Annotated in this window: 44 protein-coding genes and 1 tRNA gene (1 of these 45 running past the window's edge); 27 read left to right on the top strand and 18 right to left on the bottom strand. The window is 41.2% G+C overall.

The window, feature by feature from the left end:
- Positions 1–262 carry the final stretch of an SDR family NAD(P)-dependent oxidoreductase gene (locus tag I6F43_RS14715; protein WP_002958845.1) on the top strand. The gene continues 497 nt to the left of window position 1, outside the view, so 262 of the gene's 759 nt are visible here — the last part of the coding sequence; its start codon lies beyond the left edge, outside the window; its stop codon occupies positions 260–262.
- 3 nt (positions 263–265) lie between these two features.
- Positions 266–1,216 (top strand): 2-dehydro-3-deoxygalactonokinase, encoded by a 951-nt coding sequence (locus I6F43_RS14720; RefSeq protein ID WP_197102924.1) that lies wholly within the window; start codon positions 266–268, stop codon positions 1,214–1,216.
- 59 nt (positions 1,217–1,275) lie between these two features.
- On the opposite strand, the gene glpD is transcribed toward I6F43_RS14720, so the two are convergent.
- From glpD to I6F43_RS14760, 8 genes are all read right to left on the bottom strand, one after another.
- The gene (glpD, locus tag I6F43_RS14725) at positions 1,276–2,781 is read right to left on the bottom strand and encodes a glycerol-3-phosphate dehydrogenase (RefSeq protein ID WP_197102926.1); all 1,506 of its coding nucleotides are present in this window, start codon (positions 2,779–2,781) and stop codon (positions 1,276–1,278) included.
- A 214-nt stretch (positions 2,782–2,995) separates the two neighbouring features.
- Positions 2,996–4,492 (bottom strand): glycerol kinase GlpK, encoded by a 1,497-nt coding sequence (glpK, locus tag I6F43_RS14730; RefSeq protein ID WP_032826852.1) that lies wholly within the window; start codon positions 4,490–4,492, stop codon positions 2,996–2,998.
- 207 nt (positions 4,493–4,699) lie between these two features.
- Complete coding sequence (locus tag I6F43_RS14735; RefSeq protein WP_197102928.1) at positions 4,700–6,022, bottom strand: alpha/beta hydrolase family protein; 1,323 nt, start codon at positions 6,020–6,022, stop codon at positions 4,700–4,702.
- Between the two features lie 29 nt (positions 6,023–6,051).
- On the bottom strand, positions 6,052–7,056 hold the full coding sequence (locus I6F43_RS14740; protein WP_101164421.1) for a Gfo/Idh/MocA family protein: 1,005 nt from the start codon (positions 7,054–7,056) through the stop codon (positions 6,052–6,054).
- Between the two features lie 19 nt (positions 7,057–7,075).
- Positions 7,076–8,224 carry a galactokinase gene (gene galK / locus I6F43_RS14745; RefSeq protein ID WP_197102930.1) on the bottom strand — a complete coding sequence of 383 codons (1,149 nt, stop codon included), beginning with the start codon at positions 8,222–8,224 and terminating at the stop codon, positions 7,076–7,078.
- Positions 8,214–9,278 carry a UDP-glucose--hexose-1-phosphate uridylyltransferase gene (locus I6F43_RS14750; RefSeq protein ID WP_197102932.1) on the bottom strand — a complete coding sequence of 355 codons (1,065 nt, stop codon included), beginning with the start codon at positions 9,276–9,278 and terminating at the stop codon, positions 8,214–8,216. Before I6F43_RS14750 ends, galK begins: the two co-directional genes overlap by 11 nt.
- A gap of 1 nt (position 9,279) precedes the next feature.
- Positions 9,280–10,293: a UDP-glucose 4-epimerase GalE gene (galE, locus tag I6F43_RS14755; RefSeq protein WP_197102934.1), complete on the bottom strand. Its 1,014-nt coding sequence runs from the start codon at positions 10,291–10,293 to the stop codon at positions 9,280–9,282.
- 444 nt (positions 10,294–10,737) lie between these two features.
- The gene (locus I6F43_RS14760; protein WP_024600067.1) at positions 10,738–10,980 is read right to left on the bottom strand and encodes a YdcH family protein; all 243 of its coding nucleotides are present in this window, start codon (positions 10,978–10,980) and stop codon (positions 10,738–10,740) included.
- Positions 10,981–11,531: 551 nt separating this feature from the next.
- Here I6F43_RS14760 and I6F43_RS14765 point away from each other — a divergent pair.
- The 8 genes from I6F43_RS14765 to speD all read left to right on the top strand — a co-directional run bounded on the left by I6F43_RS14765 (position 11,532) and on the right by speD (position 19,370).
- Positions 11,532–12,113: an anthranilate synthase component II gene (locus tag I6F43_RS14765; RefSeq protein ID WP_024593402.1), complete on the top strand. Its 582-nt coding sequence runs from the start codon at positions 11,532–11,534 to the stop codon at positions 12,111–12,113.
- Positions 12,114–12,156: 43 nt separating this feature from the next.
- Positions 12,157–13,317, top strand: a complete 1,161-nt coding sequence (locus tag I6F43_RS14770) for an HDOD domain-containing protein (RefSeq protein ID WP_197102936.1) — start codon at positions 12,157–12,159, stop codon at positions 13,315–13,317.
- A 379-nt stretch (positions 13,318–13,696) separates the two neighbouring features.
- Positions 13,697–14,902, top strand: coding sequence for an aspartate aminotransferase family protein (locus I6F43_RS14775; RefSeq protein ID WP_197102938.1), 1,206 nt, complete (start codon positions 13,697–13,699; stop codon positions 14,900–14,902).
- A gap of 85 nt (positions 14,903–14,987) precedes the next feature.
- Positions 14,988–16,004 carry an arginine N-succinyltransferase gene (gene astA / locus I6F43_RS14780; protein ID WP_197102940.1) on the top strand — a complete coding sequence of 339 codons (1,017 nt, stop codon included), beginning with the start codon at positions 14,988–14,990 and terminating at the stop codon, positions 16,002–16,004.
- A gap of 15 nt (positions 16,005–16,019) precedes the next feature.
- Positions 16,020–17,489 (top strand): succinylglutamate-semialdehyde dehydrogenase, encoded by a 1,470-nt coding sequence (gene astD, locus I6F43_RS14785; RefSeq protein WP_007580085.1) that lies wholly within the window; start codon positions 16,020–16,022, stop codon positions 17,487–17,489.
- A 132-nt stretch (positions 17,490–17,621) separates the two neighbouring features.
- Positions 17,622–17,969, top strand: coding sequence for a DUF3802 family protein (locus tag I6F43_RS14790; RefSeq protein WP_007580087.1), 348 nt, complete (start codon positions 17,622–17,624; stop codon positions 17,967–17,969).
- 86 nt (positions 17,970–18,055) lie between these two features.
- Positions 18,056–18,469: an OsmC family protein gene (locus tag I6F43_RS14795; RefSeq protein WP_002958863.1), complete on the top strand. Its 414-nt coding sequence runs from the start codon at positions 18,056–18,058 to the stop codon at positions 18,467–18,469.
- Positions 18,470–18,557: 88 nt separating this feature from the next.
- Entirely contained in the window at positions 18,558–19,370 is an 813-nt protein-coding gene (gene speD / locus I6F43_RS14800) for an adenosylmethionine decarboxylase (protein WP_007376266.1), read from the top strand.
- A 53-nt stretch (positions 19,371–19,423) separates the two neighbouring features.
- On the opposite strand, the gene I6F43_RS14805 is transcribed toward speD, so the two are convergent.
- Entirely contained in the window at positions 19,424–20,767 is a 1,344-nt protein-coding gene (locus tag I6F43_RS14805; RefSeq protein ID WP_197102942.1) for a M24 family metallopeptidase, read from the bottom strand.
- A gap of 131 nt (positions 20,768–20,898) precedes the next feature.
- Positions 20,899–22,188, bottom strand: coding sequence for an aromatic amino acid transport family protein (locus tag I6F43_RS14810; RefSeq protein ID WP_197102944.1), 1,290 nt, complete (start codon positions 22,186–22,188; stop codon positions 20,899–20,901).
- Between the two features lie 453 nt (positions 22,189–22,641).
- On the opposite strand from I6F43_RS14810, the gene I6F43_RS14815 reads away from it, so the two are divergent.
- Together I6F43_RS14815 and I6F43_RS14820 are read left to right on the top strand one after the other, a co-directional pair.
- Positions 22,642–23,439: an alpha/beta fold hydrolase gene (locus I6F43_RS14815; protein ID WP_007580097.1), complete on the top strand. Its 798-nt coding sequence runs from the start codon at positions 22,642–22,644 to the stop codon at positions 23,437–23,439.
- Positions 23,440–23,701: 262 nt separating this feature from the next.
- Positions 23,702–24,418, top strand: coding sequence for a hypothetical protein (locus I6F43_RS14820; RefSeq protein WP_197102946.1), 717 nt, complete (start codon positions 23,702–23,704; stop codon positions 24,416–24,418).
- Positions 24,419–24,625: 207 nt separating this feature from the next.
- Here I6F43_RS14820 and cysQ read toward each other — a convergent pair whose 3' ends face one another.
- From cysQ to cysG, 6 genes are read right to left on the bottom strand one after another with little or no spacing between them, the layout of a single operon-like run.
- On the bottom strand, positions 24,626–25,396 hold the full coding sequence (gene cysQ / locus I6F43_RS14825) for a 3'(2'),5'-bisphosphate nucleotidase CysQ (RefSeq protein WP_007378438.1): 771 nt from the start codon (positions 25,394–25,396) through the stop codon (positions 24,626–24,628).
- Between the two features lie 9 nt (positions 25,397–25,405).
- Entirely contained in the window at positions 25,406–25,999 is a 594-nt protein-coding gene (gene cysC, locus I6F43_RS14830) for an adenylyl-sulfate kinase (RefSeq protein ID WP_149605738.1), read from the bottom strand.
- 32 nt (positions 26,000–26,031) lie between these two features.
- The gene (locus tag I6F43_RS14835; protein ID WP_197102948.1) at positions 26,032–27,756 is read right to left on the bottom strand and encodes an SLC13 family permease; all 1,725 of its coding nucleotides are present in this window, start codon (positions 27,754–27,756) and stop codon (positions 26,032–26,034) included.
- Between the two features lie 31 nt (positions 27,757–27,787).
- Complete coding sequence (gene cysN / locus I6F43_RS14840; protein WP_007580108.1) at positions 27,788–29,212, bottom strand: sulfate adenylyltransferase subunit CysN; 1,425 nt, start codon at positions 29,210–29,212, stop codon at positions 27,788–27,790.
- Positions 29,212–30,111, bottom strand: a complete 900-nt coding sequence (gene cysD, locus I6F43_RS14845) for a sulfate adenylyltransferase subunit CysD (protein ID WP_008133447.1) — start codon at positions 30,109–30,111, stop codon at positions 29,212–29,214. The genes cysN and cysD overlap by 1 nt, the downstream gene beginning before the upstream one ends.
- A gap of 49 nt (positions 30,112–30,160) precedes the next feature.
- Entirely contained in the window at positions 30,161–31,588 is a 1,428-nt protein-coding gene (gene cysG, locus I6F43_RS14850; protein WP_024600081.1) for a siroheme synthase CysG, read from the bottom strand.
- Positions 31,589–31,874: 286 nt separating this feature from the next.
- Between cysG and deoC the strand changes: the two genes are divergently transcribed.
- Together deoC and I6F43_RS14860 are read left to right on the top strand one after the other, a co-directional pair.
- The gene (deoC, locus tag I6F43_RS14855) at positions 31,875–32,621 is read left to right on the top strand and encodes a deoxyribose-phosphate aldolase (RefSeq protein WP_197102951.1); all 747 of its coding nucleotides are present in this window, start codon (positions 31,875–31,877) and stop codon (positions 32,619–32,621) included.
- Between the two features lie 10 nt (positions 32,622–32,631).
- A complete protein-coding gene (locus tag I6F43_RS14860) occupies positions 32,632–33,480 on the top strand; it encodes an SPFH domain-containing protein (RefSeq protein ID WP_007580116.1) in 849 nt (282 codons plus the stop codon).
- Positions 33,481–33,530: 50 nt separating this feature from the next.
- On the opposite strand, the gene I6F43_RS14865 is transcribed toward I6F43_RS14860, so the two are convergent.
- Both I6F43_RS14865 and I6F43_RS14870 read right to left on the bottom strand, forming a co-directional pair.
- Positions 33,531–34,661 carry a CsgG/HfaB family protein gene (locus I6F43_RS14865; RefSeq protein WP_101164436.1) on the bottom strand — a complete coding sequence of 377 codons (1,131 nt, stop codon included), beginning with the start codon at positions 34,659–34,661 and terminating at the stop codon, positions 33,531–33,533.
- Positions 34,662–34,797: 136 nt separating this feature from the next.
- Complete coding sequence (locus tag I6F43_RS14870; protein ID WP_197102963.1) at positions 34,798–38,778, bottom strand: hybrid sensor histidine kinase/response regulator transcription factor; 3,981 nt, start codon at positions 38,776–38,778, stop codon at positions 34,798–34,800.
- 164 nt (positions 38,779–38,942) lie between these two features.
- Here I6F43_RS14870 and I6F43_RS14875 point away from each other — a divergent pair.
- The 13 genes from I6F43_RS14875 to I6F43_RS14935 all read left to right on the top strand — a co-directional run.
- Positions 38,943–39,019: transfer RNA gene (locus tag I6F43_RS14875), tRNA-Trp, on the top strand.
- A gap of 132 nt (positions 39,020–39,151) precedes the next feature.
- The gene (gene secE / locus I6F43_RS14880) at positions 39,152–39,529 is read left to right on the top strand and encodes a preprotein translocase subunit SecE (RefSeq protein WP_002958877.1); all 378 of its coding nucleotides are present in this window, start codon (positions 39,152–39,154) and stop codon (positions 39,527–39,529) included.
- A 4-nt stretch (positions 39,530–39,533) separates the two neighbouring features.
- A complete protein-coding gene (nusG, locus tag I6F43_RS14885) occupies positions 39,534–40,097 on the top strand; it encodes a transcription termination/antitermination protein NusG (RefSeq protein WP_007580122.1) in 564 nt (187 codons plus the stop codon).
- 213 nt (positions 40,098–40,310) lie between these two features.
- The gene (rplK, locus tag I6F43_RS14890) at positions 40,311–40,739 is read left to right on the top strand and encodes a 50S ribosomal protein L11 (RefSeq protein ID WP_002958879.1); all 429 of its coding nucleotides are present in this window, start codon (positions 40,311–40,313) and stop codon (positions 40,737–40,739) included.
- Between the two features lie 3 nt (positions 40,740–40,742).
- On the top strand, positions 40,743–41,447 hold the full coding sequence (gene rplA, locus I6F43_RS14895) for a 50S ribosomal protein L1 (RefSeq protein ID WP_165735758.1): 705 nt from the start codon (positions 40,743–40,745) through the stop codon (positions 41,445–41,447).
- 322 nt (positions 41,448–41,769) lie between these two features.
- Positions 41,770–42,264, top strand: a complete 495-nt coding sequence (gene rplJ, locus I6F43_RS14900; protein ID WP_002958881.1) for a 50S ribosomal protein L10 — start codon at positions 41,770–41,772, stop codon at positions 42,262–42,264.
- 76 nt (positions 42,265–42,340) lie between these two features.
- Positions 42,341–42,703: a 50S ribosomal protein L7/L12 gene (rplL, locus tag I6F43_RS14905; RefSeq protein ID WP_002958882.1), complete on the top strand. Its 363-nt coding sequence runs from the start codon at positions 42,341–42,343 to the stop codon at positions 42,701–42,703.
- 271 nt (positions 42,704–42,974) lie between these two features.
- Positions 42,975–47,000 (top strand): DNA-directed RNA polymerase subunit beta, encoded by a 4,026-nt coding sequence (rpoB, locus tag I6F43_RS14910; protein ID WP_007580127.1) that lies wholly within the window; start codon positions 42,975–42,977, stop codon positions 46,998–47,000.
- Between the two features lie 104 nt (positions 47,001–47,104).
- Positions 47,105–51,280, top strand: a complete 4,176-nt coding sequence (rpoC, locus tag I6F43_RS14915) for a DNA-directed RNA polymerase subunit beta' (protein WP_007580130.1) — start codon at positions 47,105–47,107, stop codon at positions 51,278–51,280.
- Between the two features lie 194 nt (positions 51,281–51,474).
- Entirely contained in the window at positions 51,475–51,849 is a 375-nt protein-coding gene (gene rpsL, locus I6F43_RS14920) for a 30S ribosomal protein S12 (RefSeq protein ID WP_002958885.1), read from the top strand.
- Between the two features lie 97 nt (positions 51,850–51,946).
- The gene (gene rpsG / locus I6F43_RS14925) at positions 51,947–52,417 is read left to right on the top strand and encodes a 30S ribosomal protein S7 (protein ID WP_010555004.1); all 471 of its coding nucleotides are present in this window, start codon (positions 51,947–51,949) and stop codon (positions 52,415–52,417) included.
- A 27-nt stretch (positions 52,418–52,444) separates the two neighbouring features.
- Positions 52,445–54,559 (top strand): elongation factor G, encoded by a 2,115-nt coding sequence (gene fusA / locus I6F43_RS14930; protein ID WP_007580132.1) that lies wholly within the window; start codon positions 52,445–52,447, stop codon positions 54,557–54,559.
- A 62-nt stretch (positions 54,560–54,621) separates the two neighbouring features.
- Positions 54,622–54,742: GTP-binding protein (locus tag I6F43_RS14935; RefSeq protein WP_021031985.1), on the top strand; the 121-nt coding region annotated here is incomplete at its 3' end.

Genomic DNA, 54,742 nt, shown 5'->3' on the forward strand with positions numbered 1-54,742 from the left:
AATTGGTATGACTAAGGCATTGGCTCGCGATTACGGCGAGTTTGGTATTCGCGTTAACGCTATTTTGCCAGGGTGGGTGGCTACCGACCGTCAACTAGCAAGCTGGTTTACCGAAGAAGAGCAAGTTAAGTGGATGGAAGCCATGGCGCTTAAAAAATTAGTTACCCCTGAAGATGTTGCTAATTTGGCACTCTTTTTAGCCGCCGATGAAAGCAGTATGATCACTGGGCAGAGTATTAAAATTGACGGTGGGAGGCTTTAAAGCTTGGCTAATTCATCTCTTTTTATTGCTGTTGACTGGGGCACGAGCCATTTACGTGCTTATTTGTGCGAAGTACAAGCGCAATCAACACTTAAATTATTAGCACAACGTGATGGCCCTGGCGTTGTTAAGGCGAATCAAAATTTTGAGCAAACCCTAACCGACACCATTGCAGTGTGGAAGCAAGAATATGGCAGTTTACCTATATATATTGCAGGGCAAATTACCTCAAGCATCGGCTGGCACGAAACGCCATATTTAGAATGCCCAATTAATCCTGAAGGGCTACTTAATGCTGCGGTTAGCTTTGATTGCGATGGACATATTATTAAAGCGTTACCTGGCACAAAGTGTACGCTGCAAAATAGCTTATTTGATGTAATGCGCGGCGAAGAGCTGCAAATTTTAGGGTTTTTAAAGCAAAATCCAGAGTATCAACAAGGTAAAATATTATTATGTTTACCTGGTACACATACTAAATGGGTGCTTATAAACAACGGCGAAATCATTTGCTTTAAAACAGCCATGACCGGCGAGTTATATGATTTGTTATGTCATCAAAGTGTTTTAATTCCTAACGACTGTGCAGAAGGTGAGTTTGACTTTAAAGCATTTGAGCAAGGCTGTGAGCTAACTTTAGGTAGTGATAGCGGTAACTTGGCACATGGTATTTTTAGTGTGCGTACACGCCAGCTTTCAAAGGAGTTAACGCCAGTACAAGCCAAAGCCTATTTGTCGGGTGTATTAATTGGCAGCGATGTACGAGCAGCTCGCCATGCTAGCGAATGGCAATTATTGAGTGATACACAAGTTGTAGTGATTGGCACAAAGCAGCTGAATAAGTGTTTTACTACGGCGCTTAATCAAATAGGTGTGAAGTGTGTTGAGTTTGATATTAAAACAGCGACGCTTAGCGGTTTTAATTATTTATTTAATTTAGAGTCAAAAAAATAAACCCCTCTATAAAAATTAAATTATAAAGGGGTTAACAGGAAGCTATTATAACTTAATAGTTAAGCGCTTTTAGCTGCTTGGTTATGCTCAATGTAATCATTGAGCGCAGCAACTTGTGCCTCATTAAAACGTAGTCCTAATTTGCTGCGGCGCCATAAAATATTGTATGCGTTTTCTGCCCACTCTTCATTTAGCAAGTATTCTACTTCTGCTGCAAATAAACCATGGCCAAAATCTTGGCCTAAATCACTCAACCCAGTTGCACTACCTAATATATGTTTAGCACGAGTACCATAAGTGCGTACAAAGCGTTTAAGTGTTATTTCAGGTAGCCATTCATATTTTGCTTTTAGCTCTGATTTAAGTGCTTCTACAGAGCTAAAATCACCACCAGGGAGCGAGCTATGCTTGGTCCACGCTTTGCTCATTTGTGGGTAAAAGTCTTCAAGCTTATTAACCGCAGCTTCGGCAAGTTTGCGATAAGTTGTAATTTTTCCACCAAACACACTCAATAGAGGTGCTTGCTTAGCATCACTCGAAAGCTCTAATTTATAATCGCGAGTAACGGCTTGTGCATTAACTGATTCGTCATCAAGTAATGGGCGTACGCCTGAAAAGGTATGTACTATGTCTTCGCGTTTAATCGGTTGTTTAAAGTAGGTATTAGTAATATCAATTAAGTAATCAATTTCTTCATCACTAATTTTAACGTCTTGTGCTTCACCTTTGTGTTCTACATCGGTTGTGCCAATAAGTGAGAAGTCATCTTCAAACGGAATAACAAACACAATGCGCTGATCTTTATTTTGTAAAATATAAGCTTGTTTCTCATCGTGAATGCGAGGCACTACAATGTGACTACCTTTTACAAGGCGAATATTTTGTGGTGATTTTTCTGTTAGGGCTTCATCAAATAATTTAGCTACCCAAGGACCCGCAGCATTAACAATGCCTTTGGCAGAAATAGTGTATTTAGCTTTGCTCTTTTGCTGCTCAAGCGTTACCTGCCATTTACCTTGCTCACGTTTAGCATTTACACACTTAGTTTGTGTGGTAATAACGGCGCCTTTTTCCTGCGCTGCAAGGGCGTTTAAAACGACTAAGCGAGAATCGTCAACCCAGCCATCAGAGTATTCAAACCCTTTGGTAATAGAGGGTTCTAAAACGCTATTTTCACCAAATTTAATGCTTCGAGAACCCGCTAGTGTTTCGCGTTTCGCTAGGTTGTCATACATAAACAAGCCAATGCGAATCATCCACGCAGGGCGTAAATGCTTTTGATGCGGCAATCTAAAAGTAAGTGGCCACATAATATGAGGTGCGTTCTTAAGTAGCACTTCTCGCTCTGCTAGGGCTTCTTTTACTAATCTAAATTCGTAATGCTCAAGGTAGCGTAGACCACCGTGGATCAGCTTAGAACTATTTGAAGATGTTGCACAGGCAAGGTCTGATTGTTCGCACAAGAGTACTTTTAATCCTCTGCCTGCTGCATCAGCTGCTATTCCAGTGCCGTTTACACCGCCACCGATGACTAGTAAGTCATATTCGTTATCTGCTAATTCCACCGAGCTAACCTTTTTATTTGTAATATAAATAAGACATAAGCATCATAAAGCTGCTGTTTTCATTTGACAATAGAAAACCCAGTTTTTTATTCGTTAATTTTGACGCCAATCCATTTTCAATTTAAAGCAGTAAAGCGTGCTTTTTAAATCTAGCATTTAGCTAAGTTAAAAAAGCAAAGTGGTTAAAGTATTGGCCTTAACCACTTTGTATTTACTATGGGCAGTTTTTATTCGTTAAGCATACTTGAGCTACGCAGTGCTGCCATTTTGCGTATAGGTCGTTACGCTCGTCGGCACTCATGGTTGGCTCAAAACGACGGTCGCATGTCCACATTTTAGATAACTGCTCAGTCGACTCGTACACACCTGTTTGTAAGCCAGCTAAATATGCTACGCCTAAAGAGGTCGTTTCGGTCACAGTTGGGCGCTCTACTGTTGCACCTAAAATGTTTGATAAGAAGGTCATAACCCAATTATTTTTTACCATACCGCCATCTACACGAAGCACACTTGGGCGAAGACCATCACGCTCCATCGCTTTTTGTAAATCTTTGGTCTGGTAACCAACTGATTGCAGCGCTGCAGCAACTATGGTGCTAATACCCGAATCGCGTGTTAGCCCTAAAATAGCGCCACGTGCATTAGGGTCCCAATAAGGAGCGCCTAACCCCGTAAACGAAGGCACTAAAAATACACCATGATCGAGCGGTACATCTTTAACCATCGACTCACTTTCGCCAGCATGACTAAGTAGCTTTAAGCCTTCAACAATCCACTGCATAGTTGCGCCAGCCATAAATATACTGCCTTCAATGGCGTAAGTTGGCTTGCCGTTTAATCTATAAGCAACAGTGGTCAATAAGCGGTTTTCTGAGGTCAGTGCTTTTTCGCCAGTGTTAAGCATTAAAAAACAGCCAGTACCATATGTACTTTTAGCCATGCCTTGTTCAAAACATGCGTGGCCAACAAGCGCGGCCTGCTGATCGCCTGCAATACCACAAACACGAATTGGCGCGCCAAAAATGTCAGCACTGGTTGAGCCAAACTCGTCAGCTGAATCCATTACTTCTGGCAACATAGATTCTGGGATATCGAATAACTCTAGGAGCTCTTGATCCCACTGCTGGGTATGAATATTAAATAACATGGTGCGCGATGCATTGGTTGCATCGGTGCGGTGCTCTTTGCCGCCTGTTAGCTGCCAAAGTAGGTAAGTGTCAACCGTACCGAAGGCGAGCTCACCTGCAAGGGCTTGTTCGCGTGCGCCTTCAACGTTATCTAAAATCCAACGAATTTTAGTGGCCGAAAAATAAGGGTCGAGTAATAAGCCTGTTTTTTCGCTTATCGTTTGGCAAAGCTCATCAGTTGTTAGGCTTTCGCAATAGTCACTGGTGCGACGGTCTTGCCATACAATAGCGTTATAAATTGTTTTGCCTGTTTTTTTGTTCCACACCAAAGTGGTTTCGCGCTGGTTGGTGATACCAATGGCAATAATTTCTTCAGGCTTTACATCGTTTTTAGTTAACACTTCGCGACTAGTGCTAAGCACTGTTTGCCAAATATCGTTAGGGTCGTGTTCTACCCAACCATTTTGTGGAAAATGCTGCGAAAATTCTTGTTGTGCTGTACCAAAAACGTCTGCATCTTTTGTAAACAAGATGGCCCGAGAGCTTGTGGTTCCTTGATCAATTGAGAGTATGTATTTGGACATGATATTTGTGTTATTTATCTTATCTTATATATGACTAGATTGCCTTTAACCGAAGTTAATGGCAATGGTTTTTTCTTAAAATAGCAGATTAAAAAATAAACACGCTAATATTTTCTGGTAACTCTTTTATATAAAAGGCGTTTTATTTTTGCATTATTTTAAGGGCGTATGCGGCTATTGATTAAAACAGCCGCTTAAAGTTTATTATTACTTGGTGTGAGGTTTAGCTTGTTGCCAATCCATACCGGTAGAAAAGCGATTATCAAACCCGCGCCACTGTGGCAGCGGTTTACCATCAACAACAGCTTGGTCGCCGTTTTGTGGTAAATCTAAGTATTTACACTCGCTGGCTATGCCTTTTACGTGGCAATCCATCATGGCAAGTACAAAGTGTTTGTTGATTTCGTTTAGTGTGCGCATAGACCACGAAGGCTCATAGTAATGGCCTATATCTAGCTCACTGCTGCTTTGTGCAATAGCAGGGGCTGGGTGCGGTGCAATATTATGGCGTGCATTTTTGTAAGTAAGCATGTACTTATCTTTACTGCCTGTTTGTTCATAAAGACTTTTAATGCCTTCATAGCCTGAAATGTCATCTAAGTTACCGGCTATATAAAGCGAAGGTACTTTAATATTTCTCATCGCTTTGGCATCAAATATAGCGTGCTGTCCGCCCCAAGGCGCAAAGGCCACCATCGCTTTTATACGTGGGTCTACTTTTGGGTTTTTGTATTGTCCACCAGCGCAGCTGTTTAGTAATTGCTGTACTTGTTTAATTTGAGCTGGGTCTTTCATACCCGTAAACATAGCCGTAGTTTGCTCATTAAAAGCGTAACAACCACCTATCGTATTTACAGCGCCATAGCCACCCATTGAGTAACCAATTACGCCTGCGCTTTTGTTGTCTACTTGCTTGCTTGCAAAGTTGTTTTGCTCGTTGAAGTAATTAATAACAAACTGCTGATCGCGAGAGCGATTTATAAGCGTGCTAAAAAAGCCAGAGAACGGCGCATTTTTAAAATCAACATCGGCATTGGTTGAGTCAGTATGATCAATAGCTACCACAATGTAACCGTGCGACGCTAAATGCTCGCCAAGGTAGTACATAATTGTACGGTAACCGGTATAACCGTGCGAAAGCACTATCACAGGGTAGTGTTCTTTATTATTAATGGCGACATCACGCATTGCATCGGCTTGCAGAGTAAACTCTTTACCTGAGCGAGTTTCATCTGTGTAGCTGCTAAGTGGCGCTTTTGCTGTATTTGCAGCCGGATACCACACTTCTACTTTTAAAGGGCGATCTTTTTGACCTTGTGTAGCGAGGTCAAATTGCGCAGGGTTAACTAAATCAAGTGTTTGCACACCTACATTGTAGCTACCTTTAGCTGCAAGCTCTGGGAGTACTTCGCTAGTGATTGGCGGGTATAGCTGCTCTGGTTTATTAGATTCAGCAACAGCTACACTGGCAGATAAACTGCACGTAGCAAGTAATATGGCTTTTGAAAGCGCCTTGAGTGTGTGTGTCATTGTGTGTCCTTGTTGTGTATTTTTATTTTTTAATTTGTCAGTTCAGCTGACTCGATGGCATTGCTATATTGCAACTGCCATTGTGCTCGTAAGGTATCCATTATGTTCATAACTCGTAAGCTAGTACCCAGTGGTAATACACAGCTTTGGGTTTGTTTTTGTAATATACACTGCGTGACATGTGCAATTTCAAACTTAAAGTTTTCATCGTCGCTAAAATCGTATTTAAAGTACTGAGGGTCTTGGTCGTTTATGTGTAGCTCTAGCGTTTTTGCACCTACAAACTGAGGTATTCGAATATAGCCAAGCTCACCATTAATACATGCTTCTGTTGGGCCATTTTGCTGCAGTGCGCTGGCAAGAGATGCAAATTGCCCGTTACCGTAATCAACTATAGCAGTGCTTCGCTCATCAACGCCGGTTGTGCTTTTATATACAAAGGATTTAATGTGTTCAGGGGCTTTATTAAATACCACATCAGCAATCGAAATAGGGTAAATACCTAAATCGAGCAGGGCGCCACCCGCTGTTACAGGGTTCATTAATCGGTGAGTGTCGGCAAAGCTGCCAGGTAAACTAAAGTTGGCATTAACACTGTGCACATTACCAATAACACCTTCACTTAGGAGTTGTTGTAATTTTACTATGGCTGGTAAAAACCGCATCCAAACGCCTTCCATTAAAAAGCAGTTTTGTTGCTTGGCAAGCTCAGTGAGGTTTTGCAATTGCTTAGCATTAACGGTAATCGGTTTTTCGCTTAGCACGTGCTTATTGTGTGTTAAGCATTGGGCGATAGTTTTAAAGTGTTGATCGTGCGTATTGGCAATATAAATAGCGTCTATATTTGGGCACTGCATAAGAGCTTGATAGCTCTCGTAGCCTTGAATATTGTACGGTGTGGCAAATTCTTTAGCGCGCTGCATACTCGTTGAAGCCGCGCCAATAAGCTGTGCATCACTACAATGCGCAATGCTTTTAGCAAAGGTGTGAGCTATATTGCCACACCCAATAATTCCCCAATTAACCTTTGCCATGCTTATTCCTTAAGTTTATTTAAAAAGACGTAATTTGTAATCCTGAGCCCGCTGAACATACGTAAATATCAGCATTTAGGCTAAAACGCTCAAAGTAATGCTTTTCTACCGCAGCTTTAATTAGTGGTACTTCCGCATCGCGACACAAACATACAATAGCACCACCAAAGCCGCCACCCGTCATACGTACTGCGCCACGGTCGCCCATGGCTTCTTTACAAATCTCTACTAGGCCATCGGTTGCAGGTACGGTTACTTCAAAGTCGTGTTTAAGTGATTGATGCGATGCTGCCATTAGGGTGCGAAGTGCATCCATATCGTTATTCTGTAGTGCAGTTGTTGCTGCAATTACACGGTCGTTTTCGCTAATTACGTGGTGTGCACGTTTATATTCGTTTTCGCTTAATGTCGCTTTTACTGCTTGCAGGGCAGTCATGGTTGCTTGGCGAAGTGTTTCTACACCCATTTTTACAGCAGCTTGTTCGCAGTCAATACGGCGCTGGTTGTATTCGCTATCAACTAATTTACGCGGGTAGTTAGAGTTAACAATAACAATATTTAAATCATCAGGAACTTTAACTGATTTAGTTGCTAGGTTTTCACAATCAATTAATAGCGCATGACCGTTTTCGCCTTTGGCTGAAATAAGCTGATCCATAATGCCGCATTGGCAATGCATAAAGTCATTTTCGGCTTCTTGGCCAAATAGCGCAATTTGCTCTGGCGGTAAACCAAGCTGTGCAACATGGTTAAACATACCGCCAACTGCAACTTCTAGTGCTGCCGATGACGACAAGCCACTACCTTGCGGTAAGTTACTGTCAATTAGTAGATCGGCGCCACGCAGTGTGTAGCCTGCTCTTTTAAGAACATAAGAAACAGCACGAATGTAGTTACCCCATTGCGATTGGCCTTCAGTGATTTCTTCATCAACGCTAAAGCTGTCTTTTTCGCCTGGGTAATTTAAAGAATGCACAGTGATAATATTGTCGTCGCGCTCTTTAAACATTACTTGGGTACGAAACTCTAACGAACACGGTAAAACAAAACCGTCGTTGTAGTCGGTAAATTCGCCAATGAGGTTTACACGCCCCGGTGCTGCTGCAATACCTTGAGCAGGCGCGCCATACAGTGACAAAAATTGTTGTTGGAATTCGTTAAGCTTCATCTGTGTGTCCTGCTGTATCTTTATAGTGTGTTGTACTGGCTGCTTTTAAAATAGAAGCAGCGGTTTCTGCGCTTAAATCGCGTTGGCTTTCGCCTAGCATTTCGTAGCCTACCATGTGTTTTTTAACAGTAGCAGAGCGAAGTAGCGGCGGATAAAAGTGTGCATGTAAACGCCAATGTTGCTCATCAGAGCCTCTATTAGCAGGTGCATTGTGCCATCCCATTGAGTATGGGAAGCTGCAATTAAATACGTTGTCGTACTTAGTGGTTAATACTTTAAGTGCCTGAGCCAAAGAGTCGGTTTGCGCATCGTTTAGCTGGCTAAAGTTTTGAATATTATCTTTAGTTACTAGCATTGTTTCAAACGGCCATGCAGCCCAAAATGGCACAACAACAAGCCAATGTTCGTTTTCAAATACAACACGAGTTTTATCTGCTTGCTCTTTTTGCGCGTAATCGGCAAGCATGGCTGTGCCATGCTTTTTATAATAGGCAAGCTGCTGGTTATCTTCGGCTTCTATTTCGGTTGATAAATGCGAGTGAGCCCATACTTGGCCGTGAGGATGAGGTTGCGAACAACCCATGATCTCGCCTTTATTTTCAAAAACTTGTACGCATTCGTACTGCTGTGCAAGCTCTGTGTAATTTTGTTTCCAGGTTTTTACTACTTCGTGCAATGCGTTTTGGCTAAGCTCTGGTAGTGTTTTATTATGCTCTGGAGAAAAACAAATTACGCGGCATTCGCCATTGGCTTCGTCGGCAATAAATAAATCGCTGTCTGACTCTAAGCTTTGTAATTGCTCGCTGGCATTAGGTGTTAATGCGCCAAAGTCATTTCTAAATACGTGTGTGTATTTGTAATCTGGATTGCTGTCGCCATTTGCACGGGTATTGCTTGGGCAAAGTGGGCAGCTTTCATCGTGTTTTGGTAATACGTTTTCATTAACGGCTTCTGTTGCGCCTAACCATGGGCGGTTATTACGATGTGGTGACACTAATACCCAACGACCCGTTAGCGGATTTTTACGTCTGTGAGTACTTTCTAATAAAGCCATATTAACTCTCCAACCCACTTGGGTAATTAGTTTGCCAGCGCCATGTGTCGTTTGTCATGTTGCTAAGTGTTAGTTCTGCGTGCCAGTTAAGTGTGTTTTGCGCTTTTGTGGCATCGGCGTAGTTACAGGCAATATCACCTGCTCGGCGCGGTGCAATTTGATAAGGAATATCTTTATTGGCTGATGCGCTAAATGCTTTGATCATATCAAGCACAGAATAACCTTGCCCTGTGCCTAGGTTGTAAGCATGAAAGGCGGTATCTGTTTTATGTTGCATAAATGCCGCAACATGACCTTTAGCTAAATCTAAAACATGAATATAGTCGCGCACGCCTGTGCCATCTTCAGTGTCGTAGTCGTCACCAAAAATATTAACCACGTCGCGTTTACCTACTGCAGTTTGAGTAATAAATGGCATTAAGTTATTAGGAATACCATTAGGGCTTTCACCTAATAAACCACTTGGGTGTGCACCTACTGGGTTAAAGTAACGAAGCGCAATACCCATAAATTGACTGTTGGCATTACATACATCTTGCATGGCTTGTTCAACCATGACTTTAGTCCAACCATAAGGATTAGTTGCGCGTATAGGGTGCTTTTCGTCAATAGGGAGGTAGTCTGGCTCGCCGTACACAGTAGCCGATGAGCTAAATATAATATGGTTAACGCCTTCATCTTGCATGTTTTGTAGCATGCTTAATGTGCCCGACACATTATTTTGATAATAACGCAGTGGTTGCTCAGTTGATTCGCCAACGGCTTTTAAAGCCGCAAAGTGAAAAACAGCTTCGGCTTTAGTATGTTTTAGGGCGAGTTTAAATTGTTGCTCGTCTTGAATGTCACCCAATATAAACTCAAACCGAGTACCTGTAATCTTTTCGAGTTGGTCAAGTACTCGCGCACTTGCATTAGACAAGTTATCATAAATAACAGGCGTAATACCTGCTTCATGCAATGCAATACATGTGTGGCTACCTATGTAACCCATGCCGCCAGTAACTAAAACTTTCATGTTTATTCTCGAAAAGTGTATTTATATGATAAATACTACTATTAAGGTGGTTTAAAAACAATAGTTATGATTGCTGGATAATTCAAATAAAAGCATAAAAAACATTCAGATTGAACACTCGCTTGTGTTTAAGTGGCATGTTTTTATTTTAACTAACATAGACTTAGCTTTATCAATTGATTAGATAAACTGATTCGATTATTGACCTAATTATCAGCGGTAGGGAGGCTGCTAATATAGCGAAAACAAAGTTAGGAGAGAGCAACATAAATAAAACAGTTTTACTTACCGGTGCTACCGATAGCACTTGCTAGAAACGCAAAGATGTTATTAACCCAAGTACTGTATTTATGAAATCTGTGGGTGGCTTTGTAAAGTTTTAGAAAAAATCCTTATGGTTGATCTAAAGAGCTCACTTGTCAGTGAGCTCTTTTTTTAGCTGCATTACTGCTCTTGCTGCAAGCGCTCGTATAGCCAATCTTTTAATTCTGTACGTTCATGTTTTAGCTGATGCATTTGCTCATCGCTTATGGGCGCATCTTTGAGCTCTAACACTCTAATTTCTTTATCTAGCTTGTCGTACTTATCTGCTTTTTTTGCAAATTCAGTATCGCTTTCATTTAACTCGGCAATGGTCCTTAAGTACTCTGGAAAGTCATTAGTTAATGAGTGGTCTTCGCCTAACATATTCGCTCCTTAATAGGATATAAATGAGCTCACAAGTAAGTGAGTTGTATAAGTGAATTACTGCCTTTCATATAATACACTGGGGCTTACATAGATATAATTCAACCATTGAGCCGCTAATTTGATGTAGCGCAAACAATCTGTTTATTTTGCTCAGTAAGGTATTTCACCAAAGTATTTAATAGAGCGATCAATAAACGCACGTACTTTAGAGGTCAATAATTTATTGTTGGGGTATACAGCCTAAAAGGTGTGTTAACTACTCGCGAAAAGCTTAAAGCTCGATATTATTGCTCAAGGTGCAAGGAATCTCTGGCTTGAGAGAATAAGTTTAAATATCACCATGATTTAATACGTTAATAAATCTCTTAACCAGAGTTCGGGTTAAGTGAACCAGTACCCACTAAAGACTTTAAAGAACTTTTAGCAAAAACAGTTAATTTTTAACGCTTTTTGCTAATTTATGTTGGCTAGTTAATAGTGGTAGAATGCAGCGCTTAGTACCATTTGTGTGAAGTAAGTGGTCAATAATTTATAAGGTTTGTTGTGTAATGCTGTTAATGATCGATAACTACGATTCGTTTACTTACAACTTAGTGCAATATTTTCAGCGTTTAGATCAAGACGTTTTAGTGAAACGTAATGACGAGCTAAGCATTGCACAAATAAAACAGTTGAACCCGAAGCACATCGTGTTATCGCCAGGGCCATGTACCCCTAATGAAGCGGGTATTTCACTAAATGTTGTTGAGCAACTAAAAGGGCAATATCCTATTTTAGGGATTTGCTTGGGGCATCAAACTATCGCGCAAGCTTTAGGAGGAGATGTAATACGTGCTAAAAAAGTAATGCACGGTAAAACATCACCCATAGTTCACACTAATAAAGGGGTGTTTAAAGGCTTAGCTAACCCGTTAACAGTATGTCGTTATCATTCTTTAGTGGTTAAAGAGCAAACTCTACCTAAAGAACTTGAAGTAACCGCATGGACTCAGACTGAGCAAGGCGAGTTTGACGAAATTATGGGGTTACTTCATAAAGAACTAGCAATTGAAGGTGTGCAGTTTCACCCCGAAGCTATTCTAACTGATCAAGGCTTAGAACTGCTTGATAACTTTTTAACTCGCTTCTAATGTTATAATACACAGAGCATTTAATACTTTATTAATGGATGTCATGACTGAACTTGTAGCGCAACAGCGTACTGCCAAAATACTAAGCCAACGGGCTCATGACTTATTGCTTGGGCACAGCTTTGCGCATCAGCAAATTGGTTTCATTCATACATTAGATATAGATTACGGCGAACCCATGAAGCAACGCACTTTGCTTCAGGTTGAAGTGGCCGCACAGAATAAACGCCAGCAAAGCAGTACTGCACATCATAAGTACCGCGCTCAAGCGAGTGAGCAACTACACAAAACAATTGAAACAGCTATATATAAGCAGCTCGAAGATATAGATGGTGTAATTCACAGTACTATAGGCATTGAAGATGGCATTGCCAATATACTCGATATATTAGCTGTAAAGTCGGCATCAGTAGGGCGCTTAGAACCATTGGTAAATGATATAGGCTGGTTGGGTAGAGAATTAGTAACGCTTGTTAATTTACCTTACTATCGTAATCAGCGTAGTAAAAACACGTCTGTGAAAGTAGATAAACCATCGCTTGCCCTTCGTTATATTGGCCTTGATAACTTACAGCTAGTGATTCCTACATTTGCTGCCCGTCATTGGATGCCACATAGCACCGAACCATTTTCATTATTAAAACGCCGGCTACGCGACAGCGCGATGGCAAACGCGATTGCAGCGCAAAAAATTGCACAAATTAATAATGTGAATGACGTCCATGCATTTACTCTTGGTATGCTTTTAGATGTAGGGCGAATTGCATTAGTGCGCTTGTACTTAAAAACGTTTGAGAAAGTATGGCAACGTAAAGTGCAGTTAGCCCGAAATGAAAACCAAAAAGATTTACACACCGCGTTATTAGAGCTACAGCCAGACCCGCTCTTTTTAACCACTCTACTTAGCAATAAGTCGATAGAAGTAAGCGCCAAAGTAATAGACAAAATGGCTTTTAAATATTTACCGTTTAAAGGTGTAATGCAGCAGCTAGTAAATGGGGTAGATAAGGGCGATACATTACTGCCGTTAACACAAGTAATGCTAAAGGCACGTTGCTACTCTCAATATCTTAATTTAAAAGAGCATCAACTTATTGAGCCTGACGAAACTCTAAGCTGGTTTTCGTACTTTAAGTTCACTAAAACGGAACTAAAAACCCTCCAATCGAGTAATTTTACCAATTTAGCTATTCAAATTGACTAAAAATCTGAATTTTTTGTTAATTTTTTTGCGACTAACCATTCATTCTCACTCTATTGTTATATTGCATATTTGCCGATTAAAGCGTCCGCGCCTCGGTGCTCATGCGGTTAGTTGCCTAAAAATAAGCATAAATAGTTATGCAAATAGTTATTCACTATCTATGAAATAATATCTTTAGCCCTTTATTTTCAAGGGATACATGAAAGTTTTTAACGAGACAGATATAAGTAATTCTGAAATAATGTGCGTCTGAAAATTGAACCACAAAGCAATTTTGCGCAATTATCAGGTTACTGATCTTGCCTATAAAGTTGGTTACAAATATTAACCAAACACCTATTTTGATGTTTTGTGTTGCTCACAATTAAGAGGAAATAAAATGACAGTCAATCGCGAATTATTTGATCACGTAATGGTTCCTAACTACGCACCTTCAAGCGTAATTCCTGTTCGAGGCGAAGGTTCTCGCGTATGGGATCAAGAAGGTCGAGAGTTTATCGACTTTGCTGGTGGTATTGCAGTTAACTGTCTTGGCCATTGCCACCCTGCATTAGTAGGCGCATTAAAAGAGCAAGGCGAAAAAATCTGGCATCTATCAAATGTAATGACCAATGAGCCGGCACTTCGCCTAGCTAAAAAAATGGTTGATGCGACATTTGCTGAAAAAGTTTACTTTGCCAACTCTGGCGCAGAAGCAAACGAAGCAGCGCTTAAATTAGCGCGTCGTTTTGCACTTGATAAGTTTGGCGCAGAAAAATCACAAATCATCGCGTTCAACAAAGGTTTCCACGGTCGTACATTCTTTACCGTAACTGTTGGCGGCCAAGCTGCATATTCAGATGGTTTTGGTCCTAAGCCTGGCGACATTGTGCATTGTGATTACAATGACCTAGCTGCTTTTGAAGCGCTTATTAGCGACAAAACTTGTGCTGTAATGATGGAACCTCTACAAGGTGAAGGCGGTATTGTTTCACCAACTGACGAGTTTGCTCAAGGCGTTCGCGATTTATGTACTAAACACAACGCACTGCTTATTTTTGATGAAGTACAAACAGGTGTTGGCCGTACTGGCGATTTATACGCATACCAAGGCTTAAACGTAGTACCTGATATTTTAACTTCAGCTAAAGCACTTGGCGGTGGTTTCCCAATTGGCGCTATGATCACAACAACTGAGATTGCACAGCACCTTAAAGTAGGTACTCATGGTTCTACTTATGGCGGTAACCCATTAGCGTGTGCCGTTGCAGAAGCTGCATTTGATACAGTAAATACCCCAGAAGTACTTGCTGGCGTAAAAGCTAAAGCAGCATTATTTAATGAACTACTTACTGCGGTTAACGAAAAATACAACGTATTTAGCGAAATCCGTGGCCAAGGTTTATTAATTGGCGCGGTAGTGAACGAGCAATATAAAGGTCGTGCAAAAGAGTTTTTAGTGGCAGGGACTGAGCAAGGCCTTATGTCATTAGTTGCTGGTGCAGACGTAATACGTTTCACTCCATCTTTAGTAATTCCTGAAGCGGACATTCGCGAAGGTATGGCACGCTTTGAAAAAGCAGTAGCAAGCGTAGTAAACGCATAAGCGACTTAAGCCAACCAATTAAGGGCAAGCACTGCTTGCCCTGCAATTCCTATTTACCGTTATTTATAAGGGAGCAAGCGGACTCATGATGATCCTTCGCCCAATCCAGCAAAATGATTATTCAGCATTACTGAAAATTGCCCACGAATCAGGGCATGGTTTTACGTCTTTGCCATTAAACGAAGAACTATTGCAAAAAAAGATCGACCATTCAGTAAGCTCTTTTGCTAAACAAACGTCACAACCTGGTGACGAAGGCTACCTGTTTGTTCTTGAAGATAGCGAAACCGGTGAAGTTGTAGGAACATCTGCAATTGAAGCTGCGGTAGGGCTTGATGATGCATTTTATCATTATCACTTAAGTAAAGTGATTCACTCTTCGCGCACATTAGACGTATACAAAGCGGTTGATATTCTAACGCTATGTAACGACTACACAGGTGCTACAGAGCTTTGCACATTGTTTTTAAAAGATGGCTATCGTAAAAATTGTAACGGTAAGCTACTTTCAAAAGCGCGCTTTATGTTTATAAAACAGCATCAAGAGCGTTTTGCGCAAACAGTAATCGCAGAAATGCGCGGTGTGTCTGACGAAAACGGCAGTAGCCCTTTTTGGCAGTGGCTTGAAGAGCACTTTTTCTCAATGGATTTTCCAACAGCCGATTACCTAACAGGTATTGGCCAAAAGGTTTTCATTGCTGAATTAATGCCTAAATACCCAATTTACGTAAACTTGCTAAGTAAAGATGCGCAAGCCGTAATAGGTAAAGTACACGACAACACTCGCCCAGCAATCGAGTTATTAAAAAGCGAAGGCTTTACGTTTAATGGCTACGTAGACATTTTTGACGGCGGCCCAACGGTTGAAGCAAAAGTAGATAACATTGCGACTATTCGTAATGCAAATCACTTTAACGTTGAAATTGGCGAAATGACTGGCGACACCATGGTGTTACTAGCTAACGAAAAGCTTAATGACTTTAGAGCAACCGTTGCACCAATGACATTTGACGAGCGCGCAAAAAGCCTTATTTTATCGCAAGAAATAGCAGATGCACTGCATTTGCAAACTGGCGATATTGTTAGTGCAACCACGATTTAATTTAGGAGAAAGTATATGACTCATCCTGCACAATTTATAAATGGTCAATGGTCACAAGGCCAAGGCACAGAATTTAATTCAGTAAACCCTGCAAATAACGACGTTATTTGGCAGGCTTCATCGGCAACTGCGGCGCAAGTAGACACCGCAGTAAATGCAGCGCGCGAAGCGTTTTATGCATGGGCTGATAAAAGTTTTACTGAGCGTTTAGAAATAATTAAAGCATTTGCAGCGCAATTAAAAGAAAACAGCGAAGAGCTCGCTATTACTATTGCACAAGAAACAGGTAAGCCACTGTGGGAAACTCGCACAGAAGCGGGTGCTATGGTTGGTAAAATTGCCATTTCTGAAAAAGCATTTTTAGAGCGCACTGGCGACGTAGAAAACGCAATGCCACTTGGCCGTGCGATGATTCGTCATAAGCCACATGGTGTTGTAGCCGTATTTGGTCCGTATAACTTTCCGGGTCACTTACCTAATGGCCACATTGTGCCAGCGCTTTTAGCAGGTAACACGGTTGTGTTTAAACCGTCTGAACTTACTCCTAAAGTAGCTGAGCTTACGCTTAAACTGTGGGAAAAAGCAGGTTTACCAGCCGGTGTCATTAACCTTGTACAAGGTGAAGTAGAAACGGGTAAAGCCCTTGCTGCTCACAAAGGGATTGATGGCTTGTTTTTCACGGGTTCTTCGCGTACTGGTCATATTTTACATGAACAGTTTGCGGGTCAACCTGGCAAAATTTTAGCGCTAGAAATGGGTGGTAATAACCCACTTATTATTACTGACGTTGAAGACACTAAAGCGGTTGTTCACGATATTATTCAATCTGCGTTTATCTCAAGTGGCCAGCGTTGTACGTGTGCACGTAAACTATTTTTACCAACTGGTAGCAAAGGCGATGTGATACTGGAGCGTTTAATCACAGCAACTAAAGCGATTAAAGTAGGTAATTATGACGATGCAGACCAGCCATTTATGGGCTCTATGATTTCATCAGCTGCAGCTGCAGGCATGGTTAAAGCGCAAAACGAGCTTGTTGAGCTTGGTGGTGAAGTATTAGTAGAACTTGAGCACACAGCTAATACCGGTTTTGTAACACCAGGTATTATTGAGTGTACAAATATTAGTGACTTCCCAGATGAAGAGCATTTTGGACCACTTTTAAAAGTGTTCCGCTTTGACGACTTTGACCAAGCCATTGATAAAGCAAACGATACAACCTTTGGTTTATCGGCTGGTTTATTAAGTGACAGTGCAGCAGATTACGACCATTTCTTACGTCGTATTCGTGCAGGTATTGTTAACTGGAACCGCCCAATTACTGGCGCATCAAGCGCAGCACCATTTGGTGGTATTGGCGCATCGGGCAATCACAGAGCAAGCGCGTATTATGCAGCCGATTACTGTGCATACCCAGTTGCTTCAGTAGAGCTTGAAAAAGTAGCTATGCCAGCAACACTAAGCCCAGGCTTAAAAATAGATTAAGTAGTAATACTACTTAATTATTATAAAAGCAGCTTCGGCTGCTTTTTTTGTATTGCTAACGCGCAAAGCTAGCAATCAACAGCGCTTTCTGCTTAAATCAAAAATAATTAATTATACAAAGGTGGTACAAAAATGGTTTTAGATAGGCAAGGGTACGATGATTTGATCATGTATCTAACTCAAAATTTAGCATTGTTTGAGAAGCCAGGCGAAATAAAACCAGGTGCCCCAACAGTAATGGAATTAATCGAAGACGTTATTGCACAAAATGTGATGCTCATTTGCGAGCAGCACACAAACCTCAACACAGAGCAGCGTAGTCAAATTGTACGCGAAGTTGATGGCATAGTTTACGATTTAGAAGAAGTCCTCAGCAGCATCACCTCACAGCCTGTCACGGTTGAACAGCATGCCTTTATAGATGAATTTGCAGGTTTAGTAAAAAACCTCTTTGATAGCGCTTTAACACAACAATCTTAGCCATTTTATAGCCCTGCGTTGCATTTTCATTTGCAACTACGGCTAACTTGCTTACAATCAAGAAAATATTTTTTTGAGATATAACAATGCAAGCAAATGTAAAATGGGTTGAAGGCGATACGTTTATTGGTCGTTCTAATTCTAACCACAATGTTGTGTTTGATGGCGGCAGCGATAGTGCAGCACCAAGCCCAATGGAAATGGTTTTAATGTCAGTTGGCTGTTGTTCATCAGTTGATGTGGTTAGTATTTTAAAAAAAGCCAAACAAGATTTTTCAGATGTACAAGTACAACTAAGTGCAGAGCGCGCCGAAACAGCCCCACGTGTGTTTACCAAAATCAACTTACACTTTGTTGTTAAAGGCAATAATGTGTCTGAAAAGCACCTTGCACGCGCCGTTTCACTCTCTGCTGAAAAGTATTGCTCAGTTGCATTAATGCTTGATAAAACAGTAGAAATTACGCATAGCCACGAAGTTGTGCAAGATCAAGCAAAATAACGCTTTTTCCACGAGGGAAATTCGTATAAAATCCGCGAACTTTTCATTCTGCAGGTGCAGAACCCACTAATTTATAGGTTGGTTTATTATGAACAAACCCTTCGATAAACTTAAACTTCATGGCTTTAACAATTTAACCAAAAGTTTAAGCTTTAGTATTTATGATATTTGTTACGCAAAGACCGAGCAACAACGTAAAGAATATATTGAATATATCGATGAGCAGTACAGTGCAGATAGACTAACCGACATTTTAGGTGAAGTTGTTGATATTATTGGTGCTAACATTTTAAATGTAGCGCGCCAAGATTATGAACCGCAAGGCGCAAGTGTAACTATTTTGGTTTCAGAAGAACCAGTAGAAGAGCAGCAAAATTACGATGCTGACGAAGCACCAGGCCCATTACCTGATTCAGTTGTTGCGCACCTAGATAAAAGCCACATTTGTGTACACACATACCCAGAAGCTCACCCTGATGATGGTATTTGTACATTCCGTGCTGATATTGAAGTGTCTACTTGTGGCATTATTTCGCCACTTAAAGCGTTAAACTTCTTAATTCATAGCCTTGAATCAGACGTAGTAACAATTGACTACCGCGTTCGTGGTTTTACCCGCGACATAAACGGTGTTAAGCACTACATTGATCATGCTATTAGCTCGATTCAAAACTTCATGACAGAAGATACAAAAGAAGCGTACCAAATGATGGACGTGAACGTGTATCAAGAAAACCTGTTCCATACCAAAATGATGTTAAAAGAAACCGATCTAAACACGTATTTGTTCGGCCTTTCTACGGCAGATTTATCAGAGGGCGAAGAAGACGAAATTCGCTCAAAGCTGACCCGTGAAATGCAAGAAATATTCTATGGCCGTAACCTGCCAGATACAGAATAATAGCAACGAATTAAATTAAAAATGGCGCTCAGTGAGCGCCATTTTTTTATACTTTATTTTACAAGCAATAGCTGTGTTTGTCGGCCATTTAAATACCAGACACCGCTTTTATCAAAAATAGCATCTTCCTCTAGCATTATTCTTATTTCTTTATTCCACTGTTTTATAAACACCGCATTGTTAAGCTCAATTGAGTAAGCCGTATTTAAATGTAGCGGATAGTCACCATCTCCCGGTACACCTTGCTGAGAATCCCACATACCTAATGTAGTACCTGCAGCATGACCATGATAGCCAAGAGGATGAGTATAAATAGTGGGTTTTAATCCCTGATCAATGGCGGCTTTTCGTGCTGCAGCTAAAACCTCATTACCGGTTTTACCTACCGCAAATTGATTGGTAAATATGTCTTGTAATTTATTACCGCTTTTTAGTGCTTCAACTAAGTAACTAGGCGCACTTATTTCGTTTTCTTTGAGCACATACGCATGCTGCTGCGTGTCGGTATTTAAGCGTAAATAAGTAATCCCAAAATCTACATGAAGCAAGTCACCGGCTTGTATAACGTTATCATCGTAGCCATTGGTAAAGCTTTCTTCATGATCGAACGACTTCGCATCGGCGCGCTGAATAGCAATACTTGGGTGAAACCATGTTTGTAGTTTTAGCTCTTTTACACGCTCTCTAAACCACCATACCAAGTCATCGCTAGTTGTTTCACCAACCGTAATTGTTTTACCCGAAAACCCCTCTGCAATAATATGATGGGTAATAGCCACAATATGTTTATACATTTTAACTTCTTCAGGAATGCGTTGCTCTAACCACGCAACAGCAAGCGGCTCTGCAGAAATTATTTTATTGTGATAAGCGGCGGGCAAGTTGGCCATTAAGGTTTTGTAATCGCCTAGCACAAGGCCATCGGCATGTGCCCAGTCGGTAGAAGTATTAAGCGCAATGTTGCGAGGTTTGTATTGCTCAATAAGTGTATTGAGTGCTGCCCACTGGCTTGGTTGTGTTTGCTTATCCCACCCTTTTTTAAATACGTTACCTATTTTATAAGGCGCAATAGCGTAAGCATCAACACCACCTTGTTTATTAAGTGCAAATAGCAAAATAGTGGTGCGTCTGGCTGAAAGCCATGTTGCAGGCAGCATTGTTTTTAATATTGGATCTTCATTGTATTCGCGGCTTATAAGAAGCCACATATCAGTGTTGTGCTGCTTCATTAACGAGGGCATTAAGCTATTGATTCTAAGCTCAGTTATTTTATCTATAAACGCTGCGCGCTCTTTCATCGATAAAATAGTGGGAGCGTCATCGCCTCTAACAAAGAGGCTTAAAACAAGCGTAGTTAGCAAGCTTACGTAAAGTAGGAGTTGTTTAGTAAAGTGCATAATTGTTTTATTTTTAGGCTAGTTAATTTATAACATGCCTGAAGAGCGACTATAAAAAAACAATTTGAGATAAACAGCACACAAAAAAAGCCCAGCTAAAAAGTAGCCGGGCTTTTGTATAAACCGTTTTATTACTTAAGCATGCTGTATAAAAGTGCAAATACAGCAAGCGAGCCAACCGCTAATATAAATAGCGTGCTAAAGCGATTTCGGTATTTATTAAGTGCAGGTACTTTATAAACTGCAATCATTGGCATGATGAATAAAATCATCGCAATGATAGGGCCCGATAACTGATCCATCATGTCTAAAATACTTGGATTTTTAACAGCACAAAACCAAATAGCTAAAAACATGATTAACACACCAATTTTATCGGTAACGCCAGCGCTTAAGCCTGTTTGTTTAGTTACTAATCCTGTAAAGCTTTCGCGTGCACCTAAAAAATGACCCAAAAACGACGATGTAATAGCAATAAAGGCAACAAGTGGCCCAAGTGTGGCAATAAACGAGTTATCAGTAATATTAGCAAGGTAGGATAAAACCGATACGTTAGCCGCTTTAGCCGCTGCCATTTGCTCGCCTGTAAGCGACAGCACGCAAGAGAACACAAATAACAGTACAAAGGTAATAAGTAGCAAGCTAGTGCGCTTTAAAATCGCCTCAGACTTACGTGTAGCTTGTTCGCCGTAATGACCGCGTTGCACATTCACAAAGCTTGAGATAGCCGCTGCGTGGCTAAACGAAAACACAATAATAGGAATCGATAACCACAACGTTTTACCAAAGCTGCCCATTTCAGGCACCGTCATATCTGGCATCTGCCAGCTAGGGATTAAATAAAGTGATAAAAAGAACAATATGCCCACAAGCGGATACACTAAAATAGCAAAGGCACGTAGCATCAAGCGCTCGCCGCCCATCATTAAGCTAATCATACCTGCAACTAATACGCCCGAAAGTAGCACGCGAGAAGCTGATTCCATCCCCATTTGATTAACCATAAAACTATCAACAGTATTGGTTAAACCCACACCGTAAATAAGCAAAATTGGGAATATAGATAAAAAGTACAACAAGGAAATTAACCGCCCCGCAGTCACACCAAAATGTTCTTCAACTACGTCGGTAAAATCGGCATCTTTATTTTTTGACGACAGTACAAAACGTGCTAATCCACGGTGAGCAAAAAAGGTCATTGGGAACGCTAAACACGCCATAATAATTAACGGCCAAAAACCGCCAATACCAATGTTAATAGGTAAAAATAAAATACCCGCACCAACGGCGGTACCAAATAAACTTAATGTCCACTGCGTATCGTGCAGGTTCCATTTAGTTTTTGTATTTGAATTTTTGCTTGAATTTGTGTGTGTGTTTGGTGATGCATTTGAAAGCGTTGCATCTTGAGATGTTGTCATGTGTGTGTGCTCATCCATTATTTAAATAATAACTGCGCCGAAGGGTATAGTTTTTAGAGACATTTTTCATGTTTTGAAGAGATTTTTAGACTAATTAATTAGGCTCAATTGGAGGGTAAGTGTCATGAATACGAAACAGTGGTGTAAAAGTGAGCAAAAGCCTTAAATGGCAAGCCACATTATAGAGTTACTGTACGGGGTAGGTTGGTTAGTTGGAGCGAAACCCAACACGCTATAGCGTCATGCTAGCAGGAAAGCCGAGGAAGGCGGTTTTCATAACGTAAAAATAGGGGAAGGTCATTTTTATTGGTTTTCATTTAAAAATCAAAATCTGCTCCCAAAAGTTGTTAAGTAGAAGCCATTGATCTCAACTTCATAAGAGATTTTTATTAAACTCCGTTATACTTCCTACAATTGAATATGCCAAACGAAGTAAATAGGCCGCTAACTGCAATGAGCAAAGAAATTCTTTTCCATACTACTTTTGCGCACGAAACCAGTAAAACATGGGTTGTATTTGTCCATGGAGCGGGTGGTAGTTCGGCAATCTGGTTTCGTCAGCTTAAAGCCTATAAAAAAGAATATAATGTATTGTTGCTAGATCTTCGTGGTCATGGAAAATCGAATAACTTAGTACAAAACTTTGTTGATAATAATTATTCATTTAATAATGTCTCTAAAGACATTATCGATGTGTTAGATCATAACAATATCACCAGCGCACACTTTGTTGGCATTTCATTGGGCACAATTATTATTCGAAATATTGCTGAAATTGCGCCGCAATATGTTTCTAGCATGGTGCTAGGTGGAGCGGTTACTCGTTTTAATACTCGCAGTAATACATTGGTTTATTTAGGTAATACTTTTAAACACTTCCTGCCTTATATGTGGCTGTATCGCTTATTTGCTTTTATTATGATGCCGAAAAAGCGTCATAAAGAATCTCGACTTTTGTTTGTTCGTGAAGCAAAACGCTTGTGCCAAAAAGAGTTTATAAAATGGTTTAAATTAGCCATGGACGTAAATCCTTTAATGCAATATTTCAAAGAAAAAGACATTGATATTCCCATTCTGTACATTATGGGTAAGGAAGATCATATGTTCCTTGGTCCTGTTAAAGAAATGGTTAAGCGTCATAAAAATAGCGTACTGCAAACTATTCACCATTGCGGCCATGTTTGTAATGTGGAACGCCCTGACTTATTTAATCAGCACTCGCTTGCTTTTATCGCCCAGCAAAATCGTTAAGGGTTTTAGAAGGAATAGGGTCGGCACATTCTTTTTTGACTTTCGCCCTAAATTCAAAACCAGACCTGTCCTGAAATAATGCCGAAAGAATAAAACTTCATTTTTATATCAAAGCGTAGGTTGGGTAGAGCGAAGCGAAACCCAACACATCATAGCGTCTGCGAGTCGCAAGCCCAAGAGAGCGGTTTTATTTATTAAACAGCTTATCCAATAATGTTCAATTGTTATACACTGGCAAGGTAACGTATTGATAAGGATATTTATGAGAATTGAAATCACGTGTCCACAATGTTTGAGAGAGCCTCATAATGATAATGGCTTCCGTCTATTTAAAATGCAGCCCCAACAGCTTATTGATGATGGAATTCATAGGGTTGTTTGTGGGAAAGGACATGAATATATAGTTGTATTGAAAGCGCAAAAATTTGAAATGCTTTTTGATATCGCAGTAAATGCAATCAGTGATGGATATATGAGAGAGGCTGTTGCTTCATTTGCAGCATCACTTGAGCGTTTCTATGAATTTTTCATTAAATATCATATTCATTCATTAGGAATTGATGAAAGTATTTTGCTTGATACATGGAAGGAAGTTTCTAATCAGTCAGAAAGGCAATTAGGTGCATTTACTTTTTTATTTTTGGCAAAATATAATGAGAAAGCCCAAGTTCTTGAAAGTAATACTGTTGGCTTTAGGAATAAGGTCATTCATAAAGGGTATATACCTACGGAGAAAGAAGCTATAGATTTTGGTGATAAAGTTTATAGTATTATTAAAAGTACAGCGCAAAAGTTAGAGTTAAGTGATAAAGAAAGACTGTATAGCTATTACAGTTCTTGTCTTCCAAGTTCAAAGGGCGCTAAATATTCACTAACGAAACAGTCCGAAGCTATTTCGATGGGTCATAAAAAAAATGGCACTAGTTTTAGAGATTATAAAAGCATTTTAAAACAATTTAGAATAGTAGATGTTAGATGATACCTCACCCGAAATAAAAACTGTATGCGCATTTCTGTGTAGTGAAACACCTAGGTAAGCCTTGTGGTGAAAATGGTTTTATTATGGCTGATTTCACATCTCGAGCTGGGTTTCGCTTCGCTCTACCCAGCCTACAGTGTTAAATCTAATGCTGCGCTATTCTTGTGAACTTGCTGACAACCGATAGCTAACCACTCAAAACTGCGCTTACTCTTCTATCGCACTTACAATAAAATACGGATTTAAATATTCATCTTTGGTGTTATAAATAAGCGGGCTGCCATCAAGCTTAGTGACTTTAGCACCGGCTATTTCGGCGATTGCATGGCCTGCGCCTGTATCCCATTCGCACGTTGGACCTAAGCGCGGGTAAATGTCGGCGCTGCCCTCAGCGACTAAACACAGCTTAAGTGAGCTGCCTTTAGACACCATTTCAACCTCATCAAAGCGTTTCACAAACTCGGCTAAATCGGGTGATGGGTGCGAGCGGCTGCCTACAACACGAATTAACCCTTTGTTAGGTTTAGTTGTTACTTTAAGCTCAATTCGCTCATCGCCTTTATCTTTAAATGCGCCAATTGCTTCGGCGGCTAAGTACGATACACCAAGGGCGGGTGCATCTACTACGGCTAAAATAGGAGTGCCGTTTTTAATTAGGGCGATGTTTACGGTAAATTCACCGTTCTTTTTAATAAATTCTTTAGTGCCGTCTATTGGGTCAACTAACCAGTAGCTTTTCCACGTTTGGCGTACATCCCAGCTTATGTCGGCGTTTTCTTCACTGAGTATTGGAATGTCGGGTGTGAGCTGTTGAAGCCCTGCCACAATCAGTTTATGAGCTGCTAAATCGGCGTCGGTTACGGGGCTTTCATCGGCTTTGTACTCAACGTTAAAGTCCTTTTCGTAAATTCCCATTATCGCTTGGCCTGCTTTGCGGGCAAGGATGAGGGTTTCTTCTAGCAGTTCGGTTTGATTCATGGGGTTAACCTATATTATGTGCTTTTGTTTTAGATACGTTATCAGTTGTGTAACCGATTGGTCTAGGGTGTTTTTACTTGTATCTAAAATTATTTCTGGATTGTTTGGCACTTCGTAGCTTGAATCGATACCCGTGAAGTGTTTTATCTCCCCTGCGCGGGCTTTTTTGTATAAGCCTTTTGGATCGCGGCTTTCGCATACATCCAGTGGGGTATCGATAAATACTTCAATAAACTCTCCGTCATCTACTAAGTTACGCACCATGTCGCGCTCCGCTCTAAAAGGCGATATAAACGCAGTAAGTACTAACAAGCCAGCGTCGGTCATTAGTTTAGCGGTTTCGCCTACGCGGCGTATGTTTTCAATGCGGTCTTCGTCGCTAAAGCCTAGGTCTTTACATAAACCGTGGCGTACGTTGTCGCCATCGAGCAGGTAAGTGTGCGTACCTTGCTGATTAAGCGCCGCTTCTAGTGCGTTTGCTACGGTGCTTTTACCAGAGCCTGAAAAGCCGGTAAACCATAAAATAGCGGGCTTATGTTTTTTTTGCTCACTACGCTGTGCTTTTGTAGTTGCGTAGTTATGCCAAACTATATTTTCATCCATAGTGAGAGTCTCTTATGCTGTGAGCGCAGGTATTAAAACGGAAATACCAGCGGGATCAAGGTTAATACCGTGATTGAATAAATAATAGAAAGGGGTAAGCCCATCACTATGTAATCTTTTAAGCGATAGTTACCCGCGCTATAAACCATTAGGTTAGTTTGATACCCAAATGGCGATATAAAGCTGGCTGATGCGCCAAAGGCAACCGCCATAATAAATGGTAGCGGGTCTACATTAAAGCCAACCGCGAGTGAGTAAGCAACAGGGAAGGACAAGGCAGCTGCTGCGTTATTAGTAATAAGCTCGGTAAATAATACGGTCATTAAAAATATGGCAATAAATGCGCCGTATGGGCCAAAATCTCCAAGTACCATAAATAGGGCGCTGGATATTTGCCCGGCAAGTCCGGTGCCTATCATTAACTTGGCAAGGCCAATGGCGCTGCCTACTACCACTAATAACTCGATAGGAAAACGGCGTTTTACTTCGTTAAGTTTTATGGTGCCACTGAGCATTAAGCCAATCAGTAATACTAATAAGCCTTTAACTAGCGGGACTATACCAATAATGCTTAAACCCAGTACTGCGGCAAAGCTTAGTAGCACAATATTTGATTGCTTAGGTGCAAGGTGGGCTTGTAAGTCAAACCCTGAAATATACACAAATTCGCGCTTTAAATTAGGCAAGGTGTAAAAGTTTTTGCCTGGGGCCAGTATTAGCGAGTCGCCAGCTTGTAATTGTACTTGCCCAAGGCCGCCTTGTAAGCGGTCGTGCCCACGGCGAATGGCAATAACAGCAGCATGAAATTGCTCTCTAAAGCGGGCTTCTTTCACGGTTTTGCCAATAAATTTTGAAGATTGACTTACAACTACTTCTACTAAGTGTTCTATGTCTTTTTGATGATTCTCGTGTACTACTTTTAGGCCGTCGAAACGGGTAAGTAATGGCACCGATTTTATGTCACCTACAAAAAGCAGCACGTCATCTTTTTGAATAATTTGCTGCGGGGTGACTGCGCATATGCGGCTGCCATCGCGAATAATTTCAGCAAGGAATAAGTCTTTTAAATCACGCAGGCCGTTTTCTTCAACGGTCTGGCCTATTAATTTTGAGTTTGCTTGTACTTTACCTTCTAGGTAAAAAGGCACGACTTCTTGATCGCTTTTACCGTTGTCGGGTAAGTATTTAAGCATTACTAAAATGGTAATTAGGCCTACGCTTAGCGCGCCTAAACCCACTAAGGTAAAGTCAAAAAAGCCCAGCGGTTCCATGCCCGCATCGACTGCAAAGCCATTGACGATTAAGTTGGTTGATGTACCAATAAGCGTAATAGTGCCGCCCAAAATAGCAGTGTACGACAGCGGTAATAATAGCTTTGAAGGGGAGTGATTAGGGTTGTCTTTTATCGCTGTAATAAGCGATGCAACAACGGCGGTATTGTTAGTAAACGACGATAAAAAGGCGGTTGATAACCCTAATTTTGTTACCGATTTTACTAAACTACCTTTAGATAGCGATTGCGCTAACTTTTGAATTAGGGTGGTTTTTTCTATTGCGGTCGACACTAACACCAATAGTACTAAGGTGATAAGCGACGGGTTAGCATAATTAATTAACATGCTTTCAAGATCGATTAGCCCTGCTAAGTAGCTGGTGCCAATGGCGCTTACAAATAACCATGCTGGATTAATACGGGTGCCAAAAAGGCACCCGACTAAGGTAAGCATAATGCCTGTTAAAACGAGCTGTTCTACCATGCTTTTAAATTCCTAACAGGCTAAAGTTAACTTATAACTTAGAAATATCAAGCGCTTGCCAATGCGGAAAGTGCTTGCGTACTAAGCTGTTAAATTCAACTTCAAATTCGCTAAAGTTACTTTGCTGTGCTTGGCTTTGCAGTACTTGTTCAATCATGCCCGCAGCAACGGTTAGGTTTGATAAGCGATCAATTAGTATAAACGAGCCTGTTTCGTGATTGCTGTGGTACTCGTCTGCCAAAATAGTTTCGGTTAGTTCAAGCGTTACAATCGCAATTTCGTTTAACTGCAGTGAGTCGCTAGTGCCGTGCTCAAGCGTGTTTACATCAATCGTGTAATCAATCTTTGTAACAATAGCTGAAGTGTTTTTGCTGCCTAGCTTTAGGTTATAGCTTTTACCTAATACTAATGGCGACTCATGCATCCACACAATTTTAGCTTGCAGCTGGTTAGTAACAACAGCCGTTGAATTTGCAGGTACTATTACGTCGCCTCGGCTAATATCAATTTCGTTATTTAGGGTAACGGTAATTGCTTGGCCTGCTTCTGCGCTGTCTAGGTTGCCATCAAAGGTAACAATTTCTTTAATGCTTGATGTTTTACCCGATGGTAATACTTTTATAGCATCGCCTACGTGTATCTTGCCCGATGTAAGTGTGCCCTGAAAACCACGGAAGTTTAAGTTAGGACGCACTACATATTGCACCGGTAGGCGCGCTTCAAAGCCTGTATCTGTTTCGGCTGCTGGCGAATCTTCTAATAATTCAAGTAGCGGCTTGTCGGTGTAATACGGTGTATGAGCAGAGCGAGTTACTACGTTGTCGCCTTTAAGCGCCGACATAGGCACAAACTTAATGTTTGATACGTTAAGTTGCTCAGCAAATTTAAGGTAATCGGCCTTAATTTTTTCATACACGGTTTCGTCAAAATCAACGATATCCATTTTATTAACGGCAACAACAAACTGCTTAATGCCCAGCGAGTCACAAATAAAGCTATGGCGCTTAGTTTGTACTTGTACGCCGTAACGCGCATCAACCAAAATAATGGCGACATCGCTTGTTGATGCACCTGTTACCATGTTACGCGTGTATTGCTCGTGCCCAGGTGTGTCGGCAATAATAAATTTACGCTTAGCCGTTGAAAAGTAACGGTACGCTACGTCAATGGTAATGCCTTGCTCGCGCTCAGCTTGTAGGCCATCAACTAATAATGCAAGGTCAAGATCTTCACCTGCATTACCTACTTTTTCGTTATCTTTATGAAGGGCTGCTAGCTGATCTTCATAAATTTGGTGGCTGTCGTGCAGTAGGCGGCCAATCAATGTTGATTTACCGTCATCTACGCTGCCACACGTAAGCATACGCAATAAGCTTTTATCTTGTTGGCGTGCTAGGTAGGCGTCTATGCCTATTTCTTTTACTTCGTTAAATGTATCGTTATTTTGGCTAGACATTAAAAATACCCCTCACGTTTTTTCTTCTCCATTGAGCCGGCTGAATCATGGTCGATAACACGACCTTCACGTTCAGATGACGTAGATAGCAGCATTTCTTCAATAATTTCGGTTAAAGTACTGGCTGTTGACTCAACTGCACCGGTAAGTGGGTAGCAGCCTAATGTACGAAAACGTACAGATTTCATTTGCGGTACTTCACCTTCGTTAAGTGGCATACGCTCATCGTCAACCATTATTAGGGTGCCGTCGCGATCAACAACAGGGCGCTCTTTTGCTAGGTAAAGCGGTACCATGTCGATGTTTTCTTGGTAAATGTATTGCCAAATATCAAGCTCAGTCCAGTTAGACAACGGGAAAACACGAATGCTTTCGCCCGGATTAACTTGGCTGTTATAAGTATTCCAAAGCTCAGGACGTTGGTTTTTAGGGTCCCAACGGTGGTGTTTGTCGCGGAACGAGTAAACACGTTCTTTTGCGCGTGACTTCTCTTCGTCGCGGCGTGCGCCACCAAATGCAGCATCAAAACCATATTTGTTAAGTGCCTGCTTTAAGCCTTGGGTTTTCATTATATCGGTATGTTTACCCGAGCCATGCGTAAACGGGCCTACACCCATTTCAATGCCTTCTGGATTTTTGTGTACCAGTAGGTCAAAACCGTATTCTTTAGCTATACGGTCGCGAAACTCAATCATTTCACGAAACTTCCAATTGGTGTCTACGTGCAATAACGGAAACGGAATTTTTGCAGGGTAAAATGCTTTACGCGCTAAGTGCAAAAGTACCGACGAATCTTTACCAATAGAGTAAAGCATTACTGGGTTCTCAAACTCAGCGGCGACTTCGCGCATGATTTTGATACTTTCAGCTTCTAGTTGCTGAAGGTGAGTTAAAGCCATTGTTAGTCGTCCTACTAAAATGATTAAAAGTTACAAATTTAAAATTCGGTTATGTATTTGATACATCTGTTAGCGGCTGTGCAAAGCTGCTTGTTTGTTCGTTTTTCCCAAACCACGCTAGTTGCGAGTGCAGGGCGGCTACTTCACCAATAATGAGTAGCGCAGGCGATATAATGCTGTTGCGTTCAATTAAGTCGGCAAGTTCGCCTAATTGGCCTGTTACTACACGCTGATTTTTGCGTGTACCGTTTTCGATAATGGCAACAGGTGTGTCGGCTTTACGGCCATGTTTTAAAAGCTCGCTTTGTATGTGCGGCGATTTAATTACGCCCATGTAAATAGCAAGCGTTTGATTTGCTTTTGCCAGCGATTGCCAATCAAGTTCTTGGCCGTCTTTTTTACAGTGGCCAGTTACAAATTGAATGGCTTGTGCGTGGTCACGATGCGTAAGTGGAATACCCGCATAAGCACTACAACCTGCAGCGGCTGTAATACCCGGTACAATTTGATAATTTACGTTGTTAGCAGCCAGTACTTGTACTTCTTCGCCACCACGGCCATAAATAAACGGATCGCCACCTTTAATGCGGCACACTTTTTTGCCTTGTTTAGCAAGGTCGACCAGCATTTGGTTGGTGTCGTCTTGAACAACACTATGATCGCCTAAACGTTTGCCTACACAAATAAGGTCAGCATCACGACGCACTAATTCCATAATTTCGTCAGACACTAAAAAGTCGTATACAACCACATCGGCTTGTTGCATAAGTTGCAGTGCTTTGAGTGTTAAAAGCTCTGGATCGCCTGGGCCTGCACCTACTACATATACTTCGCCTTCAGGTTCTGCTTTTGCATCTAGCATTTGCTCTAATTGCTGCTGTGCGGCTTGAGTATCACCGGTTTGCACTTTACTCACGACAGATGAGTCGAACACGCCTTCCCAAAATTGGCGGCGGTCTGAAAAATGTTTAAAGCGTTTTTTTACTTTGTCTCTAAAGCCACCGACAAGTGTTGCAAGTGGGCCAATATGATGCGGAATAAGGGTTTCGAGCTTTTCGCGTAAGCGACGTGCAAGTACCGGCGCTGTGCCTGCACTTGATATAGCAATCGTAATTGGGTCGCGGTCAACAATGGATGGGAATATAAACGTACATTTAGGTTGGTCATCAACCACGTTTACAAATACATTGCGGGCATTGGCAAGTTCAAATACGTTGTTGTTTACTTCATCGCGGTCGGTTGCTGCAATAACAAGCATTTTTCCATCGAGATGCGACTCATCAAAATAAGCATCAATAAGCGTTACTTCATTATTATGCGCATGCTCTTTTAGTTCGTCGCAAAACCAAGGCGCTACTAAAGTAACGCTCGCTCTCGCTTTTAAAAACGCGCGACATTTGCGTAATGCGACCTCTCCACCGCCAACAACCAATACTGGTTTGTTGTCGAGTTTGGTAAAGATAGGTAAATACTGCACGTTAATAAGACCCCTAAACAAATTCAAATATAAGAAAACGCTTTATTCTGATAAGCAGAATATAGCGGCTATCAATAAGTAAAAAATAATTAAAACCAAGTTGATATAACCAAAAGTTATAATAGGTGGGCTTTTTAGGCCTAAGAGTTAGTTAACAAGGGATTGCGCCGAGTTACAAGTAAAATAAACAGCTTATAGTGTTTGGTTATGAGCTATAGCGAGTTTGGTTTAATTTGTTAATATGGAGGCATATTCTATTTTGTACTCAAGAGGCAACGGAGCTCTAATGACACAACACCAAAAAGATGCCGCATTAGCAGTCGCACTGATGGATTTAACAAGCTTAAACACTAGCGATACCACCAAAAGCATTCAAGCGCTTGTTGATAGTATAAACCCGACGCTGGGCATGCCTGCCGCAGTATGTGTTTATAGCGACTTTGTTGATGATGCAAAAATAGCACTCGCAGCACGTGAGCTTAACCACGTAAAAGTTGCAACGGTTACTAACTTTCCAACAGGTGATGCGCCACTGAGTGATGTAATTAACGAAACACTTATTGCAATAGAGCGCGGCGCTGACGAAATTGATTTGGTTATTCCTTACAAAAAACTCATAGCGGGCGATGCTCAAACAGTACTTAGTTATGTAAGCGAAAGTAAAAAAGCATGTGGGTCGCGCGCGCAACTAAAAGTAATAATAGAAAGCGGTGAGCTAAAAACCGAAGCGCTAATAACACAAGCCACGAAGCTTGCAATTGAAGGTGGTGCCGATTTTGTAAAAACCAGTACGGGTAAAGTGGCCATTAATGCAACCCTTGAATCAACAGAAATTATGCTAACAGCCATTAAAAACTCGGATAAACGTGTGGGCTTTAAAGCTGCCGGTGGTGTTAAAACTGTTGCCGATGCCAGTGATTATTTAACGCTAGCACGCGCAATAATGGGTGATGATTATCTGCAAGCAAATACATTTAGGTTTGGTGCTTCAAGCTTGTTAAGTGACGTTTATACAATATTAAAAAGTAATTAAAGGAAAGATGATGAGAGCAAGAAACTCCGGGACACAAACATTGTTTAATAACCTATTTAAAGGTGCATTGGTTGTAGGAGTCGTTGGTTTTGGATTAACTGCATGTACTAACCCAAGCACACCCGCAGGTGAAGAAGGCTACGTATTCGAAAAGCCGCGTGTATTTGGTGAAGGTGGTTATCAAGGAACAATGAAGGGCCCATCTAATTACGGTATGTCATTACTGCGAAATGAAGTGGTAAACATCGATATGCGACCTAATACATATACCGAGACATTTAGAATCTTAGCGAATGATGATTTAAATATTAAATTTGATTTTCATGCTGTTATTGCTATTGAGAGTGGCTCTGTTAAAACTGTGGTAGAGCAGTACGGCGCCGAAAATTGGTATAAACGCTTTGTACGTGAAACTTTTAGAACGTATGTGCGCGATACAGTACAAAAATACGATAGTGGTGAGCTTAAAACAAATCGTGAGAAAATTGCGAAAGAAGTGACTCTGCGCCTGCAAAGTTATTTATCGACAACGCCGTTTAAACTTGCAAACGTTGTAGTAGGCAATATTAATTACCCCGATATTGTTGCTAATGCAGTTGAGAAAAAATTGGCAGCTCAGCAGCTATTATCGGAAAAAGAAACACAAAAAGAGATTGCCAAAAAAGACGCTGAAATTAGGGTTGAAGAAGCCAAAGGGATTGCTCAAGCTCAGAAGATCATTAACGCAACACTAACAGCTAATTACATTCAACATGAAGCTATTAATGCACAAATAAAAATGGCTGAGTCACCTAATCATACAACTGTTTATATTCCGGTAGGTAATAACGGAGTACCACTTGTTAAAGGCGCTAACTAGATAGTGAGTACTTGGGTAGCTCTTTTTATTAGCTACCCAAGTCAAAGCCATTAATTAAACTTAAACATGTTGCTTATACTTTCGAGGCTTGATTTGTTCGTTTTAGCAATACAACCACTATCATCAAGTGACTTTTTAGTTGTTTCATCAGCTAAACCCGTTACCTTTAGTTTTTTGTCTTGTTGGTACTCACGAAGTGCGATAACTGTTTTACGATCGTACTCAACATCCTGTGTTTCAAATTCTTCGTAATCAGGCTGGTTTCTTAGGTAACCCAAACATACTAAGCTTAGGCGCGACATTGCTAAATCCATCTTTTCATAATGTGGCATTCTATGAGTGGGTACATCAACTGTTACAGCGCTCTTGCTGGCTGTTTTTGCTTGTACAGCTGCCGGTGGCGGCGCAGTGTAACCCGATGCTAAAGTGTTATTACTGTTATAGCGATAGTAAGTATCTGGAATTTTAGTTTCTAAAAACTCAACCGCTTTAATAATAACTTCACGAAGGGCTTTTTCTTTAGGGGTATCAGACCATCCACTAATATTACCGCCAACAAGTGCGCCACCAAAGTTGGTTGCGGCTCCAGTAAAGTCAAAATCTTTACTGCCACCTTCAACACTTGTTGCAGCTAAAATGCGTGATGTGCGTGTATCTATTAGACGAAGATCAATCGCCATATGAGAGCCTGAGAAACCAGCGGATACAGAGCTAAATACATCACCCATAAAGCCGCCACTGCCAACACTTGCACCAGAGCTATCGTCATCAAATTCAGTTACCGCTGCAATAACGACTATTTCAGCGCCTTCAATCTCACCATAAGCGGCACCCGATGATGCACTAACGCGACCTGAGGCTGCTAGGTCTTGTTCTGATAAAACAGCATCAAGCGCTTGGCGCTCTAAAACAATAAAGCGATTTGTTGATACGAGTGCCGTAGTTAATTGATCAGCCATACCGTCCCCTATTTCTTTACGCCACCATTTTGAGTTGTTTGATTTGTCGGTAAAGCGTGCAACAGCAATACGAGCTTTGGGCCCATTGTATTGTTCTTGGGCGACAGTGTTTATGTCTGGTGAATTTTGACCTGACGTAACATTTGTGGAGGTGCTTTGACAAGCGCTCAGAGTGGTAGTTAATAGTGCCGTTAATAATAGTTTTTGTGGTGCTTTTAACATATGACTGTCCTTAATTAATATGCTTAAAGGAAATGCAGTGCATTACCTTTAATATTTAAATTCATGTTAATTTAGTTAAATCAGTAGGTTAATAATAGTACTGGTGCGAAATGTTTAGTCACACAGGCGAAATTTATCAGGATTGTTCGCGAAACTGTTTTGGGGACATATTATATTTTGCTTTAAAGCACCGGGCAAAGTAGCTTTGTGAATTAAAGCCAACTTGCTGTGCTACTAGGCCAATTGCAAGCTCACTATTTTTTAAAAGCTCTTGTGCAAATTCTAAACGAATATTTCGAATGTAATCGCTTGGTGTTAGGTTGTACAAGGCTTTCATTTTTAATTGTAAAGCGCGAGGGCTAAGGTAGAGCGCTGCTGCAAATTCTTCTACGCTAAATGCTTCGTCTTGGTAATGCTCTTTTACTGTCGTTTTTACACGCTCGGTAAATACATAATCTTTACTTTGCGCCATTTGTGGGTCGAGCTGGGTTGTTTGTGATAAAGCAGGTAGTTGTTGTTTTAAATGTTGATTAAGTACTTCTCTAATCGTTAATAACCCTTGAACACGGCTGAGTAACAGCTGCGGCTCAAAAGGTTTACTCAAATAGTCATCAGCAAGTAAGTCTAGGCCCTTTAATTTACTGTGCGTATCTGCCTTTGCTGAAAGTAATAACACCGGAATATGGCTAATAGCCGTGTCGGTGCGCAGTGCTTTAATAAACTGATAGCCATCCATAACGGGCATCATTACATCACTTATTACCAAGTCAGGCATTTCGTTTTTACATAAAGCTAAACCTAGCTCTCCGTTAGCTGCACTTATACACGTGAAGCTACTAATAAATAGTGACGTTATTAAATCACGCATTTCATCGTTGTCTTCAATAATAAGAATCTTATTACTTTTTACTGCACATAGATTATTATTTTTAGACACAGCAAGAGCAGTGAGGTTAGAGGTTTCGTCTGTTTGAGTTGTTGGGAGTGAAACAGTAAAACAACTTCCTTTGTTTAATTCACTTTTAAGTTCAATAGTTCCTCCATATTGCTCAACTAGCTGCTTCACCAGCGCTAAGCCAATACCGCTACCGCTTTGATTACTCGTATCTATACGTGTGAATCGTTGAAAAACGGTTTCAAGGTGCTCTTTATCTATACCAACACCAGTATCTGAGACTGTGATGATTAATGTTTGTTTTTGAGTTAATAGCTGAAGTAATACTTTGCCAGTGTTTGGAGTGTATTTTTGGGCGTTACTTAATAAGTTACTGATAATAGAAATTGTATGATTTAGCTCTAATTTAATGGGAATAGTTTTTTGTGTTAAATCTTCAAACTCGAACGTAATATTTTTTTGTTTAAATAAAGGGGTGAAATCTTCAATTAATTGTTCAACTACCGGCTTTATAGCATAGGGTGTGACGTGTTTCACTGCTGTGCTTGGGCGCTGACTGAGCTGTAAAAGTTGGTTTATTTGATCCAATAGCTTATAGCTATTACGTTGAATCATCGCTAGTTTTTGTTGGGTGTCTGAATCCTTATGGCTTTTTTGTAAACTCTCAAGTGGCGCTAATATTAAGCTCAATGGTGTTTTAAGTTCATGGCTAACATTATCTAATAGTTGGGTTTTTAAGTTGCTAAGTTCTTTCTCTTTTAAGTTTGCTTGCTCTGCAACGTTAGCTCTATACCTTGCTGTTATAATTAACCACATTATAAATAATACGATAATGATGTAAGTGACATAGGCAACATTGTTCTTCCACCAAGGTGGAGTAACTTTAAGCGCAACCATTGTTTTATCATCACTCCATTGACCGTATTGATCTTTAACTTTTACAATAAAGTGATAGCTTCCAGCGGGAAGTTGAGAATAACTAACTTGCCTCTGGTTTTTGTTTGCGTATAAAAACTGCTTATCTAACCCAGCTAACTTGTAAGCATATTGGTATTGAGAAGGGGGCTCTGCACTGTTTAAAGCAGAAAATTTAAAGCCTATAACACCATCTTCTTCTTTAAAAAAGAGTTTGTCTGTATAGCTTATAAGCTTAGCCGTTTGGGTCTTGTTTTTTATATATTGCTGCGTCGCGACTGACTGGTTATAAATAAGTAAGTCTGTAATAACGGGTTCTGGGGGTTGAGTTGCTAGGGTTAGTTTTAACGGATCAAATTGATTAAAACCGTTAATACCACCAAAAAATAGCTCGCCGTCATCTGCTTGAAAGGCGGCGCCTAAAATAAAAGAATGATGCTGTATACCGTTTGCGGGTAAAAAATGCTGCATTTGTTGGGTTTGAGGAGCGTAACGGGTTAGGCCTTGGTTGCTGCTTAGCCACAAGTAACCGCTGCTATCTTGTTTAATTGCAAAAATATTATCGTTAAGTAAGCCATCAAACTCTGTAATGTTTATTACTTTGTTTGTTTGGATATTTAATTTATTGAGCCCGCCAAAAGTACCTACCCATAAAGTGTTTTTATCTTGTAAATGCAAGGATGTAACCATGTCATGCGTTAAACTATTAGGCTTTTTAAGATCGCTTTGGTAATGAGTGAATGTTTCATCATGTAAAGAAAGTTTATTTAACCCTGCGCGGGTTCCTGCCCATATAGCGTTGTTGTCGCTGTCATAAGTAATACTAAAAACAGTATTATTTGAGATACTATTTTTATCTGCGGTGTATTTAAAATTTGTAACCTGTAAAGTATCGGGATTAAATCGCGTTAAGCCTTCGTTACTGCCCAGCCATAAATTACCACTTAGATCACCTTCGATTGCATAAATACGGTTACTACTGAGTTGATGGCTTTGCACAGTAAAAGCCGAAAAGTTATCATTAATTGGGTTGTAAAGCAGTAAACCACCTCCGTATGTGCCTATCCATACGCGTTTATTGGCATCTTCATAAAGACTAAATATATTGTTATTAGTTAAGCCTACATCTTGATTTTTATCTGTTTTATAGCGTTTAAATCCTGTGTCAGTTTGTTTGTTAAGTCCGTCGCGCGTACCCACCCAAAGTAAGTTGTTACTGTCGTTGAGTATTGCTCTTACAAAGTCATTCGAGATAGAAGCTGGGTTATTGCTTTGATGTTTTTGATGACCAAACTGAGCCTGTCTTTTATCATAGCGATGTAATCCATAGCCGTCTGTACCAATCCAAATAATGCCTTGAGGGTCTTGGTAAAGTGATAATAGGTGATCGTTAGCTAAGCCATGTTTTAAATCTGGAGAGTGAGTAAGTTGACGAAACTCGCTACTTAATAAATTATCTGTAGCTTGGTAATAAAGACCATGACCATAAGTGCTTACCCATAATTTTTTTTCATCATCAAAAAGTATATCTGTGACCCAAACATTTTTGAGTTGCTCAAAGTTATAAAATGCGAGTGTGTTTGAGTCAAAAACACTTAGACCAGTCTTACCTCCTATAATAAATTTGCCGTTTGCTGCTTTTTTTAATTGCCAGAGCTGTTCAGGGCTATTAGGTATATGTTCGAACCGATGTGTTTGTGTATCGAACTTAATCAGCCCGATACTACTTGCTAACCAAAGGTTTTTTTGATCATCAAAAAGAACATCCTTAAAAACAACATTTAAGTGATTCGTGCCCTGATAAGAAAATAATTCGGTAGTACCTGTGTATGTATCTAAACGAGTAAGTTGCCCTTTATCGTGACCAATCCAAATGATTTGTGGCGAATTAGAAGAAATTGATGAAATACGTTCGTTTGTAATAGGAGGGGCTGAGTACTGGTTAAAAACACTAAAACTTCCTGTTTCAGTATTTAATAAGTTAAGCCCATTACTTGTTGTAGCAAACCAAATGTGGCCGTTTCCTAAATTCAGGCAGTCCGTAATCCAATTTCCCGAAATACTAGGTTGTGAAGGATTGAATTTATAGTGCTTAAATTCATACCCATCAAATCGGTTTAAGCCACCTTGGGTAGCAAACCAATGAAACCCTTTTTCATCAGTGGTACTGCAGGTAATTGAATTTTGTGATAAACCTTGTTCATTTGTATATGTATCTAAGTACAATGGCAGGGCATAAGAACTAATATGAAATAATAATAAAAAGCTAATAATTTTATATCTTATGATTGTTTTTATTGCTTTCACAGACTTCCCATCTAATTGTGAGTCCCTATAATTTGGACAATCATAAACTGCTTTTTAATCAATGTTAAGATTGATTTTTTAATGCAATGCCGAGATTTTCCAATGTGGGTATCTTTTAGGCTTGTGTTAATGGACTGCGTAAGTATAATAGGCATCCACTTTGCAGGGGCGTAGTTCCAATTGGTAGAACAGCGGTCTCCAAAACCGATGGTTGGGAGTTCGAATCTCTCCGCCCCTGCCAGTTTTACTTGTGGTTTGAGTAGTCTGAGATTAAAAACCGGTTTAAATTAAGTCTGTTTTTAAGTTTAGATTTTAATGGATTAACCTTACCGTAGTGTAGGGTTGTTGTGTCTGTAGTTAAGGTAATAATATTATGAGCACGAATGTAGAAACACCATCAAGTGCGATGGAGTCAGTAAAGTGGTTAGTAGCAATCGCGCTACTTGCAGGCGCAGTTGTTGGTAATCACATGTATGCAGATCAATCTGTACTACTACGTGCTATCGGCGTTGTTGTTGCAATAGCGGCCGGATTAGCAATTGCCTCGCAAACATTTAAGGGACGTAACTTTCTTGCTTTCGCTAAAGAAGCTCGAATTGAAGTACGCAAAGTTATTTGGCCAACGCGCCAAGAAACTACCCACACGACATTAATTGTAATGGTTGCAACAGTGATTATGGCACTTATCCTTTGGGGATTAGATGGCATTTTATTCCGCGCTGTAGGCTTTTTAACTGGATTGGAGATCTGATCCCATGTCGGATGAGAACGAGAACAAAGAAATTAAGTTACGTTGGTATGTAGTACAAGCCTTTTCTGGTTACGAAAAGCGTGTAGCTCAAACGTTAACTGAACACATTAAAATCGAAGGTCTTGAATCGAGCTTTGGTGAGATACTAGTACCAACTGAAGAAGTTGTTGAGATGCGCGCTGGCCAAAAGCGTAAATCTGAGCGTAAATTCTTTCCAGGTTATGTATTAGTACAAATGGATATGAATGACGCAAGCTGGCACTTAGTGAACAGCACTGAACGTGTAATGGGCTTTATTGGTGGAACGTCTGATCGTCCTGCTCCAATAACTCCTAAAGAAGCAGAACGCATTCTTAATCGCCTTCAAGAAAATGCTGAAGCACCTAAACCTGCTACATTATTTGAACCAGGTGAAGTTGTTCGCGTTACAGACGGACCATTTGCAGATTTCAGTGGTGTAGTTGAAGAAGTTGACTACGAAAAGAGCCGCGTAAAAGTATCTGTACTTATTTTTGGTCGTTCTACGCCAGTTGAGCTTGAATTCGGTCAAGTTGAGCAAGATAAGTAATTGATTAAAAAAGCTTCGCTAATTTTTATTTAAATTTTGGCATGAAGCTTGAAAAAGGCCGCTGATTAACTTATAATCAGCGGCCTTTTTGTATTAAGGTAAAATTTATTTTTACTGTGCAAAAAGTACGAAACCAATTTTTAAACTGGGAAGCCGTTAGAGTACGCGTCCTCGCGCGCACAAGGCTGAGACCCACCAAATGAGGTATTTATAATGGCTAAAAAAGTTGAAGCTCTAATCAAGCTACAAGTTGCCGCTGGTATGGCTAATCCTAGTCCTCCAGTAGGTCCTGCACTAGGTCAACACGGTGTAAACATCATGGAATTCTGTAAAGCGTTTAACGCACGTACAGAGTCTATCGAAAAAGGCGCTCCAGTTCCTGTAGTGATCTCTGTTTACGGTGACCGTTCATTTACGTTCGACATGAAAACGCCACCTGCTGCTTACTTACTTAAGAAAGCTGCTGGTATCAAGTCAGGCTCAGGCCGTCCTAACACTGATAAAGTAGGCACAGTAACTCGTGCTCAACTTGAAGAAATTGTTGAGACAAAACGAACTGACCTTACAGCTGCCGATATGGACGCAGCGGTTCGCACTATCGCAGGTTCTGCGCGTGCGATGGGCTTGAACGTAGAGGACTAAGAAATGGCTAAATTAACTAAACGTATGCGTACTATCCGCGAAAAAGTGGAAGTAACAAAAGATTACGAAATCAATGAAGCAGTTGCTCTTTTAAAAGAGTTAGCGACAGCTAAATTCGTAGAAAGTGTTGACGTTGCCGTTAACCTTGGTATCGATGCTCGTAAATCTGATCAAAACGTTCGTGGTGCTACTGTACTACCTAACGGTACTGGTCGTGACGTTCGTGTTGCTGTATTCACACAAGGCGCTAATGCAGAAGCTGCAAAAGAAGCCGGTGCTGAATTAGTAGGCATGGAAGATCTTGCTGAACTAGTTAAAAAAGGCGAGATGAACTTTGACGTTGTTGTTGCATCACCAGACGCTATGCGTGTTGTTGGTCAACTAGGTCAAATCTTAGGCCCACGTGGTCTAATGCCAAACCCTAAAACTGGTACTGTAACGCCTAACGTTGCAGAAGCAGTTAAAAATGCTAAAGCAGGTCAAGTACGTTACCGTAATGACAAAAATGGCATCATCCATACTACTATTGGTAAGGTTGATTTCACTGCAGAGCAATTACAACAAAACCTTGAGTCTCTAATTGTTGCGCTTAAGAAGGCTAAACCTTCTCAAGCTAAAGGTATTTACTTGAAGAAAGTAACTATCTCTACAACAATGGGCGCAGGCGTTTCTGTTGACCAAAACACTTTAAGCACAACTGTAGCTTAATCAGTGTTTACATGGCGTGAAATTTGTACTATAATTTCGCGCCATTTTGTTGATTAATTTATTAATTGGCAAAGTAAAGAATTCGGGTTGAAGTCCATAATTTCGTTAAGCCTTCGGGGTTAACGATAAATTGGGCTTCCGTCCAAGACCGTAGGTGGCTTCGGCCTTAATATTCACCTACGTAGACGGTGTAGACCCCAGATAGATTTTTCCTAATCCTTCTGGCTCTCGCCGTAAAAAGCATCTCTACCTTGTTTGGTAGGGAAGAGTAGAACAGGGGAATCCGATAATCGGTATCCCCATTAAACCAGGAGTAACACCCATGGCTTTAAATCTTCAAGGCAAAAAAGCAATAGTTGCTGAAGTCAACGAAGCAGCCAATGGTGCTCTATCTGCAGTTGTTGCAGATTCTCGTGGTGTAACAGTTGGCGCAATCACTGCCCTTCGTAAAGAAGCTCGTGCAAATGGTGTTTGGATGAAAGTTGTCCGTAACACTTTAGCAAAACGTGCTCTTGAAGGAACAGATTTTGAGTGTCTTTCTGATTCATTTGTTGGTCCAAGCTTAATCGCTTTCTCATCAGAGCACCCAGGTGCTGCTGCGCGTATCTTTTCAGATTTCGCGAAAAAGAATGAGAAATTCGAGCTTAAAACGGCCGCTTTTGAAGGAAATGTTGTTGATGCAGCAATGCTTGCTACATTACCTACATACGACGAAGCTGTTGCACGCTTAATGAGTGCTATGAAAGAAGCGTCTGCTGGCAAATTGTGTAAAACAATTGAAGCAGTACGTGTACAGAAAGAAGAGCAAGCTGCTTAATTTTAAGCTGTTTAATCTCACTTTCGGTGTAAAATTTATTTGGACGTAATGTCCGTTAATTATTAGGAAATTTGTAATGTCTGTATCTAAAGACCAAATCCTTGACGCAATTGCTGAAATGTCAGTAATGGACGTTGTTGCTCTTATCGAAGCAATGGAAGAAAAATTCGGCGTAACTGCTGCAGCTGCAATGGTAGCTGGTCCAGCTGCTGAAGCTGCTGAAGAGAAAACAGAATTTGACGTAATCCTTACTGGCGCTGGCGCTAACAAGGTTTCTGCAATCAAAGCTGTTCGTAGCGCAACTGGCCTTGGCCTTAAAGAAGCGAAAGCTCTTGTTGAAGCTGCTCCTACACCTGTTAAAGAAGGTGTATCTAAAGAAGAAGCTGAAGCACTTGCAAAAGATCTTACTGAAGCTGGTGCTGAAGTTGAGGTTAAGTAATTTAGCTTTTGCTAAGTTCGCTGCCTGAGAAATCAGGCAAGGGCTGGTGATTATTTAATCACCGGCCTTTTTGCGCTATAGAGTGATGCACTCTTTTAGTTCAAATAAAATCTGATTTTTTCTTTACTTTCAACGCTTTATAGTTTGCTAGTGTTAAAGTGGGATCTAATTAGAACAACAGTTAAATGTTGTAAAATCTTGGCATAGCTGCCAGTTAAGTCTGTTCTTACAAGAACAGGTCGGGTCAAAGATCAGCAAGCTGAGGAACCCCATGGCTTACTCTTATTCTGAAAAGAAACGTATCCGTAAGGATTTTGGTAAACGTCCACAAGTTTTGGATATACCTTTTTTACTGTCTACACAGTTAGAATCGTTTAAAAAATTCTTAGTGCCGGACGCTGATGGCGATCATGGTTTGGAAGCTGCCTTCCGTTCTGTGTTCCCTATTAAAAGCTACTCGGGAAATTCTGAGCTTCAATACGTAAGTTACCGTATTGGTGAGCCAGTTTTCGATGTAAAAGAATGTCAAATTCGCGGTGTGACTTATTCTGCTCCACTTCGCGTGAAACTGCGTCTTGTTGTTATGGACAAAGAAGCACCAGGCACAGTTAAAGACATTAAAGAGCAAGAAGTTTACATGGGCGAAATTCCGCTCATGACAGATACCGGTACTTTTGTAATCAATGGTACAGAGCGTGTTATCGTTTCTCAGCTACACCGTAGCCCTGGTGTATTCTTTGATAACGACCGCGGTAAAACCCATTCATCGGGTAAAGTATTATATAACGCACGCGTTATACCTTACCGTGGTTCATGGTTAGACTTCGAATTTGATGCAAAAGATAACTTATATGTACGTATTGACCGTCGTCGTAAATTACCGGCGTCTATCATCCTACGTGCACTAGAGTATTCTAGCGAACAAATCCTAGATATGTTCTTCGATAACACTACGTTTGAAGTAACGAATGGTAAAGTTCTTATGGAACTTGTACCTTCGCGTTTACGTGGTGAAACTGCCGCTTTTGATATCAAGAGCGAAGACGGTGAAGTATTTGTTGAAAGCGGTCGTCGTGTTACGGCTCGCCACATCAAGAGCATCGAAAAGAAAGGCATTAAGCAATTAGAAGTACCACATGAGTACATCATTGGCCGTATTGTAGCTAAAAACTATGTTGATGAGTCAACTGGTGAAGTTATTGCAAATGCAAATGACGAGCTAACTCTAGAGCTAATGGCTGAATTGGTTAAAGCCGGTTACACTAAAATTGATACGTTATATATCAATGAAGTGGACAGCGGTGCTTACATGTCAAATACATTAAACATTGACTCTGCAAGCAGCCGTTTAGAAGCACTAGTAGAAATTTACCGCATGATGCGCCCAGGCGAGCCACCGACGAAAGACGCGGCTGAAGCCTTATTCCAGAACTTGTTCTTCTCTGAAGAACGTTATGACTTATCTACTGTAGGTCGTATGAAGTTCAATAGCCGTGTTGGTTACGATACAGACACAGGCCCTGGTACATTAAGCAAAGAAGACATCGTGTCTGTTATGAAAGTATTAATTGCTATTCGTAACGGTCAAGGCGATGTTGATGATATCGATCACTTAGGCAACCGTCGTATACGTAGTGTTGGCGAAATGGCTGAGAACCAATTCCGTGTTGGTCTAGTACGTGTTGAACGTGCTGTACGTGAGCGTTTAAGCTTAGGTGACCTTGACGCAATAATGCCACAAGATCTTATTAACGCTAAGCCTATTTCGGCAGCTGTTAAAGAGTTCTTCGGCTCGTCTCAGTTATCACAGTTTATGGACCAAAATAACCCACTATCAGAAGTTACGCATAAACGTCGTATCTCTGCATTAGGTCCGGGCGGTCTAACTCGTGAACGCGCAGGCTTTGAAGTACGTGACGTTCACGTAACTCACTATGGTCGCGTATGTCCAATCGAGACTCCTGAGGGTCCAAATATCGGTCTAATTAACTCGTTGTCTACGTACGCACGTACAAATGACTACGGTTTCTTAGAAACACCTTACCGCAAAGTGGTAGACGGTGTTGTAACTGATGAAGTTGATTATTTATCAGCCATTGAAGAAGGTCAGTTTGTTATCGCACAGGCGAACTCAAACTTAACTGAAACCAATGAGTTTGTTGATGAACTTATCCCATGTCGTCACAAAGGTGAATCTACCTTTATGGGTCGCATGGACCAGCAGTATATGGATGTATCACCACAACAGGTGATCTCTGTAGCGGCAGCACTTATCCCGTTCCTAGAACACGATGATGCTAACCGTGCATTGATGGGTTCAAACATGCAACGTCAAGCAGTACCAACATTGAAAGCGGATAAGCCGTTAGTAGGTACTGGTATTGAGTTAACACTAGCGAAAGATTCTGGTGTAACTATCGTTGCTAAACGTGGTGGTGAAGTAATGTATGCTGACGCAAGTCGCATCGTTGTAAATGTACATGAAGAAGAACGCATTCCTGGTGAAGCGGGCATCGACATCTACAACTTAACCAAATACACACGTTCAAACCAAAATACATGTATTAACCAAAAACCAACTTGTATGGTTGGCGAACCGGTTACTCGTGGTGACGTGTTAGCAGATGGTCCTTCGACTGACTTAGGTGACTTAGCCCTTGGTCAAAACCTTCGCGTGGCATTCATGCCATGGAACGGTTATAACTTCGAAGATTCAATCTTGTTATCAGAGCGCGTAGTTGAAGAAGATCGTCTAACGACTATCCATATTCAAGAACTACAGTGTGTTGCCCGTGATACTAAATTAGGTCCAGAAGAGATCACTGCAGATATCCCGAATGTGGGTGAGTCTGCGCTAGGCAAGCTTGATGAATCAGGCGTTGTATATATTGGTGCTGAAGTTAAAGGCGGCGATATCCTAGTAGGTAAAGTGACTCCTAAAGGCGAGACACAGCTTACACCTGAAGAGAAGCTACTGCGTGCTATCTTCGGCGAAAAAGCGTCTGACGTTAAAGACAGCTCTTTACGTGTACCAAATTCTGTAACTGGTACTGTAATTGACGTGCAAGTTTTCACCCGTGATGGTGTTGAAAAAGATAAACGCGCGTTAGAAGTTGAAGACATGCAGCTTCGCGAAGCGAAGAAAGACTTCAACGAAGAGTTCCGTATTTTAGAAGCAGGCGTTTTAGACCGTGCACGTAAGCTACTTATAGCTGCTGGTTTTGATGAAGATAAACTTGCATCTCTAAATGCTGAAAAAGTACTTACGCAAAGCCTTGCTGAAGAAGACAAGCAAGCTGAGCTTGAGCAACTAGCTGCACAGTACGATGAACTTAAAGCTGAATACGATAAGAAGTTTGAAAACAAACGTCGTAAAATTACCCAAGGTGATGACTTAGCACCAGGCGTACTTAAGATTGTTAAAGTATACCTAGCTGTTAAACGTCGTATCCAACCGGGTGATAAAATGGCGGGTCGTCATGGTAACAAAGGTGTTATCTCGACTATCGTACCAGTAGAAGATATGCCTTACGATGACAAAGGTCGTACGGTAGATATCGTATTGAATCCACTAGGTGTACCATCACGTATGAACATCGGTCAGATCCTTGAAACACATATGGGTCTTGCTGCACGTGGTATCGGTGAACGTATTGAAGAGATGATGAAAGAGCAACGTGAGCTTCATGAGCTACGTGACTTCATCAAGCAAGCATACGAAATTGGCGAATCTCGCCAAGTTGTAGATATTGCTAGCTTCACTGATGACGAAATTCGTCGTCTAGCTGAAAACTTAAAAGGTGGTTTACCAATAGCTACACCTGCATTTGATGGCGCGAAAGAAAGCGAAATCAAAGACATGCTTGAGCTTGCGGGCTATCCTCGTAGTGGTCAGGTTACACTTTATGATGGCCGTACTGGCGATCAGTTTGAACGTCAAGTAACTGTTGGTTACATGTACATGCTTAAACTTAACCACTTGGTTGACGATAAGATGCACGCACGTTCTACTGGTTCTTACAGCCTTGTTACTCAGCAGCCGCTGGGTGGTAAAGCACAGTTCGGTGGCCAGCGTTTTGGTGAGATGGAAGTATGGGCACTTGAAGCTTATGGTGCTGCTTACACTCTACAAGAAATGCTAACAGTGAAATCGGATGACGTGAACGGTCGTACTAAGATGTATAAAAACATCGTTGATGGTAACCATAAAATGGAACCAGGTATGCCAGAATCGTTCAACGTATTGTTGAAAGAAATCCGCTCACTGGGTATCAACATCGAGTTGGAAGAAAATTAAGCCAATTAGATGCTGCAGTTAACGCTGCAGCATCTGTTACGGCTGAATAGAATGTAGGGACGAGACTATCCGTCCTCAAGATTAACTCCGACAGGAGAGCTAAGGTGAAAGACTTACTTAAGTTTCTGAAGCAACAAAATAAGACCGAAGAATTCGATGCAATTCGCATTGGTCTTGCTTCACCAGACATGGTTCGTTCATGGTCATACGGTGAAGTAAAGAAACCTGAGACTATTAACTACCGTACTTTCAAGCCTGAGCGCGATGGCTTATTCTGTGCCCGTATTTTCGGCCCAGTGAAAGATTATGAGTGTTTATGTGGTAAATATAAACGCCTTAAACACCGTGGTGTGATCTGTGAAAAGTGTGGCGTTGAAGTAACACTCACTAAAGTGCGACGCGATCGTATGGGTCATATCGACCTTGCGAGCCCAGTTGCACATATATGGTTTTTAAAATCATTACCGTCACGTATTGGCTTAATGCTAGATATGACGCTTCGTGATATTGAACGTGTTCTTTACTTCGAATCATTCGTAGTAACTGAACCTGGTATGACAACGCTTGAGCGTGGTCAGTTATTAGGTGAAGAAGAATACTTAGATTCACTAGAAGAGCACGGTGATGAGTTTGAAGCTAAGATGGGTGCTGAAGCAGTTTTAGACTTGCTTCGTGAACTTGATCTTGCTCAATTAATTGCTGAGATGCGTGAAGAGTTACCAACAATTAACTCTGAAACTAAGCGTAAAAAAATCACTAAACGTCTTAAGTTAATGGAATCGTTCCACCAATCAGGTAATAACCCTGAGTGGATGATCATGACAGTACTTCCAGTATTGCCACCTGATCTACGCCCATTAGTACCATTAGACGGTGGTCGTTTTGCGACATCTGATCTAAATGACCTTTACCGTCGTGTTATTAACCGTAATAACCGTCTTAAGCGTCTACTAGATTTAGCAGCACCAGACATTATTGTACGTAACGAAAAACGTATGTTACAAGAAGCGGTAGATGCGCTACTTGATAACGGTCGTCGTGGTCGTGCAATTACAGGTTCTAACAAACGTCCTCTTAAATCTCTTGCTGATATGATCAAGGGTAAGCAAGGTCGTTTCCGTCAGAACTTACTTGGTAAGCGTGTGGATTATTCAGGCCGTTCTGTAATCACAGTTGGTCCTACACTTAAGCTTCACCAATGTGGTCTTCCGAAGAAGATGGCACTAGAGCTATTCAAACCATTCATCTATGGCAAATTAGAACGTCGCGGCATGGCTACGACAATCAAAGCTGCTAAGAAGATGGTTGAACGTGAAGTTCCGGAAGTATGGGATGTACTTGACGAAGTAATTCGTGAACATCCAGTATTACTTAACCGTGCACCAACACTTCACCGTTTGGGTATCCAAGCGTTTGAACCTGTGCTTATCGAAGGTAAAGCGATTCATTTGCATCCATTAGTATGTGCGGCTTACAACGCCGATTTCGATGGTGACCAAATGGCGGTACACGTACCGTTAACAATCGAAGCGCAGCTTGAAGCTCGTGCATTGATGATGTCAACAAACAACATTCTATCTCCTGCGAATGGTGAGCCAATCATCGTTCCTTCACAGGATGTTGTATTGGGTCTTTATTACATGACTCGTGACCGCATTAACGCTAAAGGCGAAGGCGCGATATTTAAAGATCCAAAAGAAGCAGAAAAAGCATACCGCAGTGGCAATGCAGACCTTCACGCAATTGTGAAAGTACGTATTAGCCAATCAGTTAAAAACGAAGACGGCGTAGTAGAAGATACTATTACTGTTATCGATACAACTGTTGGTCGTGCGATTCTGTCTCTAATTTTACCTAAAGGCATGCCGTTTGCGTCAATCAACCAGCCGCTAGGTAAAAAGCAGATTTCTGGCTTATTGAATGAGTGTTACCGTCGTCTAGGTCTTAAAGATACAGTTATCTTTGCTGACCAAGTTATGTACACCGGTTTCCATTATGCAATGAAGTCAGGTGTTTCTATCGGTATTGATGACTTAGTTATCCCACCGGTTAAAGCACAGATAATTGAATCAGCTGAAGCTGAAGTTACTGAAATCAACCAACAATTCCAATCAGGTCTTGTAACGGCTGGTGAAAAGTACAACAAAGTTATCGATATCTGGTCACGTGTAAACGAAAACTTATCACGTGAGATGATGTCTAACTTGTCGAAAGACACAGTTATCAATGCACAAGGTGAAGAAGTAGAGCAACCGTCATTTAACTCAGTGTTTATGATGGCCGACTCAGGTGCTCGTGGTAGTGCTGCACAGATTCGTCAGTTGGCGGGTATGCGTGGTCTAATGGCACGTCCAGATGGTTCAATCATCGAGACTCCAATCACAGCTAACTTCCGTGAAGGTCTAAACGTACTTCAGTACTTCATCTCAACGCATGGTGCGCGTAAAGGTCTTGCCGATACAGCACTTAAAACAGCAAACTCGGGTTACCTAACGCGTCGTCTAGTAGACGTTGCACAAGATTTGGTAATCAATGAAGATGACTGTGGCACAGAAGATGGCTTAACAATGAAACCGCTTATTGAAGGTGGTGATGTTGTAGAAGCACTTCGTGAACGTGTTCTAGGTCGTGTTGTTGCTGAAGATATTGTGATTCCAGGTACTAATACAGTGCTTGTTGAACGTAATATCATGCTAGACGAAAAACTGTGTGATCTTTTAGAAGAGCATTCAGTAGATGAAGTTCGTGTACGTTCTGTTATCACTTGTGATAATGACTTTGGTGTTTGTGCTAACTGTTATGGTCGTGACCTAGCACGTGGTCATATCATCAACGCTGGTGAATCAGTGGGTGTTATCGCGGCACAGTCAATTGGTGAGCCGGGTACACAGTTAACAATGCGTACCTTCCACATCGGTGGTGCGGCATCTAGAGCGTCTGCAGAAAATAATGTACAAGTTAAAACTAACGGTACATTAAAACTTCATAACTCTAAGTACGTATTAAACACAGACGGTAAGATTGTTATTACCTCTCGTTCTACGGAAATTACTATCATTGATAGTCATGGTCGTGAGAAAGAGCGTTATAAAGTACCTTACGGTGCGGTATTAACAGTGCAAGACAATGCTGAAGTTCTAGGTAACGATATCGTTGCTACTTGGGACCCGCATAGTCACCCAATCGTTCTTGAGCATAAATCAAAAGTATCGTTCAGCGATATCGATGATTCAAATACTGAAGCACAGACTGATGAGCTAACTGGTTTAACCCGTGTAGTTGTAAAAGATCTTGCTAAAGTAAATACGAAAGAACCAAAGCTTATCATCGAAAGTGAAGAGCGCGGTCTGCAAGAAACACGTCTTCCTTCATTCACGACGATTGAAGTTATTGACGGCGTTACAGCAAACCCAGGTGACGTGTTAGCACGTATTCCGCAAGAAGGTTCGAAAACTCGTGATATCACGGGTGGTCTACCACGCGTAGCCGACTTATTTGAAGCTCGTAAGCCAAAAGAACCAGCTATATTAGCTGAAGTAACTGGTACAATTAGCTTCGGTAAAGAGACTAAAGGTAAGAAGCGTTTAGTTATTACTCCAGCTGAAGGTGATCATTACGAAGAGATGATTCCTAAATGGCGTCAACTTAACGTGTTTGAAGGTGAGCAAGTGTCTAAAGGTGAAGTTATCGCCGATGGTCCTGAATCACCGCATGACATCTTACGCCTACGTGGTGTGACTCATGTTGCTAACTATATCGTTAACGAAGTGCAAGAGGTTTACCGTTTGCAAGGCGTTAAGATCAATGACAAGCACATTGAAACAATTATCCGTCAAATGTTACGTAAATGTACCATTATGCACGGCGGTGATACTGACTTCTTAGCCGGTGAGCAAATCGAAGTGGCGCGCGTTAATATCGCAAACCGTGACCTTGAAAAACAAGGTAAGATACCAGCTAAGTTTGAAATCCAGTTAATGGGTATCACAAAAGCATCACTAGCAACAGAATCTTTCATCTCTGCAGCGTCTTTCCAAGAGACAACACGTGTTCTTACAGATGCGGCAGTGAATGGTAAGAGCGATGAGCTTCGCGGTCTTAAAGAAAACGTAATTGTGGGTCGTTTGATCCCAGCCGGTACCGGTTTTGCGTATCATCAAGAACGTATGGCTCGCCGTAAACAAAGCAAAGTAGTAGTAGAAGAGCAAACAGTAAGTGCAGAAGAGGCAACTCAAGCACTTACAGACGCTCTAAATGCTGATTTGTCTGGAAATCAATAAACTGTTCTTAATCAATAGATTAAGTGATCGCAAGTCAGTTATATGCTGTCTTGCGGTTAGTTTAGGTTGACAGGTTAAACTTTGCTCATTAAAATTCCGCCACCCATTTACTTGTGTGCTTAATGCAGGCTCGTAAATAAAGGGCGGATTTTTTATTTTTTTCAGTAGTAATTTTAATTTCAGGAGCTATTTAAATGGCAACTATTAACCAGCTAGTGCGTAAGCCACGCCGTAGCAAGGTTACGAAAAGTAACTCAGCTGCACTAAAAGCGTGTCCGCAAAAGCGCGGTGTATGTACTCGCGTATATACAACTACACCTAAGAAACCAAACTCGGCGTTACGTAAAGTAGCACGTGTACGTTTAACTAACGGTTTCGAAGTAACTTCATACATTGGCGGTGAAGGTCATAACCTTCAAGAGCATAGTGTAATCCTAATCCGTGGTGGTCGTGTTAAAGATTTACCAGGTGTGCGTTTTCACACTGTTCGTGGTGCACTTGACTGTGCAGGCGTTAGCGATCGTCGTCAAGCTCGTTCTAAATACGGTGCAAAACGCCCTAAAGGCTAATTGTTTTCCGTTAGTAAGGCCAAGCACTAAATATTTATAATTATTGTTTTGGGTGATTGACTCGAAAGAGCAAACCTGAATAAACCGGAGATACAAAATGCCTAGAAGACGCGTAATCGGTCAACGTAAAATTCTTCCAGATCCTAAGTTCGGATCGGAACTTCTTGCTAAATTCGTTAACATCGTGATGTTAGACGGCAAGAAATCTACTGCTGAAAAAATTGTTTATGGTGCGCTAGACGTGGCTGCTGAGAAATCAGGCAAGTCGCACCTAGAAATCTTTGAAACTGCACTTGATAACATCCGCCCACAGGTAGAAGTTAAATCTCGCCGTGTTGGTGGTTCAACTTATCAAGTACCAGTTGAAGTACGTCCAGTTCGTCGTAACGCATTAGGTATGCGTTGGTTAGTAGACGCTGCACGTAAGCGTGGCGAAAAATCTATGGGCTTACGTTTAGCTCAAGAAATCGTTGACGCTTCTGATAATAAAGGCACTGCGGTTAAGAAACGTGAAGACGTTCACCGTATGGCTGAAGCGAATAAAGCATTCGCTCATTACCGTTGGTAATCTGTCTTTAACCTTTAAGAGGATCATATGGCACGTACAACTCCACTTGAGCGCTATCGTAATATAGGTATTGTCGCTCACGTAGATGCAGGCAAAACCACCACAACAGAACGTGTTCTGTTCTACACGGGTCTTTCTCATAAGATCGGTGAAGTACATGATGGCGCTGCAACTATGGATTGGATGGAGCAGGAACAAGAGCGTGGTATTACAATCACTTCTGCTGCAACAACGTGTTTTTGGAAAGGGATGGATGCTCAATTTGACGCCCATCGTATCAATATTATTGATACTCCAGGACACGTAGATTTCACTATCGAAGTAGAGCGTTCTTTACGCGTATTAGATGGTGCGGTAGTTGTTCTTTGTGCTTCATCTGGTGTACAGCCGCAAACTGAGACAGTTTGGCGTCAAGCGAACAAATACGAAGTTCCGAGAATGATCTTCGTAAATAAAATGGATCGCACGGGCGCTGACTTCTTAGCTGTGGTTAGCCAGGTGAAATCTCGTCTTGGAGCAACGCCTGTTCCAATTCAGTTGCCTGTAGGCGCTGAGGACGACTTTAAAGGTGTTATTGACCTTATAAAAATGAAAGTGATTAACTGGAACGAAGCGGACCAGGGTATGACTTTCTCTTATGAGGCAATACCGGCAGAACTTCTGGAATTAGCTGAAGAATGGCGCTCTCACTTAGTTGAAAGCGCTGCTGAAGCAACAGAAGAACTAATGGATAAATACTTAGAAGGTGAAGAGTTAAGTGAAGCAGAAATTAAAAATGCTTTACGCCAACGAACATTAGCTAATGAGATTGTTCCAGTTACTTGTGGTAGCGCATTTAAAAACAAAGGTGTTCAAGCTGTGCTTGATTGCGTTGTTGAATATATGCCCTCACCAGAGCAAGTGAAACAAATCCAAGGTATCTTAGAAAATGGTACTGAGGAAGAACGTCCAGCTAATGATAAGGCGCCGTTTGCTGCACTCGCTTTTAAGATTGCAACAGACCCGTTTGTTGGAACCTTGACCTTTTTCCGTGTTTACTCTGGTACTGTTAAACAGGGTGACACGGTATATAATCCAGTAAAAAGTAAGCGTGAGCGACTTGGCCGTATCGTACAGATGCATTCAAACTCTCGTGAAGAGATCAAAGAAGTTTTCGCAGGCGACATCGCGGCAGCTATTGGTCTTAAAGACGTAACAACAGGTGAAACACTGTGTGATCCGAATTCTATTATTACGCTTGAGCGTATGGAATTCCCTGAACCAGTAATCTCTATTGCGGTTGAGCCTCGCACTATAGCTGACCAAGATAAGATGGGTATCGCGCTGGGTAAACTAGCTGCTGAAGACCCTTCTTTTCGAGTACAAACTGACGAAGAATCAGGCCAGGTTATAATCTCTGGCATGGGTGAACTTCACCTAGATATCATCGTCGACCGTATGAAACGTGAATTCAGTGTTGAATGTAACGTTGGTAAGCCGCAGGTCTCATACCGAGAAGCTATTCGTTCAACTGTTAAGGTTGAAGGGAAGTTTATACGTCAGTCAGGTGGTCGTGGTCAATATGGTCACGTTTGGATTAAACTTGAACCGATGGATATTACGGATGATGAGTCACCAATTTACGAGTTCGTTAACGAAACCGTAGGTGGTTCTGTTCCTAAAGAGTTCGTCCCTGCGGTAGACAAAGGTATCCAAGAGCAAATGTCTCAAGGTGTACTGGCAGGCTACCCATTACTTGGCGTTAAAGCGACTTTATATGATGGTTCATTCCATGATGTAGATTCGAATGAAATGGCATTTAAAATAGCAGGTTCACTGGCAATGAGAGATGGGGCGCTTAAAGCTAACCCTGTACTACTAGAGCCAGTAATGAAGGTTGAAGTACTCACTCCTGATTCAAATATGGGTGATGTAGTTGGCGACTTAAACCGTCGCCGCGGCATAATCGAAGGCATGGAAGATGCATTAGGTGGACTTAAGCAAATTAATGCGCAGGTTCCTCTTTCTGAAATGTTTGGTTATGCAACTGCTTTACGATCTGCAACACAGGGCCGTGCCTCATACTCTATGGAGTTTGTGAAGTACGCTGAAGCCTCTAAAAACGTTGCAGATACAATAATTTCAGCTCGCGCTGTTATATAATTTTAGCTTGTCTGGCTCAATAGTGAGTCAGGCTTTAATTTCTTTATTAGGAATTTTTTAAGATGGCAAAAGAAAAGTTTGAACGCGTAAAACCGCACGTAAACGTTGGTACAATCGGCCACGTTGACCACGGTAAAACTACACTAACTGCAGCAATCACTAACGTACTTGCAAAAGTATACG

This window comes from Pseudoalteromonas sp. NZS71_1, assembly GCF_015864305.1.
In the GTDB taxonomy this organism is placed as follows: Bacteria; Pseudomonadota; Gammaproteobacteria; order Enterobacterales; family Alteromonadaceae; genus Pseudoalteromonas; species Pseudoalteromonas arctica.

Coding starts and splice junctions, on each gene's coding strand:
- rpsG (WP_010555004.1), top strand. CDS start 51,947: ATGCCTAGAAGACGCGTAATCGGTCAACGTAAAATTCTTCCAGATCCT.
- I6F43_RS14865 (WP_101164436.1), bottom strand. CDS start 34,661: ATGTTAAAAGCACCACAAAAACTATTATTAACGGCACTATTAACTACC.
- rplJ (WP_002958881.1), top strand. CDS start 41,770: ATGGCTTTAAATCTTCAAGGCAAAAAAGCAATAGTTGCTGAAGTCAAC.
- fusA (WP_007580132.1), top strand. CDS start 52,445: ATGGCACGTACAACTCCACTTGAGCGCTATCGTAATATAGGTATTGTC.
- I6F43_RS14820 (WP_197102946.1), top strand. CDS start 23,702: ATGAGAATTGAAATCACGTGTCCACAATGTTTGAGAGAGCCTCATAAT.
- cysC (WP_149605738.1), bottom strand. CDS start 25,999: ATGGATGAAAATATAGTTTGGCATAACTACGCAACTACAAAAGCACAG.
- I6F43_RS14760 (WP_024600067.1), bottom strand. CDS start 10,980: ATGTTAGGCGAAGACCACTCATTAACTAATGACTTTCCAGAGTACTTA.
- speD (WP_007376266.1), top strand. CDS start 18,558: ATGAACAAACCCTTCGATAAACTTAAACTTCATGGCTTTAACAATTTA.
- astA (WP_197102940.1), top strand. CDS start 14,988: ATGATGATCCTTCGCCCAATCCAGCAAAATGATTATTCAGCATTACTG.
- rpsL (WP_002958885.1), top strand. CDS start 51,475: ATGGCAACTATTAACCAGCTAGTGCGTAAGCCACGCCGTAGCAAGGTT.
- rplA (WP_165735758.1), top strand. CDS start 40,743: ATGGCTAAATTAACTAAACGTATGCGTACTATCCGCGAAAAAGTGGAA.
- I6F43_RS14735 (WP_197102928.1), bottom strand. CDS start 6,022: ATGACACACACACTCAAGGCGCTTTCAAAAGCCATATTACTTGCTACG.
- I6F43_RS14815 (WP_007580097.1), top strand. CDS start 22,642: ATGAGCAAAGAAATTCTTTTCCATACTACTTTTGCGCACGAAACCAGT.
- cysN (WP_007580108.1), bottom strand. CDS start 29,212: ATGTCTAGCCAAAATAACGATACATTTAACGAAGTAAAAGAAATAGGC.
- deoC (WP_197102951.1), top strand. CDS start 31,875: ATGACACAACACCAAAAAGATGCCGCATTAGCAGTCGCACTGATGGAT.
- I6F43_RS14740 (WP_101164421.1), bottom strand. CDS start 7,056: ATGGCAAAGGTTAATTGGGGAATTATTGGGTGTGGCAATATAGCTCAC.
- I6F43_RS14835 (WP_197102948.1), bottom strand. CDS start 27,756: ATGGTAGAACAGCTCGTTTTAACAGGCATTATGCTTACCTTAGTCGGG.
- glpK (WP_032826852.1), bottom strand. CDS start 4,492: ATGTCCAAATACATACTCTCAATTGATCAAGGAACCACAAGCTCTCGG.
- I6F43_RS14795 (WP_002958863.1), top strand. CDS start 18,056: ATGCAAGCAAATGTAAAATGGGTTGAAGGCGATACGTTTATTGGTCGT.
- cysQ (WP_007378438.1), bottom strand. CDS start 25,396: ATGAATCAAACCGAACTGCTAGAAGAAACCCTCATCCTTGCCCGCAAA.
- galE (WP_197102934.1), bottom strand. CDS start 10,293: ATGAAAGTTTTAGTTACTGGCGGCATGGGTTACATAGGTAGCCACACA.
- I6F43_RS14860 (WP_007580116.1), top strand. CDS start 32,632: ATGAGAGCAAGAAACTCCGGGACACAAACATTGTTTAATAACCTATTT.
- I6F43_RS14805 (WP_197102942.1), bottom strand. CDS start 20,767: ATGCACTTTACTAAACAACTCCTACTTTACGTAAGCTTGCTAACTACG.
- I6F43_RS14790 (WP_007580087.1), top strand. CDS start 17,622: ATGGTTTTAGATAGGCAAGGGTACGATGATTTGATCATGTATCTAACT.
- I6F43_RS14770 (WP_197102936.1), top strand. CDS start 12,157: ATGACTGAACTTGTAGCGCAACAGCGTACTGCCAAAATACTAAGCCAA.
- I6F43_RS14775 (WP_197102938.1), top strand. CDS start 13,697: ATGACAGTCAATCGCGAATTATTTGATCACGTAATGGTTCCTAACTAC.
- astD (WP_007580085.1), top strand. CDS start 16,020: ATGACTCATCCTGCACAATTTATAAATGGTCAATGGTCACAAGGCCAA.
- secE (WP_002958877.1), top strand. CDS start 39,152: ATGAGCACGAATGTAGAAACACCATCAAGTGCGATGGAGTCAGTAAAG.
- rpoB (WP_007580127.1), top strand. CDS start 42,975: ATGGCTTACTCTTATTCTGAAAAGAAACGTATCCGTAAGGATTTTGGT.
- rplL (WP_002958882.1), top strand. CDS start 42,341: ATGTCTGTATCTAAAGACCAAATCCTTGACGCAATTGCTGAAATGTCA.
- cysD (WP_008133447.1), bottom strand. CDS start 30,111: ATGGCTTTAACTCACCTTCAGCAACTAGAAGCTGAAAGTATCAAAATC.
- I6F43_RS14765 (WP_024593402.1), top strand. CDS start 11,532: ATGCTGTTAATGATCGATAACTACGATTCGTTTACTTACAACTTAGTG.
- I6F43_RS14750 (WP_197102932.1), bottom strand. CDS start 9,278: ATGGCTTTATTAGAAAGTACTCACAGACGTAAAAATCCGCTAACGGGT.
- nusG (WP_007580122.1), top strand. CDS start 39,534: ATGTCGGATGAGAACGAGAACAAAGAAATTAAGTTACGTTGGTATGTA.
- rplK (WP_002958879.1), top strand. CDS start 40,311: ATGGCTAAAAAAGTTGAAGCTCTAATCAAGCTACAAGTTGCCGCTGGT.
- galK (WP_197102930.1), bottom strand. CDS start 8,224: ATGAAGCTTAACGAATTCCAACAACAATTTTTGTCACTGTATGGCGCG.
- I6F43_RS14810 (WP_197102944.1), bottom strand. CDS start 22,188: ATGACAACATCTCAAGATGCAACGCTTTCAAATGCATCACCAAACACA.